This is a genomic window from Kurthia senegalensis (assembly GCF_000285595.1).
Classification (GTDB): domain Bacteria; phylum Bacillota; class Bacilli; order Bacillales_A; family Planococcaceae; genus Kurthia; species Kurthia senegalensis.
On the sequence record NZ_HE611064.1, the window covers coordinates 791,652 to 847,209 of the forward strand.

Below are 55,558 nucleotides of genomic sequence, written 5' to 3' on the forward strand. Positions count from 1 at the left end.
TTTTTATGTGTTTTTTCATTATAATTCATGAAAAAATAGTAAATAACAAACGTTTCATCCTAAACCAAATATATACATTTCAGTGCTTTTTATACTATAATGAAAAGAAGATGGTTTTTTTATGAATCGTTTAGATGAAACCATTTGAAACTATGCAAAGGAGCTATCGTATGAAACATTGTACAAATTGTGGAAAAGAAATAAAGGATGACCTTTCTTTCTGTCCAAATTGTGGGCAAAAGACGAAGCGTACGGTGGATAAAGTGTCTTCTGAGGAAGCATCGTTACTCGCTAAGACAGCCCCTACGACCGAACACCCTCAATCAACACTACAAGCCAGCAAACCTTCTTCCAAGAAGAAAAAAGGACTTTGGATTACCCTTATTGCCGTTGTCGCACTACTTGCAATCGCACACTTTACGATTAAAGCGATGATCGATCCGTCTAAAAAAATTGTTGCGATGCACGAAGCGTATCAAAAAGAAGACGCAAAAGCTTTCTTAAATGAATTCACGTTAGAAAAAGATACGCATGCGGATGCCGACAGCTTCTTGTCATACATGCAAGGTCAAGATTGGTCTTCTGTTCGCCAAGCGATGCAAGAAAATCTTGTCGTACTCGATAAGACAGATATGGCCGATCCTATTACGACCGAAGATGATGAACTCATTCGCCTCGTGAAAAAAGACATTCTCGGTGGTCTTTACCATACGGTGGATTTTGAATTAATTCCGATTAAGCAATCTGTATACAACGATGATTTTGATAATATCGAATTCACGACAGACGGTGTTACGGAGAAATTAGAAAAAGAAAAAGCGACGGAACTCGGTAAATTCTTACCAGGCGATTATAAATGGTCAGCCGTTCTTACTACGGAATTCGGTAAGTTGCCATTCGATGGCACGATGCTCGTAGGCGGAGAAGCTGACAAAGCATTCGAGTTAGAGCTCAATCCGAACTACGCAACGATTTCTTCTAACAATCCGGATGCGATTCTTTACGTGAACGGTCAATCGACTGAAAAAACGATTTACGATGAAAATACGATTGGGCCACTTCCATTAGACGGTTCTGTGAAAGTACAAGCAATCGTCAAAGATGGTGGAAAAACGTACAAAACGAAAGAAGTGAAAGTTCAAAAATCAGACATTCGTCTAGATTTTGAATACATCGCAGAGCAAGAACAAGCGGCAGCACGTGCGAGTGAATTAAGTGACATCGCTTATGAAAATGAAAGTGAAGTCATCGATTTTTATCAAAGCTACCGTAAAGCGTACGAATCTGATTTAAACAATCACGTCTATGATGCGACAAGCTACTATTTACAAAGCGGCTCCAAAGCGGAAAAAGAACTACAAGCCTTTTTCCCTCAATATGTAGATGGCGATGAAATTAGCAACCATACGAACAACGTCGCTTCGTTCAAAGCAATTGATACGAACACATTCCAATTAATATCAAATGAGGACTACACGTTCTATAGCCATGAAGGGCCACGTCACGACTACGAATATCGTCGTACGTATACAATCGTTAAAAATGGCTCCAACTATGTCATTACAAATATTGCAAAACAAAAAATTAGCGAAGAAATCACAGATGATGAATCATCTGACGACTATTAAGGAGATGACGAAATGATGACATGCCCAAACTGCGGCACCCCTAACCAAGAAGGAAATTTTTGTGGAAAATGTGGTAGTCCGATGAAGCAAGATACTCTTTTAGAGAAGAAACCGGCTACACCTGAACAACCTGAACAACCGACAAACAATCCCGTACCACCCGTACAAGAAACAACACACAACGTACCACCTGTACAACCTAACGCTTCAACAGAACAAAAAGCGACGCGTAGTGCAGCCGTCGAAAACTTAAAAAAACAAGGTGGCAACTACTGGCACTATTTCTTACAAACATTGAAAAAGCCATCTCAAATGGGATCCGAAAATTACTTTAAATTCGCTATAATTTCGACTGTTATTTCTTTAATTTTATACGCACTAATTCCCGTCGTCTTTACGAACAAAATGCTCACGAGCATCTACGGTTTTGCAAATACGATGTCGAATGGATTGTTCGACGGCTCCGCTTCTCTTGGCGTCGGGGCGTTCATCCGTATTTTCTTATACTTAGGTATTTTCTACGTACTACTCGTTGCCCTCGTTTTATTATTAAGTCGTCAACTCGGTACGATGACATCATGGAAACAAGGAATTGCGCAAATCGGTGCTTTCAATAGCATCATCAACGTCGTATTCCTTATCATTCTCGTCTTACTTTTATTAAACAGCCTTGCTTTCTCTATTTTGCTATACGGTCTCATCTCAACGATTTTCGTTGCGCTCGTGCCCTTGTTCACAGCAAGCTTCTTCTTCTTCAAGAGCAACAAGCTGGACCCATTCGTTAACTACTTGCTAACGATTGTCGCATCACTCATTTTCGTTGTCATTTACTACTCCATTTTCTTTGATAAAATTGCCAACGACATTAACTTGAACTATTTCTTCGATTCATTTAATTTCTAACCTCCTACAAAGAGGCTAGGACAAAACTATAGCTAATAAGCAAAGACATTCACGATTTGAATAAGATGGAACGGACCTAAAAATCTGAGACAACATAAAAAGAAAAAGACACTTTCAAAGGGATCAAATCTTTGGAAGTGTTTTTTTGATGGAAAAAAATATTCATACGAAACAAAAAGGAAAGTGATGAATATGTGGAATTAAAAATGACAGTCAACTTTATCAGTGGGTGAAGTCGTATGAAAACTGGGAGTTGCATCGTTTACAACAACTAATCGGTAAACAAGATCGGATCGGAAAAGGAACGTTTGAAGAAAAGTTAATTGAAACGTTCCATGCCATGCCTAACGTGTGAAACGTTTGATCTTGAATAGCTTTTGAGAATAACAAATGACATTGTCGTTCAAGCATAGATCAACTACTGTACGAATACTCGGGTTTTAGCAAAGTAAAATCATCTAAAATTTGACGGCGACTCCTAGGGGAAAAGTATGAGCAGAAGACCCCAGCAGTGAGCTTGCGAGCGAGGAGGCTTCTGCCATGCCCCAGGAAAGCGTCCGTCACATTTGGCTTAAAAGAAGCGTCTTTTTCACTGTCTCACTTTCGTAGGTCAGTTCCCCGTTCTCTTTTATTTTTTCACGGTGAAAGACATGTACGCATCTTGCCCGATTTTTTTGCCATTTTTATTTTTTAATGTTGCGTCAATAAATAATGTATACGGTACGTCTGTCACATATGCTGCTTTTGGCTTAAGCGTTAATTTTTACTATTAATCGTAACGGTCGCTTCGACTTCATTACCAAATTGATCGTATAAATGAACGGCTTTCTTATTCGCCGTCGTATTCGCCACCGCAGAAGAAAGTGTCAACGTCCATGCTTTTTTCGTACTCGTCGTCGTTTGTGGCTTTTTCGTTAACGATGTAGTTGTCGCTAACTTATTTTGGAATCGCTCTTTTTGCGCTACGAGCTCTTTTACACGTCCTACTGTCGATTCGAGTTGCTCGGATAATGGTTGTTCATACGATGCCACACTTTGTAAAAAGGTTTGCGCATACCAATCAAATTGCATGATATTTTCTTTACTTAATTTCTCCATCTGTTTTTCGAGTGATGTGCGCGTGACGACTGCCTGTGGGTCAATCGGTATACGGTACACTTCACCCGCTTCGGACGTGGCGACTAAATCTCCTGCATCTTTCTTCAAATAAACGAGCTGCTTCGTATGCTGAACGACACTTCCTGTATTCAAATCATAGCTATACAAGTAACCGAACTGATTTAAAAAATAAATGCGGTTGTTCGCATACGTCATCCCGTGTGCCGCAATACCATCCGTCACGATGTCGGACGTCGTATTCGTCAATTTCCGCATCGCATATGTTTCTGGATCCGTGACGTACCACGCCCCGTTTTGGTAAATCTGCTCGCCTACTACGTAATGCTCCTTCCCTTGCATCGGTACGATCATATTGCTTCCTTCGTAGCGACGCAAGTCTTTAAAATAATCTTGCTTCGCACGTGCAGGATAGCCCGCATCTATCGTATGATCTTGCATCATCGAGTCGTCCGACAATAAAAAATACGCATAGGAAACGGTTGAATACAGTTCTGGAAACTTCTCTAAATACGCTGTCGCATAAACCGGATCGTCCCACGTCGTATCAAGATGATACCAACGACCGTCGAGCTGAACTAAATTCCACGCATGCGACTCATCCGTATACCCCGTCACATACATATTTTCAATGCCCGCTTCTTGCAGTAAGCGATACGTCAACAATGCATACGCCTGACAAACCCCTTTACCTTCCGCTAAAATCGTATACGGCGTATATTGGCTCGTCTGCAACCCTTCACTAGCATAAATCGTATGGGTGACGACATAATCGTGAAGTGCTTTCACTTTTTCAACGTCGGTCATATCTGGTCGAGTGACCGAAGCGACAATTTGTTGCACCCGCTCCGTCACGACTTTTTCTTGTTCTACTGTATGTAAATAACTCATTTTAACACGGACGTAGCGACCGTCTGCGATATACGTTCCACCTGCGCGAATCCCCGCAATATATGTATTTCGTGCATACACTTCATGAAGTGCCGCTTTCACATCGGCATTCGTCCAATTCGCATCGTACGGAATTTGAATGACTCGGTTAAAGTCCCCAAGCTCTCTCTCCAATACGTCAACGAGCTGTTCGAATGTCGACACTTCTTCCGTGTAATTTTGCACTTCTGCTCTCTTTTGACTACTTCCGACGTCCATCTCTTTATCTTGTGGTCGCTGCACGTCGATCGTCGCTTTTGCTACTTTATAGGCATCTTCAACAAGTTGTGGTGATTTCGCCTCACTCCCTGCGCCATATGACGTTAGCAACAAGCCACTTACGAAACACGCACTCGCAAGTTTTTGAATTCTCCGCATCTTCCCACTCCTTCTTCACAATCTTCATAACTACTATTATACCAAAAAAGGCATTGCTTTATAGTCATTCTACCTATACGTTTTTCTTCATTAAAACGACATAAACATCAAAATTTTCTTATTTTTATACGCTTTAATTGTTATATAATGGATATACTAGAAAAAGTAGGAGGTGTATTAAATGCAACATATTCAAGTAGGCGATCTTTATTACTCACGTTTAGGCGAAGCGGATAATTTACACTGGGTCTTTTGTTGGCAAGTCATGCGTGCTACATCTCACAACGTTTGGCTATGCCAAGTCAACGTTCAAAAATTAGAAAAAGGACCTTTTCAAATACGAGATAGTTTTTATATTGAACCGATTGCCAATCAATTTCTCGATGAAAAAAACATTATCCGTCGGCACGTCCGCGTCGGAAGTACTCGCGAGAAAATTATGAGCTGTGAAAAAATATACGATGTAGACGGCAAGCATATTAGCTATGACCCCATTGAACTTCACTTATTCGTACGAAGTGATACGGAACTCATCGCCCAAAATGTTTTTTACTAACCTATCCCATCTCCTGCCTTGCACCACACGAAAAATAAAAAGCAAGAACGAAAGAAATCGTTCTCGCTTCTAAAACTTTATACGCCAAACGTCGTTGCGACATAGTACGTGTTCTTTTATTTTTCTGTGCAGCGACGTTTTTTTGCGTGTCGGCATGGCGATGACTCCCCCATCACCCCAAATATTAAGAATGACTTGAAAGTAATAAAATAATATAGTTTTTTGTTAGTTGTATTTGTCGTTTAAAATAGAAAATTTATCGCTCTCATCCTATCCAATCAAACAGTAAAAAAATCCAATAAAATGACAAAATTATGTAAAAACAAGTGTACATACACTCATTTTATTTCTATACTTAAAGAAACAGAAAAGGAAGTGTCTTATGAAGAAAATGGTATTCGCAACAATCGCAACGGCTGTAACATTGTCGGCAGTCGCTCCGAGCGTGTCAGCATCTGCTGCAACGACATACAAAGTAAAATCCGGCAAGCTACTCAATGCAAAAACAGGGAAAGTTGTCACGAAGACGATTGTTTACAAAAAGCAGCTGTATAAAAACGGCAAGCTCGCAAAAGGCAAGATCCTCCATAAAAACGTGCTATACGTTAACGGCAAAATCAAATCAGGTGTCGTTCCATACAAAAATAAATTTTATAAAAAAGGGAAGCTCATCGGTAAAAACGTGTACTTCCTATACAATGACAAGCTGTATGTGAATGGGAAAATAGCGAAAGGTGAAAAAATCTATAACCGCTACTACTATTACAACAACGGCGTGTTATCTAATGGCACATACAAAAATAACTACTACCAATACGGAGAGCTGTTCTTCTCAGGGAAAGTAGCAAAACCATACGATATGGCTGACAACAATGTCACGTATTCAACAGACGGCTCGACGGTCACATATACACACCGTCCTTATTATTCGTTAAATATGAAAGTAAATAAATCCAAAGTAGTCGTTTCACCAAAAGCGACGGTGAAGAGCGCCAAAGTAGTAGATAACGCGGTAGAAGTCACGCTATCAAACGTGAAAAAAAATACCGTATATGATGTGAAAATCAAAGATATGAAAGTAGAAGGCTATCCGTTAACGTTCTCGACAAAATTCTCTGGGCTGCCGGACGGAGTGAAAAAATACAACTTCACAGAACTCAATGCTGCGTACAATACATACAAAAACGCGAAACCCGCAGAACTGAAAAAGTTCCTCCAATCAACGGAAGGCAAAGCGCTTGAAAAACAATTCGCAAAAGGCGAAACGTACTTCAACTCGTTTAACTTCAATCAATTAACACCTGCTCAACTGGCATACTACTCTGTGCATGAGAAGCTATCGGATTTCTTTGATATGGATTTAGACGATTAATATGAAAAAGGTATCCTTTAAGAGATGGGTATAACTTAACACATACAAATGTAAATGAATTTTTAGGCAGCTTATACAAACCGGACGGCTCCCAAATCATTTATAGTATGAACTTAGAAGATGTAAAATTAACATCGGACGTCAAAGACATCCAAGCGATCGTAACGAATGATCCGACTGTCACAACGACCGTACAGAAAAAGGATGGACGTATTCTCATTACACTCAACAATACGAAAAAGACAGACGCTGTGTATCAGCTTGCAATCTCAGGCATCCAAATAAAAAATGTCGGTAGTTGGTCATACAAGGCAACGATTAAAAGCCCGACATCTAAATTAACGAAGATGGAAGGCTATACGAAGTTAAACAACGCTTTTTGGACGTATAAAGATTATACGCAAGCACAATTAAAGAAACTCCCTAAAAGTGTCGTAAGACCATTAGCGATGTATTCAATAGAGTACGGTATGAATGGTGCTTATATAGGCTCTTCTATCGATATAGCCAACTACAACTCTCTTATGCTTGAAATCAATCGCCTATTCGGTGACCTGTTCAGTCCTTATATGGATATGGAATTTTAATTCCGCTCGTGAAAGCCCCTTTTTAGGGGTTTTTTATGCGATAAATGAGACAAAGTACACCGGTTGTGTTGTTTCTCATGCAAACAACATCGAACCCTTTCTTTCCAACACAACATCGACCAATGCCACACACTTTTTCTGTTCAGTCATACGATCTCCTCCAATGTAAAAAGACATATCCCTCACAAGAGGAATATGCCTTGGATTCAATGAAATAATATATGCTTGAAACTTTGTTTAAAACAAAGAAAAACCCCTAACTCCGAGGAGCTAGGGGGAAAAGAAATTCTTTTATATTAAACGTCCATTTATCCTACTTAAGGGAGGATAGGGAAAATTATTTTACAGTGATTGTTGTAGCTGGTGCTAATGTATTACCTGCACCTGAACCAAGGTTTACAGTTGAACCATCTACAGTAGCTGGAGCTGCTGGTAATTCAATTGTAACTGAGTCTAAAAGATTTAAGTTAGCAATTGTAGACCATGATGCAGGAGCTGTAGTAGCTTCAACTTTGTTAAGAATAATATCTTTGTTGAAGTCTAAAGCATCGTTACCATCAACATCGATATATTGGTAAGTAAATCCAGTTGAATTAAAGTCTGCTGCAACTTTAGGAACTACTGCAATTGTAACTGCTGGAGTACCATCTAATAATGAAGCTGTAGTGTTTACAGTTACAACAGTTGCATCTGGAGTAGTAGTTTCAATTTCTTTACCATTTAAAGTTAAAGTTTTGAAATCTGCTGCTGCAGCTGTTACTGCTTCACTAAATGTTAATTGGATTAATCCATTTGATAATAAAGTAGAAGTTGCTACAGGACGAGTGTTGTCTAAAGCATTAATTGTACCAACATAAGCTTTGAATGTTGCTGAAGAATCTTGTGCTTTAACTCCATCAACTGCTAATACTGCTGAACCATCAGATTTAGCTACTGTATCAGAAGGAAGTGTAAATTCAACTGTAGTATCATTAACTACTTTAATAACTGTAGTAGCTGGTAAAGTTTTACCATTGATTGAGTAATTTGCAGGATCTTTTGCTGATGCTGCTGTTACTGCTTTAGAGAAAGTAATAGTTAATTTATTATCTACTGCACTTAAAGTATTGATAGATGCTGATGAAACAGAAACTTGATTAGCAACTTGACCGAAATCTACAGTTTTAGAACCACGAGTGTTATCATTTTGTGCAAATGATGTGTCTTTTGCTAGAGCCGCTGCTGCAGTAAATGAATAGCTACCTGATAAGAATTTTTGTGTTGCACCTGTATCAGGAGTTACAACTAAAGTTTTACCATCTGTCGCAAGAGAGATTTGTGGAGCTGTACCAAATACTGTTGATAAATCTACAGTATTGTTTGTAGTAACATCAGTGTAAGAAATTTCGCTAGCCGCTAAAGCACGAGCAGAACCGAATGTTAAATCTTCATTATATGTGAAGTATAAAGCTGTTACTGCACCTTTAGAATCTTTTTTGAATGTAACTTCTTGTAAAGCTGGACCAGTAACATCTTGGTTAGCTACTACTTTTTCTTCAAAAGGAGTTACTGCATTACCAGTTGTATCTACAACACCTGATTTTACTTTAACAATAAGTTCTTCTTTAGAATCGTTTAGACCGAAGAAGTTAGTTTCTTCAGCAGCAGCAATATTGAAAGTAGCAATTTTACCAGTTGTATCTTGAGCATATGGAGTAGTAGTATCTAGAGCTACTTTTTTGTATTCACCAGTTGTTGAATCATATCGTAAAATATCAACATTTGCTAATGAAGCCGCTGTGATAGCTTTGTCGAAAGTTACTTGAACTTTATTATCTTGTAGAACAGCTGCTTTACCTGTAGCTACAGTTGTATCTTTAGTAATAGAGAAATCTTTTTTAGTATATACAACGCTATTGTTAGCAAAATCTTTATAATTTAGTACTTCTAAAGAATGTGTTTTATCAGCAGCTAAGTTTAAACCTGAGATAGTTAAAATAGTACCTGTTGCATCTAAACTTACACCTGTAGAAATAAGGTTTCCGTTAATTTTCACAGCTGGTGCTGATTGAATTGGTTCGCTTAGTTTTACAGTAACTACTTGTGCAGCATTTGTGCTAGTTTTTGAAGATACTGATTCAACTTCAGGGTCTTTTGTATCGTTAACATTAATTACTGTAGAGTATTTAGGAAGAGTTTCTTTAATTGAACCTGCTTCATAAATTCCTGAAATACTTACTACTAAATCAGTTGAAACAGTATAGCCTGATGTTAAGTTTAAAATAACAGTTTTATCGTCTACTACAGTTACGCTTGTAACGGTGTTAGCAGTAGCACCTGCAACAGTTTTAACTTCGTAGTTAGCTGGAGTAGTTACACCGTTACCTACCGCTTTAGAAAATTTCACTTTAATTTGTTTAGCGTTAATCGCAGTTACTGATTCAACTTCTGCTTTAGTTGTTGCTTGTACAGTTACTTTAACTGAAGCTTTACCTTCGTTACCGTTTTTATCTACTGCAACGTAGTTGATTGTGTATTCGCCAGCAACTTTCGTGTCGATAGCTGATACTTCTTTACCGTCGAAAGTGATCGTAGCTGTAGCTTCGATTTTTTCGCCAGAGTTATCTTTTACTGATTTTACTAATGATGCAGCTGTTGGAGCTGTAGCACCGTAAGCAACAGTTTGAGCTTCTTCAACTTCGATAGCTGGAGCTTCTGCGTCTAATTTACCGTCTACGTAAACTTTATCTTCTTTAACGCCAGAGAAAGCTTTACCGTCTTCGTAAAGTACGCCTTCAACTTCGCCTGTTACTTTTTTACCGTCTTTGTAAAGAACGCCTTCAACAGTACCTTGTGCAGCTTTACCATCTACATAAAGAACTTTTTTGTATACTTCGTTCGCAATATCGCCGTCTACGTATTGTACGCCGTCAACTACTGCTGTAGCTTTCACACCGTTGTTGTAGTATACGTTGTTAACTACGCCTGTTACAGCTTTACCAGCTTTGTATTGGATTCCTTTGTAAGAACCAGTACCTTTAGCACCGTTTTTGTAGTATACGCCGCCAACTAATGCTGTACCTTTTTTACCGTTTTTGTAGTATACAGATTTGTAAAGGCCTGTACCTTTAACGCCAGCTTTGTAATAAACGCCTGATTTAAGACCAGTGAATTTTTTACCTGTTTTGTAGTATACGCCTTTGAAAGTACCTGTAGCTAATTTACCAGCTTTGTAGTATTTAGCTGAACGTAAACCAGTGAATTTTTTACCGTCTTTGTAAAGAACTTTGTTAAAAGTTACGTAGCCTTTTGCTTTTTTACCATCTTTGTAAAGTGTTGATTTGTATACTTTGTAACCTTTTACGACTTTACCAGTTTTAGCGTTCACTAATTTACCTGATTTAAGTTTGTACGTTGTTGCTGCTGAAGCTGCACCTGGAGCTACTGCTGTTGCTACTACTGAAGCACCAAGAGCTACTGCTGCTGCTGTTTTGATCATTTTATTATTTCCCATGAATAAAAATCCTCCCTTTTTATATGGCAACTTTTGCAAATCCATTAAGGTTTCGCTCGCCATGCTTAGCCTAATTATCGTTCAAACATAGGAGAATTTCCACCTTTTTTTCTACCAAATAATTCAACTTAAAAAGGAATATATCACTACTTTATTAAAATAATCAAATATATATCATCGGTTTTTCATTAAATAGCAAAAGATTATTAAAGTTATCAAATAAACTACAATAAATACGCTTTCTTAGTTTTAAGGTAGTGTTTTTCGCACGGTTTAGGGCGAATTGTTGTCCTTTTTTGCTACTTTTAATACGTTTGTAATATTTCACGATTCGTTTCATTCGTTTCATTTATTCATTTTCATGTGTTTCTTCCTATTATATATAGTTCTAATCATTTCCAACGAACGCATCGAATCTTCCTTTTTATGTCGCTACATTACAAATATTACATTTTACAATACGATGTTTACGCGAGGAAGAACGTTGTCGAAGTATGTCAATTAACCCGCTTCACAGCTCATTTTCCCTTTACTGTACACATGCATGTACATCTCGTAATGGAATAGCCCTACTTCTTTTGAAACCGCTCCCCCTTCCAACTCACAAATAGACCTATCGACCTAATAAACTAAAAAAAGCGACATTCCTGTCGGAAATGCCGCTTCTTCTGTTCATTTATTCAAATGTACGTAACTTCGCTGTCTCGATCCAGCCTGTTTGTCCTGTATGGGCCACGGTCACGTTCGTGAACGAAATCCCTTTCGTATCTTTCTTCGTCATCACCGCTCCGTTCGCATCAACGAGTCGTCGTAAATGCGTCGTCTTCGTCACACTCACGACTTTCACTCCCGCAACACTGTCTGCCGTCTTCAACACATTCATCGTCGACGTCGCTGTCGCTAAGTACGGAATCGTCATCGTCGATGATAATACCCACGCCTGTGTGCCGTTATACGTCGTACGGAACCAACGACTACTTCCCGAATCCCTCACGTCATCGTGATACGCTTCGACGTTGATCGTATCGCCGGCTTTGGCTGTGCCGAGTTTATTGGCAGTCGTCGCGTACGGCATTTTGTAGTAAACCGTTGCTGACTTCGCCGTTGCAGCGAAAGCTTTTTTGAACGTACGGAACGTTTCAGGTTGTGGTTGGTTGCTCGGAATAATATGCGTCACTTTTGTCGTCACAGCCGGTGGGTTCACAGAAGCAACCGGTTGTTTCGCGTAGTAAGCCGCATCGTATTCTTTCATATTGCGCATATTTCGTGCAATGCCGACCGACCAGTTTTTATCTGTCGCATAGCGCACGTTAATGTCTGATACAGACGTGCCATTATAGTACGGTCCGCTCGCTTTTAAATATTGCGTATAAATTTTGTTCGCATAAAATGGTAAGCCATCTACGACCGATGGAAAGTGGGCTGCGCACGTCATCGCACATGAGTCATACGCTTGGTAGCCGAAGCCATTATGTTTGTATTGTGAGATTTTAGACGTACCCCAGCCCGTTTCGGCGATCATATGCGCTAGAATGAACTGCGCATTAATGCCGTACGTTTTTTGAACGTCTAAAATGGCCGGAATCGCTTTGTATAAATCATTCGACTTAATCGCGTCACCTTTCACACGTACGAGGTATTTTTCCATCTCTTCTTGCGTAATATTCGATACTTTGCGTAAATCTACGACTAAGTAGGGGTTGGATAATGCACCTTGCCCGACCCAGACGATTTTCGTACCGACGACGCCTTTATAATACACGACGCCTCCGACCGTTTTTTCGTCGAGTGGAATAAAGCCATCTTTTCGATTCGCTGCGAGTGTACTATAGACGAGTTGTCCTCGTTCGCCCGCTTCGCTATACCCTTTGCCAACCCCATTTAGAAAAAGACTTGCTGTATTGGACACTTGTGTTGTCGTCGGTTGGTTTTTTACATCGGCTGCAGCGACCCAGCCGATCACCACACCGTTATACGTCAGCTCGTAATAAACGACGCTCGTCGGAGTGGTCGCTTTACGGCTCACTTTGTACACTTGCATCAATTCGACCGTCGTCATTTTTTGAGACGTCGCAAGGTCGTTCACGTCCGGATACAACGTAACAGACGGTGCATTCATAATGACATGTAAGTTGGCCGCTTCAATAGACGGTGTTACTTTCACGATCGTATTCGACTTCGCTGTCCAGTAACGATCCCCGTCTTGGTCCGTACCGTAATACCATGTCGTCGTTCCAACGACTGCTGACTTCGTCACGAAGAAGTCTTGCCCCGCTACGACGTTCAATGATTTCTTCACTTGTTTCGACGTACCACCTTGTAGTGAATACCCTTTCCCTTTTCCTACGAGTGACAACGTCTTTTTGTACGCTTTTGCCGCTGTATACTTTTGAAGCGTCATATTCGCTTCTTCTACCCAGCCAACTTTCGGCATATAATAGTACGTTTTTTTATTCATCGTCGCACGTTTCGTCACGATGGCTGCTTGATTGACGTACGTAGCGGCGATTTTTTTCGTCACGGTTGGCTTCGTTAAGTCCGCGATCACAACTGTTTCTGCATCGAGTACTTTCCCGATTTTTGAAACCGAACTTTCAACGATGACAATCGGTTCCGATGTCGTCGGTTTGTCTTCAGCTGGTTTTTCTTCTGGCTTCGGTGTCGTTGCTGCTTTTGCTTTCAGTTGATTCGCCGCAAGCCACACATTCGCCGTGCCGACTTTGCCGTAGTACCATGTCGCTTTGCCGACTGTTGCGACGTAGCTCGGTGTAAATGTCTTCCCTTTGTACGTCGTTAACGTCGTCAATAAGACGTTACGCGCGCCGCCATCTGCCCGTGTGTACCCTTTACCTGTACCGAGTAACGTGAATGATTTCGTCGTATTTTTGACGACTTTGTACGACTGTACCGTCACGTCCGCTGCTTTCGCCCAAGCGATGGTCGCACCCGTTTGACTTCGTTTCAGTTCATAAAATGTGACGCCGTTGACGACTTGTTTCTTCTGAATGTAGAACACTTCATCCGTATACGATTTGCCTGCTGTCATCGATGCCTTACTATCGGTTGGTAATTTAAATAAGCTACTTGTTGCTGCTTTTACTTTACCGACATAGCTTACTGCGACCGCTTTTGAGACGGTCGGTTTCGCTGGTTCCTTCGTAGTCGTCGTCACTTTCGTGAAGCTCGATGCTTTAAACCAAGCCCCTTGACCACCGACTAATCCGTAATACCACGTTTCTTTGCCGACTTTTGCAATCGATAACGTCTTCATCGTTTTATTTTTATACGTTGCTAAACTTTTAAACAAGATGTTTTTACTCATCCCGTTCGGGCGTGTGTACCCTTTTTCCGTACCATTGAACGTCCGTACTTTTTGGTCCGATTTTGGATAGCTGAGCGTCTGCACTTGGACACTTGCCGCTTTCACCCAACCGATGGGTGCCGCTGTTTTTGATACAGCGTTGCTTAGTTGATAATACGTCGTGCCTGATACGACCGCTTTTTTATATACGTACAAAGCCGTATTCGTATACGCTGTACCCGCTTTCATTTTTGGCTTCGTATCGCCCACTTTTGTATAAATCGGTTGCGTCGTATTTTTCACTTTTGCTATGTAACTCACGTCCGTCGTCTTCACAGTCGCTGCTTGTGCAGTATGCTCTGTCAACACGAAGGACGCTCCAACAATCGATGCGGCTACACCGGTTGCGGCTACTGCTTTCCACTTTCCTTTCATACGCTGTCGCCTCCTCTTGTACTCTTTCTTCTACTATACCATGCGACCCGCCCCTTCTCTACACCTCCCGTGTAAATAGACCTTTTTCTTTTGATATTTTTGGCAATTTTCAAAAAATTAAATACAAAAAAATCCCGAAGCCACGAAAGGACTTCAGGACGTTCATTAATACGTAACGATGTCAGAAGAAGCGATCCATACAGCCGTATTCGGTGCTGCAGGTAAGTACACTTTGTACCACGTTTCGTTATGTACGACTTTCGTTACTTTTTTATTTTTAGATAGCGCAAATTTCAGCGGTGTGTTCGCATTCGCATCTACCACTTTCGTGTACGTCGTGCCCGCTCCTTTATGCGCTGTCGTTTGTGTCTTAATAAAGCCTAGTGTCGGCGTCGTCAACGTATCGCTACGAATCCAACCTTGTCCGCCTTTATACGCAATGCGATACCAACGAGCTGTCTTCTTGCCGACCGTCGCATCTTTCACATCGCTATGATACGCAACGAGCTTCACCGTTTTGTCTGTCGTATACGTGCCGAGTACGGGCGATGTCGCATACGGTAACTTGTACACTTTCGTCGTCTTCGCAAAAGAAGCGACGACATTTGCAGGAATCGCTTTAAACTGATCCGGTGTCGCAGCAGTTGCTGGAATAATATGCTCATACTCCACGGGCTGCGTGAGCGTTTTCGTCACCGCTTTCTTCCTACTATAATCTGACGCTTTGTACGGCTTCATTTGTGCCATCAAGTTGGCAATTTTCGTCGACCATGCACGGTCAGAAGCGTAGCGTACGTTCATGCCGAGCGCAGAAGGTCCATTCGCATATGCGCCACCTGTCGTTAAATAGTTCGTATTAATTTTGTACGCATAATAAGACAAGCCCTTCGCCCCTGTTGGGAAGTACTTCGCGCACGTAATTGGACACGTATCGTACGCTTGGTAGCCGAAGAAATTATTTTTGTATTGTGCGATAGTTGAACTTCCCCAGCCCGTTTCTAAAATCGCATGTGCCATCATAAACTGTGCATTGATGCCCGTGCTTTTTTGAACGGCTACGAAAGAAGGTGCTAGTTTATATAGTACATTGTCTGGTAGCTTCCCTTTCGATAGAAGAAACGCTTGCATTTCTTTGGCGCTAATCGACGATACCTTATGTAAATCAAGTGCCGCATACGCATTGAGCGTTACGTCCGTCGCCTTCACCCAAATTAATTCATTTTTGTACGTTCCTTTATACCACGTCGTCTTGCCGATTTTCTCTTCCGCTGTTGCGGTGAAAGACTTCGCTACGTCGTTCGTTAAGTTGTAACGCTTCTCCGCTGCGATCGCTTTCGGCATACGATAAGCCGCACCTGTACCGATGATATACAGTTTTTGTGATTTTTTTGAGATGATTTGGCGCACGTACACGCTCGCCTCTTTTTTCTTCACCCACCCGTATACGGTCGCACCTCTTGAAAGGCGATAAAAGTCACCGTCCATTTGCGTAATCGTATACGAACGTTTCGAAAGTGTACCGGCTTTCTTTTTCTTCGCTTTCGTTGACGGTTTGTCGTACACGTAGATCGTGCTTTTGACTGTCCCGATTTGATACGTTTTCGTTACAGTCGCTCGGGCTGTCGTTTCCATTGTCACGATACCGAGTATTAGCATCATCACAACAAAAAGGAATCGTCTCCCGTTTTTCATTCGATCTCCTCCTCCTGTTTGCTTATTACTCCTATCGGATGCTACGAAAAATTGTAAAGTTTCGCGCTATATCACAACACCTCTTCCGCATACCCCTCTATGTATTTTAGTGCGTCGAATATTATTTCCCAAAATGCACTGAATTTTTAACAATTATTTGATAACGAGCAATTTACCGTTTAAAGGATGATTTTGATTACTTTAACGCATAAATTTTACTTTTAAGGAAAATATATGTAATAAGATAACGACTTACCCGGTGATGATTTTATTTTTAAATAAAATACCGTATGACGTATCCCATTTAGGAAAAGCGAATCAACAAGAAAAGATGCCCACGAGGAATGGTCATTCTTCATTTGCGCATAAAAATAAAGAAGAGGATGTCCCATTCGACATCCCCTTCTTTAGTAGACCTACTCGTTATAAAAGTGGCTTGCGTGGCATATAGTCCGTCACGTGGTCCAATAAGTCATGCCAGCTCGCTTCGTATCGTTGTTTCGTTAATTGTTCGGCCACAACTGCACGTGCCGCTTCACCGAATGTGCGTGCTTCTTCTGGTTGTCGGACGATTCGTAGCATCGCTTCTGTCAATGCGGCCACGTCGCCTTCTTCTACTAAGAAGCCGGTTTTTTCGTGTTGAATGTATTCGTTCGGTCCGAATAAGCAATCGTACGCAATGACCGGTGTTCCGTTAGCCATCGCACCCACTGTTGCGACGCTTTGCCCTTCCCGATTACATACTCCGACTTGCGCTGCTGCGCCTGCGAATACATCGTCAATCGCTAACGTATAATCGACGAACGTCACCGCTTTTTCGAGCTTGCGTTCTGAAATGATCGCATTCACTTTTTTGCTGACTGCTTTCGGCATCGTCCCGTAAATGACGAGGCTGCTTCGCTTCTCGGCATCGTAGACGTCTGCGAATGCACGGACGAGCGTTTCCGTATCGTGTAATTTCGGATCGCGGTTATGTGCAACGGCGACGAAACGATACGGATCGCGCGTCACGTTTGACGGCAATGCTTCGTAATAGTCCGGCACGATGAAGATGTTGCCACGGTCTCCAATTTCGTGGCGCAAATGCTCCCCTTGAGAGGTAGAAGAGGCGACCATCGGATACCCTTTACTAATCGCATCGATTAAGAACGACGAATCTTTCGTATATTTCAGCGGCTCGACTTCTGATACGTGACCTGTATGGCGTGTAAAGATGAAGTCTGCTTCCACTCGTTCCATTTGAAGCACGCGATCGACGGTCGACGGTTGCTCGGCAATGATGATCGGACGAACTGATTCTAAATTGACGAATTTCTCAAACCAATCGATGTGCCACGCTTTTGTATGCGGGAAATGCTCGACCGTATTGAATTTACAATCAAAGCGATACGTTCCTTGCTGCGTCCCTGTATCGTTGTTGTACCAAACCGTTGCGTAACAAAAGCCATCTTTCGTGTAATAATGCTCTTGCGTTCGTTTATTATTCGCCGGGTGGTACACTGTTTCACGTGCTAAAAAGCCGTCGTGATGAAATTCTTTTCGTTGAATCCGAACCCGATTATCGTCAAATTCATCGATGACATCAATCTTGCCGTCATCCGCCCAACGTTTAAATTTTACGTACACGCCGTTATCGAAGTAACGGGCAATATGCCCCGCATCTTCCACCCAATAGCCTTTTTCAAACTTCGTATTATGTGCCGCATATTCTTCTTTTTGTTTCGTAGATACTGGGCCATCATCATACGTACTGCGCACTTCGTCGTATACGTTGACGATTCGTACGCTTTCATGCAGAAGCCCCATCACTTTTAGACGTCGCTCGATTTGTGGATAATTCAACGAAAAGTCAAACGTCACGATAACTGGCTTGTATGCATCCGAAACGATGGCATTCGCTCGTTTCAAAATCGAACGTTGCATACCAGATGGCTCATCTGACATCGCCCAAGCTGCTAAGAATACCGTCTTTTGCATCGTAATTCCCCTCTTTCTGTAGAAAGAAAGCAGCGCAAAGGCTGCTTTTTGTTAGTCGTGTTTGCGAGATGCTGCAAGGCGATCTCGGAATGCTTTTTGTTCCGATTCGGACAATTGATTGTACTTTTTAATAAACGCACGGTAATTTTTCATCACCGTATTCGTCGGACCGAATTCGCGTAAATGACCGCCTTCAATCCATGCAATCTTCGTACAAAAGTCTTCTACTTGTTTCGTATTATGACTGACGAAGAAAATCGTCTTGCCGCGTTTTTTGTACTCCATCATTTTCGCAAGCGACTTGTCGGTGAACGTTTGGTCGCCGACAGACAGTGCTTCGTCAATGACGATGACGTCCGGATCCGCTGTGACGCTAATCGCAAAGCCGAGCTTCGATTTCATCCCGCTTGAATATTGCTTCACTGGTTGGTTAATAAAGTCCCCAAGCTCAGAGAATTCAATAATTTGCGGCATGACTTCGGCAATCTTTTCTTTGCTATAGCCCATTAATAAACATTTGAATTCGATATTTTCTTTACCGGTTAAATTGTTCGATAAACCCGATTTAATGGCGATGACGTTCACGTCGCCTTTGACGATAATTTCGCCAGAACTCTCAGGCGTCAGTCCTCCGATAATATTCGACAGCGTTGACTTACCCGAACCGTTAATGCCAACGAGTCCGACGATATCGCCTTCATCGACTGAGAAACTAATGCCTTCGATCGCATCAAATTTACGCCCCTTCTTCTTTTTAAAAGGGAGCATTAAATCCGTCAACTGCTCGAATTTCGACTCGTACATCGCATATGTTTTTGTAACATTTTTTAAAATGACTGAATGTGCCATGTGCTTTCCTCCTAAATGAAGTCAGAGAATCTCGTTCTGAATTTGAAGTGTGCTTTTGAGCCAATCCATAAGAAAATGAAGATGACTGCTACGTTGTACAATGTGAGTTCCCAATGCGTAATGAAGTACCAATGCCCATCGAGTAATGCTGCACGGTATCCATTCGCTAAATAGTAGAACGGATTCAGTTGTAAAATTTGGCGTAGCCACTCTGGGAAGTGTTCAGAACGATCCCATAAAATTGGTGAAATGAAGAACATTGCTTGTAATACCGATTGAATAATCATTTGTAGATCACGGATAACGACCGTTAATGTCGACGTTAAAAGCGTAATCGAAAATGCGAGTAAATAACTCATCGGTACGAAAATGAGTAATTGAATATAATAAATGGTCGGCAAGTACCCTGCAAACCAAAAGACGACAATGATGACACCCAACAGTACGAGGTGGCTGTAAAATTTACTCGTCACGACATAACTTGGAATGGCGGACAGTGGGAAGTTCATCTTCGCCACTGTACTATATTTTTGATAGATGGATTTTGAACCGGTCAAAATCGCTTTGTTAATGAAGAACCAGAATGAAATCCCCGCTAACATCCAAAGAACATACGGAATTTTATCTGGTCCCATCGGCTCGTTTCGATTCATTGCGTAGCCGAATACGAACCAATACATGACCATCTGAATCGCTGGGTTTAATACTTCCCACGCGATGCCTAAGTAGTTATTGTTATTATCGATTCGCATTTGGAATTTTGCCAAACGCTGAATCAAATAAAACGAGCTAACTTGCTCTTTGATCATCTTACGTAAATCTTTCATGCAGACTCCTCAATTCCATGAAATAAGTTATTAAAACCACGTTATAGTATACCATATTCGCCCTTTTGACAAAGAGAAATATCCGTTTTTTCGCCCTCTCGTATCAGACCTTTTTTCCTATAGTATAGATTGCGTCTAAACGACCCTTTCAAAGCTGATGTACAACAGATTGTCCTTTTACGTTATAATAGACGTTAGGGTTTTCAATTCAATCTAGAAAATAAGGTGACTGAATGAGAAAAGAATGGATGATCAACCTCTTTTTAATCGTCAATAAAATCTTGTTCGACACATTTAAACTGTTTAAGAAATCGAACAATATCGTCTTTATTTCAGACTTTGGTGACAATGCTCGTCACGTCATCCAAGCACTTTCTGAACAAGGGTTCCAAGATATTGTCGTCCTGAAAACAGCTAAATGCAAACGTTCTTTTAAGGACGTCGGAGCGCGTGAAGTAGTTGCGTTCGATATTCGCAAATTGCCTTGTTACGTAAAAGGGCTATATCGTTTAGCGACTGCTCGCACGGTTGTCATCGACAATTACGTTCCTTTGTTGAGCGTCTGTCATTTTAATGGCGATACAGAAGTCATTCAGCTTTGGCATGCAGCCGGCGCTGTGAAAAAATTTGGGTTGGCCGATCCGAGCCTTACGTACCGTACACCACAAGCAATCAAACGCATAAAAAAAGTGTACGAGCGTATGGATAAAATCGTCGTTGGTTCTCCTCATATGGCTTCCGTGTTTGCGAAAGCATTCGGAAAAGAGCAAGGTGATTTTTTACACACTGGTATTCCGCGTACCGATTTCTTCTTTGACGAGAAAGCAATGCATCAGGCGAAACGACATATTCGTGACGCTTATCCACAGCTACAAGGAAGGAAAGTTGTGCTTTATGCGCCGACTTTCCGAGACCAAGAGCTTCAAAAACAAAAAATTCCGCTCGATTTCGTCAAAATTGCGGAACAGCTTGGCGACGACTATCGTCTATTAATAAAGCTACATCCTGCAGTTGTTCACGATATGAGAGCATTGGAGCATCCGTTTATCATTAGTGTCGATAAGGCATTCCCATTAAACGAACTGCTCCTCGTAACTGACTTCCTAGTCAGTGACTATTCGTCGATTCCGTATGAATTTTCACTGCTAAATAAGCCACAAATTTTTTATCCTTACGACTTAGCGCAATATTCTATGAGCCGCGGCTTTTGGGATGCATATAAAGAAGTCGTTCCTGGTCCAGTCGTTGATAGTGACGAAGAACTCGTCCATACGATTGTGAACATGGATTTTGATACTGCAGAATTAGAAGCGTTTGCTTCGCTATGGAACGTCTACTCAGACGGCCATGCGTCGCAAAAACTTGTTGAATATTTATTAAAATAGGAGTGATTTTTTATGAAAACTGTCATCACATACGGTACATTTGATTTGCTTCACGTAGGTCACATCAATTTATTACGTCGCGCGAAAGCCCTTGGCGACAAATTAATCGTGGCGATTTCTACGGATGAGTTCAATGCTCTGAAGCACAAGCAAGCATACTATTCTTTCGAACAGCGTAAAACGATTTTGGAAGCGATTCGTTACGTGGACCTCGTAATTCCCGAAGAGTCTTGGGATCAAAAGGTGAAAGATGTTGAGAAATATAATGTGGATACGTTCGTTATCGGACACGATTGGGAAGGTCAATTCGATTTCTTGAAAGACCAATGCGAAGTAATTTACCTTCCTCGCACAGAGGGTATTTCTACAACGAAAGTGAAAACGGATTTGAGTGAGCGCTAATTGCTCCTTTTTAAAAAGAGGTTGCACGTTTTGTGCATAAAAAAGACTGCCTACGGGCGGTCTTTTTTTATGTTTATTTTTTTAGAATGGAAGGTGAAAGAGAGCTGAAAGATTAAGGGCGTGGAAAGATTAAGAGATTAAGAGATTAAAAGATTAAGGGCGTGAAGAGCGTTGAAAGATTAAGAGATTAAGGGCAAAATCTTCGATTTTTGAAGTTCGCGGAAAGGAGGAGCAGTGTTTGTAAATTTGGGAAGTGGCGGAAGCTTTCCAGAGGCGTGGTTGGAACTATAGCTTTGTGCTGGCGCACCTAGCGAGGATTTCCAACTCCCGAACAAACGGGCGAAGAAAGTTCCTTCGCCTCATTTGTATTCCTCTTGGAGTCACCGCCCTTCCTGTTTCATCATTTTTCACTTTCCGCGAACTTCTACATATGATGTCCGTTTTCTTTATTTTTTTCGCATTCAGTCTTCTCCATCTACTCACCTTCCATTCCGAACGAAAAGGAAAAAGAAATGCCGTACGCAGTTCATTTTGGTAGTACCGGCTTCTTTTTCGGGAATATGCACGTTGGCAATTCGCAGTTATTTTTCACGTACCGCATTATGATTCGGTCAACATTCATCATATTTTACTTTCTGCGAACGTCTACATATGATGTCCGTTTTCTTTATTTTTTCGCATTCAGTCTTCCTCATCTACTCACCTTCCATTCAGAACGAAAAGGAAAAAGAAATGCCGTACGCAGTTTATTTTCGCAGTACGTGCTTCTTTTTCGGGGATATGCACGTTGGCGATTTGCAGTTATTTTTCACGTACCGCATTATGATTCGGTCAACATTCATCATATTTTTACTTTCCATGAACGTCTACATACATGTCCGTTTTCTTTATTCTTTTCGCATTCAGTCTTCTCCATCTACTCACCTTCCATTCCGAACGAAAAGGAAAAGAAATGCCGTACGCAGTTTATTTTGGTAGTACCGGCTTCTTTTTCAGAGATTGGTACGTTGGTGATTCGTAGTTATTTTTCACGTAATATATAAGGATTTCGTTAAAATAGTGAAGGATTTATCCTAAAATACAAGCATTTTTTAGATGGGTGATTTGTTTCATTTTGTTATTCACATCCTATACTTTTCGATTAAATACTATTTATTTTGAATAAAAATTACTCATAAAATTAAATAAATAGATAGAAAAGTATCATAATAGGAATTCATAAATAGATATTTAATTATATTTATTTTGTATTTAAAAGTAATTAAATAGTATTATATACATAACATTATTTAAGAGGTGATCTTTTGAAAAAAATTATTTTTACACTTGTTTTCGCATTTATGCTCTCTGTTTTTTGCTTCAAATTAAATGCTTCAGCGATTACATCCTATTCTACAGCTTCTACTATTTCCTTCGGTGAGCAGTATTCTTCCTCACTGCCTAATTACTCAACAAAACATTTCTACAAAATTTCTTTAGTAGCAGATGGTCAAATTAAAGTTGCTATGAAAAACAAAACAGGTAGCCAATGGACTGTATCTGTACATGATTCAAACGGTAATTTCATTGATAATTTCGAAACAGATGACAGTGAGTTTGCTTCAGGTTCTGACTACGTAAAAGTAGGATTAGCAAAAGGCACATACTACATTATCGTAGAAAATGAAGATGATGCTAGCGGCGTGACGTATCAGTTCGATGTCAACTTTACGGAAAGCCCTTATTTTGAAAAAGAATTTAATGATTCTGTTTCTACAGCAAATGCAATTGCGCTAAATAAAACATACAAAGGCACTATTTCTTCATCACAAGATGAAGATTTCTATAAAGTGGTCTTACCGAAGTCTGGAAATATCAAAATACAAATTAAAAATTTAGCAAATAGTGAATGGCGCGGTGACTTTTTAAATGCTTCTGGAAAGGTCCTTACCTCCATTTATTCTGATGATAGTGAACTCGTTAAAGGGTATTCCACAGTAGAAGTCGGTCTCCCTAAAGGCACTTATTACTTCAAGTTGCATAGTGGTAAATACAATGCTGAATACGCATTTAAACTAAATTATCAGCAAAGTGAGTACTTTGAAAAAGAACAAAATGATACGATTACTAGCGCTAATAAAATTGCTCTTAATCAATATTATCAAGGGACCCTTCAGCATAATAGTGATGAAGACTTTTACAAATTCACTTTAACTACTCCTGGTACTGTCAATTTATCTTTATCAACATTGCCGAACTCTAAATGGTATGTTCATCTTCAAAATGCTAAAGGAGAAGTTTATGACTATTTCTACACAAGCGATAGTGAACTCGTTAAAGGGCGTGCTAGCGTCAATATTAGTTTGCCTAAAGGGACTTACTACATCCTAGTAGATGGATATTCGAATACGACCGATCTTCCGTATACTTTAAAAGCTTCTTTCAAAGCTTCTAAAACTGCCTATGAAAAAGAATTTAATAATACATTAACGACAGCTACTCCTATTAAATTGAACACCAACATTACAGGTGTTATTAATAACCAAAATGATTCAGATGTGGATTTTTACCGCTTTACTGTTCCTGCAACGAGTAACGTGAGAATTCGCATGTCTCAAAAATCAAATGTACGTTGGTATACTTCTTTGTACAATTCGCAAGGCTCCCTTATACATGATCAATACACAGATTCTAGTGAACTCGTTAAAGGAAATAGCTTCACTACCCTTCGTTTAAAGAAAGGGACGTATTATTACCGCGTATCTAATTACGATTCTGCCAAATGGGAACTTTATAATTTTAATATTTATTTAAGTACTTCTCCATTGAGTGCTAAAAGTATTACCGTGAAAAATTATCCTAATAAACATGATCGTGTCACTGTAAAAGGTGTCCGAAAAGGTTCAGTCGTTACAATTTATAATGCCAAATCTAAAAAAATTGCTTCTGCTACGTCAAAAGGAACTTCTGTTACGCTAAGTATTAAGCAACTTGGGAAAAAAGCAGGTAAAATTAAGGTGACTGTGAAAGATCCTGGAAAAGCAGTTAGCGGCACTACTGTCGTAAAATTCGCAAAAGAATAAACGATTTTCTAACTTATAAAGGGCTGCCTACGGGCGGTCTTTTTTTATGTTTATTTTTTAAAGTGGAAGGTGAAAGAGAGCTGAAAGATTAAGGGCGTGGGAAGATTAAGAGATTAAGAGATTAAAAGATTAAGGGCGTGAAGAGCGTGGAAAGATTAAGAGATTAAGGGCAAAATCTTCGATTTTTGAAGTTCGCGGAAAGGAGGAGCAGTGTTTGTAAATTTGGGAAGTGGCGGAAGCTTTCCAGAGGCGTGGTTGGAACTATCGCTTTGTGCTGGCGCACCTAGCGAGGATTTCCAACTCCCGAACAAACGGGCGAAGAAAGTTCCTTCGCCTCGTTTGTATTCCTCTTGGAGTCACCGCCCTTCCTGTTTCATCATTTTTTTACTTTCCGCGAACTTCTACATAAATGTCCGTTTTGTTTAGTCTTTTCGCATTCAGTCTTCCTCATCTACTCACCTTCCATTTCGAACAAAAAGGAAAAAGAAATGCCGTACGCAGTTTATTTTCGCAGTACGTGCTTCTTTTTCGGGGATATGAACGTTGACGATTCGCAGTTATTTTTCACGTACCGCATTATGATTCGGTCAACATAATGCAGAACATGTATCAAAATGAAATTGATTCTTTATTAAGAAATGTATTGCAGCTATTACGTAGTGTTCTATAAAAACATATGGCTTCGAGAATTGTTAATGGCTAAAAATACCGAAGTGACATCTTCTATTTTTTTGGAAAGCTTCCGCTACTTCAAAAAAATGTATCAAAAAAAGGACTGCAGCGTGCAGTCCTTTGTGTCGTTTAATTGATATGACCGACAAAGCGTCCAATCGTTAGTAATAAAATGCACCAAGCGAATGAACCGATGGCGGTGAAGATTACATATGATTTGAAACGGATATGAGTCGTGCCGCAGAAATAGCCGAATACTTGGCGAATGCCGGGTATGAAGCAACCGATTAAGATGGCGGTATGCCCGTATCGGTCGAGTAATCGCTTAATGCGGTCGTTTGACTTTTGTTTAATGCGGAACCACTTGTTGAGTTTCAACATGAGCGGTTGTCCTGCTTTCTTACCAATCGTGAAACTGAGGAGCATTCCGAGAAAAGAACCTAAAAAACAAATGATTAATGCATATGCGTAGTGAATCGAACCTATTTTCGTAAAGTAGCCCATCGCTAATAATAAGGCTTCATCCGGGATGGGGATTGCCGCTAGTCCACAAGCTAAGTTGAAAAATACAAAGTAATAGCCGTATTGAGAAATAAGGTTATTAATTGTCTCCATCGCTAAGCTCCGAAGACTGTTTTAGTTTTTTGAAATTCGGAAACCTCACTTGGCTCACCATTAAGGCCGCTAGTAAGAATGTTGCTAATATTAAAAAGATCGGTGTTGCGGTGAATGTGAAAATCATTAAAATAATCGCTGCTGCCGGGATGGGCATACCGACGAATATCGTTAACGTACTTTGTTTTACGTTGAACCGTGCTAAGCGCACAAGACCACATACGGCATACACTAATACGGCAACTAGACCGAACCCATTCAAATATTGCAAAGATACTTCGTACGCAATCATCGCTGGTGCGACGCCGAACGTTACGACGTCCGCTAATGAATCGAGTTCTTTACCGAAAGAAGACATGACATTTAATTTCCGAGCCACACGCCCATCGAATAAATCAAACAGTCCTCCTAAAAAGATAAATCCTACTGCCATGCCCATTTTATCGTCGATGGCGACGATGACCGCTAACATGCCACACATGAAATTACAAATCGTCAAGAAAGACGGTACGATCGCTTTCATAAAACTGTATTCCCCTCTTTTTTTCATATTTACTGCTTAAAAATATTGGCTTTTATGAACATTTGCGTCCTACAAATGTTCATCCCCGTTCATTTATACGGTCCTAAAAAAACCGTTCCTTTTCTATTCTAAACGATGTATACGTTCGATAGCAAAGGGAGTTGAAAAATATCTAGTACGTTTAAGACGTTTTCAAGTCGCTATTAGTTCGAAAAATCGTATCATTCATTGTTTTTATCGTATAAGCAAAACTTATAACAAAACATAGAATTACAATATTTTACTTATAAAGAAATATATTATAAAATTTGCGTAGTAAGTAATTGGAATGGAGTGATTTACATGATTTTAAACATTCATCACGCACAAATTACGATTCCGAAAGGTGCTGAAGCAGCAGGGAAAGCATTCTACTGCGGCGTATTAGGACTACTTGAAAAAGAAAAACCTGAATCCCTTCAAGGACGTGGCGGCTTTTGGCTGCAAGTCGGGGACCGGGAAGTTCACGTTGGGACGGAAGATGACTTCGATCGATTGACGACGAAAGCGCATATTGCGTACGAAGTGACCGATATTGATCATTGGCGTCAGACGTTAGAGGCGCACGAAATTGAACCGATTGAAGGAATCCCGATTCCCGGATATGAACGGTTCGAATTCCGCGACCCATTTGGCAATCGTGTTGAAATGATTCAAGCGATCCGAACGACCTAAACAATTTTTGCATATAAAAAAGGCAGTCATCTTCGTGACTGCCTTTTTTATTTATACGTTTATTTCGCTTCTCCGCTATGACGACGTTTGAAGAGGAGTACATAGTAGAAGAATGTTACGAGTAAGCATCCTGCGCCAATGGCTAATAGGACGAAGAAGTTATGCCACATGAATGGTAAATCGTCTGTTGAAATGGCTGCTTTAAATCCTTGAACAGTGTACGTTAATGGCATGAAAGTATTTAACGTTTGGAAGAATCCAGGAGTCATTTCTTTCGGGAATGTACCTGCACTTGATGTTAATTGTAATACCATGAAGACGAGTACCATGAAGCGTCCACGGTCATCGAAGATCGATACGAGCATTTGCACGATGGAGATGAACGCGAAGCTAGATACGAGTGCAATCGCATATACTGCCCAAAGATGATCTGGGTGGAAATCTAAGAAGAAGTTCACGAGTGTGACGACTAAAATAGATTGTAATGTACCGAGTGCCGCAAGTACGGACGTTTTACTGAAATACCAAGCCGCTGCGCTCGTCGGGCGAATAGCTGGATGTATTACGTTGTAAACGATTGTTAATACGAGTGAACCTACGAGCAATCCTAAACCGATAAAGTATGGCGAGAAACCTGTACCGTAGTTTGGCACGTGGTTCGCTGCTTTTTCAGATAATGTTACGGGCTCTGCTTGCATGTTATACGTTTTGTCTGTTGGTTTTACTTCAGATGCTTCTTCGTTTGCATCTGCTAGTTTTTCTTGTAATGTTTTCGTTCCGTCTGTTAAGTCGCCTGTTCCGTCTGCTAACGTTTTAGAACCTGTTGCCAGTTTGTCTGTACCTGTTGCAAGTTCACCTGTTCCATCTGCTAATGCTTGAGAACCGTTTGCTAACTTGTCAGCACCACTTACGAGGCTTGTCGTCCCTGTTACGAGTTGATTTGAACCGTCGGCAAGTTTCGTCGTACCGTTCGTTAAATTAGACGTTCCATCTTTCAATGAACCCGTTCCGTCTTGTAAATCGCTCGCACCTGTTACGAGTGCGCCTAGACCATTTTGTAATTGATTAGAACCATTTGCGAGTTGACCCATACCGCTCGTTAAGCTGTTTGAACCGCTCGTTAATTGACCCATACCATTTACTAATGAGTTAGAACCTGTCGTTAATGCACCGAGACCTTGTGTTAATGAATCAGAGCCTGATTTTAATGAACCAAGACCTGTGCTTAAGTCGTTAATTCCTGTTTGTAATTTTGTAGCACCTGCGTTTAATTGTTGTGCAGAAGCAATCGTCGTTGGCCAAGCTTTTTGAAGGCTAGACGTTCCCGCTGCTACTTGATTCGCACCACCAGAGAGTTGATTTGTTGAAGAAGAAAGTGCTGATAAACCGCCTGCTAATTGTTTCGCCATGCCTTGCGCACTTGCTGAAGCAGTTGGAGCTGCAATCGCATCGATTGAAGTCGATACATTTTGTTGTTTCGCTGCCGCTGCTTGTGCTTGAGCTAAGGCACTATTCGCTTTTTGTAATGACGCATTTGCTGCTACTTTCGCCGCTTCATCTTCTACGTTTGCTAAAGCGTTCACGACTGCTTGTGCAGAAGCAACTGCTTCTTTCGCTGATGCGACAGTTGCGTTCGCAGAAGTTGCCGCTTCACTAGCAGACGCTTTTGCTGATGACGTATTTACCGTACCGCCTGCTGCAAGTGATTGTGATAAAGCTCCTGCTAGTTTTGATAAGTCACTAACCGAACCGTTCACTTTTGAAAGATTCGATGCGACGCCATTCGCACCATCGTTTAAATTTTTAATATCATTTGTTTTTTCTTGTAATTTAGATGAGAAAGCCGCTGTACCGTCTTTTAATTGGCTTGCCCCTGTCATAAGTTGAGACGTCCCACCTTGTGCAGATGCGATGCCGGCACTTAATTTTTTAGAGCCGTCTGCTGCACTTGCTGCGCCGTTCGCTACTTTACTTGCGCCGTCGCTCGCTGATTGGATGCCTGAGTTTAATTTAGCAGCGCCATCTTTTGCTGATACGATTCCGTTATGAAGCGTACCTGCTCCGTCTTTCGCTGATGAAGCACCGTCTTTTAATTTGCCTGCACCTGCATAAAGTTGAGACGCACCGTTATTTAATTGAATCGAACCGTCTTTCACTTGAATAATACCTGCGTTTAATGATTTTGCCCCGGTATTTAATTTTGTCGCGCCGTCTTTCGCTGATGCGACACCGTCGTTCAATTGGTTCGCTCCGTTATCAAGACGAATGACCCCGTCTTTCGCTGATAAAATACCGTTGTGTAATGTGTGGGCCCCTTTGTCGAGTTTCGCTGAGCCATCTTCTAATTTTTGTGCGCCGTCTGCAGCTGTGCCAAAGCCGTCGCCCATTTTTTTAATGTTATCGAATACTTGCTCTGAGTAAGTTTCTGCTACTTGCGTATTCACTTTTTGGCGAATAGTCGCAACAGCTGACTTCCCTACTTGAGATGTAATGAAGTTCAACCCTTCATTTGGTGTGTATTTGATGTCCATTTTTTCAGGGTCTTTTTCTAATAAAGTCCCTGCATTTTTACTGAAGTCTTCTGGAATTGTGACCGTCATGTAGTACTTACGATCTTTCATTCCTTGTTCGGCTTCTTCTTTTGATACGATTTTGAATTTCAATGTCCCGTCTTTTTCAAGTTCTTCTGCTACTTGCTGACCGACATCTAATGTTTTTCCTTTAACTGTTGCCTCTTTATCTTCATTTACGATTGCAACTGGTACTTTATTTAAGTGGCTGTATGGATCCCAAAATGACCACAAGAACATTCCTGCATAAATAATTGGTACGAATAATATTGCAATAAGAGAGATGAGTAGCATTTTTGTCGTAAAAATATGCTTCCATTCCGCTTTAAACATACTCGAAATTTCCTCCTTTATATTGTGTACTGCTTCACTTTTTAATCCCGTATAAAACCAAGTGACCGAAATTGAATTTTAGTCAAAAAAGAGTAAAAGAGAATGCTTATTTCATAAGCCCTCTAAAAATTGTACTTTGGAACAAGTTGATGATTTGTTTTTCAGTTAAGTCTTCATCATGATGATCTGACCAATCTACAACGACTGCTAAGTACGCTTTAAATAGCAAATACGCTACGAGGCGTTCATCGCAAGGTAATACTTCATCACGTTGTACCGCAATTTTTATTTTTTCTTCCAAGTAGTTCAACAATTCATTTTCGATTTGTTTAATCATCTCATGAACTTCCGGCGTACTCATCGAACGTTCTTCTTCGATCAATTTAGAATACAACTTATGAACTTCGCGGAATTCTAAAATTTTCATAAGGACGTGATGCGTATTGTCGATTACCGACTGATGAGGGTCAATCGTATTCTCTACTTCTGCCTTCATTTCTTTAATGAATTGAATGACGATTTCTTGAAAAAGTTCATCTTTGTTTTTGAAGAATGTGTAAATTGTACCTTTGCCGACTTTTGCCAATTTGGCTACTTGCTCCATCGTTGTCGCTTTATAACCAAATAGCGTAAATGATTTACGTGCCGCTTCTACAATTTCTGTACGACGATCCATCTTCGTCCCTCTTCCTCTTTTTTAATTTCTGACCGAAATTCGTTTCTGGTCATCTAGTCATTTATTGTACCACGTTCGATTTAAAATACAACCGTTTTTCATTAAAAAGTTTCTTATTACACGAAAGGAGTAAAGAAACACAAAAAGTACAAATGAAAAAGCAAGCAGTTCAATCTGCTTGCTCGTTAAACTTCCGCATCTAATTGGTCAAACAACGCTTGCCATTTCTCGTATTGTCGTTGGAACGTATATTTCTCACGTATTAAGTTGTACCCTACTTCGCCCATCGCTGCCGCTTTTTCTGGATGCTTGAATAAATCGAGCATCGCATCAGAAAGTGCCTCGACGTCTCCATTTGGCACGAGCGTGCAAAGTGTCTCATCTTCATACATTTCTTCTACTAAATAGTCGATGTCAAACGAAATGACCGTCGTTTTATTCGCAAACGCTTCGAGTGCGACGAGTGATTGGCCTTCGAAAAGTGACGTAATGATTGTAAATTGTGACTCTGCAAACACACGGTCTGCTTCTGTCGTATACCCTTTGAAGAAAATATGTTGCGTTAGTTTTAATTTCTTCACGAGTTTCTTCAATTTACTTTCTTCATCGCCGCTACCGTAAATGTATAGTGTCGCTTCCGGTTCATCTCGAACGACGAACTTAAACGCTTCAATCGCAAGTTCGATGCGTTTCAAATCTTCTAGGCGACTAACGATGGAGGCAACAAACGGTTTCTTCTCAGCGATTTTCTCAGGCAATTCGACCGCATTTGAAATGACTTCATATCGCTTAGTCGGATAATCGACGACTAAATCGGCACGTTGACGCTCCGTTAATAAAACAATCGGCGCTTGATCGTCTGGATTATCGAAAATTTGTTGATGATTCTTTTTCATTTTGCTTCCTCGCGTATACGGCTCTTCGTACGTCGTCGTATGAATTGGGTAAATGCGATGCGCAAGCCCCGCTTCCATTTGTTGCACTTTAAAGTTCGAGCTAGGACCGTCACAAATAAGGAATGGACGCTCCTCTTCTTGTCGTGCCAACTCTTCTAAAAAATACGTATGGAAGCCGTTATTATTACGGAAAGGAATCGCTTTTTTATTCGTCGGTTCGAATAACACGACGTGCAACTGACGTCCCGTTTCCGGTTCAAACCAACGTACTAAATAACAATGTCCTTCTCTCGTATAATGAAAAATCTGACTCACATTCCCCGTTGCGGGATGAAATGTATGTTTACACATTAAATAACCGTCTGGATGGAAATATTCCGTACTACTAATGACGCGCGTCGCCGAATAGTATGAGATATGTTCTAGATGGCCATTCGCGTCCCAAAATTTTTCTTTTTGGAGACGACCATCTTGGAAGTAAAGCGTCTGATCATCTTTTTGAATCATCATAAAGCCTTCTTCTTGCAACTCATTCAGGCGGGCGTAATGTGCACGATTTTCTTCGCTAATTTGTGCGTGTACGGTCATTTTTTGTCGGTAATAATCGTACACATTAATAATGCGTGCATCTGGATGAAGACGACCATCTTCATGCAACGTCTTTTCAATTGTCGCATAGCCGAATCGCTTATCATCCAATGTCAAAAGATCGCTCGCATAACGCTCGTTGTTGAACAACTTCGTGCGGCGATACATGACGCTATTAATTCCGCCCTTTTCCGCATTAATGTCCCAAACGACCATCCATACTTTACGTTTTGACATTTGAAGCACCTCCTACTTTTTTCTTTCAATACAGTCAATAACGAGCTGTGCGACACGTTCAGTCGACTTGCCGTCTAAATCGCCGAAGAAACGATCTGTAAATGCCGTCAAATCTACTTTATCTCCAACGTGGTGACGTTTCATCGCTTCAATTAATTCTGATGTCGTACGCACGATTTCACCTGGTGTGAATTGTTCATACGGCACGTAAAAATCACGTGATGCGATGTATTCTTCTAAATCAAAGCAGAAGAATAGCATCGGTTTATTTAATAGCGCAAACTCGAAACAAACAGATGAATAGTCTGTAATGAGTAAGTCCGTCACGAACAATAGGTCATTCACGGACGGATACTTCGTAAAGTCGAGAATCTTATCTTTATATTGTGCAGGAATCGGACATTTCTTTTTCACGAACGGATGCATTTTCACGAGGAACACTTCGTGATCCCCAAGACTCTCGTACAGCGCATCAAAGTCGAGCTGCTTGTACGGGAACTTCGCACTCGATTGCCCATTCCCTCGGAAGGTCGGTGCGTATAACGTCACTTTTTTTCCGACTAATTCGGGATGCTTCGCATACACTTCTGCTCGCTTCGCTTCTTTATAGGCATCATCGAAAAAGACGTCCGTACGCGGAATGCCTGTCGGTATGACATTTGCGACGTCGATTCCGAACCCTTCTGCATAAAAAGGAGCAACGTACGGCGAACTAACGATGGCTTTCGTATAGTTACGATGCGCGAGTGAATCCGGTTTTGGACCACCCGGTTTCCCTACACGGCTGAAGCCAAACGTTTTGAATGCACCTACCGCATGCCACACTTGAATCAAATCCGCTTTTTTACGAATTTTCAGCGGGTAAATCATCGGATAAAAATCATCGATTAAAATGACTTTCGACGTTGCCAAATTGTATGCCAACTGAATAATTTCGAGATAGCGTTTTCGCGTTTTCACACTTTCTTTTAATAAGAAGTAATAGTTGAATTGTTCACGTTTTTGTAATTCGTCATATACCATTTGAAAATTGTCGCTCAACGTTTTGCGACTATCTGATAAGATCGAGATTTTCTTTTTTGAACAGGTAAGCAAGAAAAGGCACGGTACATCGCTTCAAAAATTTCTTTTTTGAATTTGCGGTCTAGCTTTTTCTTGAACGGTTCTTTTTTCTTTTTAACCAATGCGATTCCTCTTTTCACTCGTACTACGCCTTTTCAAGCAAATGATGGACGATGCGTTCTGATACATTGTCCGTAAAACTAAAATTGTACGCAACCATGCGCTCTGTATCGTAATACTCTGCCTTTTGACGCGTATTTAACCAATCGATTAACTCGTCTAATTCCGTCAAAATCACTCCGTCTGAAATCGCATCAATCGGACGATACAACCCACGGCTATTCGTATATTCCACTAAATCGGGCACGTAATGGGCGAGCGGTTTTTCAAACAACGCGTATTCAAAAATAGCCGATGAATAATCCGTCACAAATGCATCGACAACAGGCATCCACTCATTCAACGTATACGTCGTATCTACGTGAATTTGCGGATATTCTGTTAGCGGTTGCCACTCCCTTTTATCGGTATATGGATGCGGGACAAAAATGAGTCGGGTCTTCTCCGCTAACTTCGGCGCAATCTTCCGTAATACGTCCATCCAGTCCAAGCTCGACTCGCGATACTTCGCTTTCGCACGGTACGTCGGCGCAATCAAAATAATACGCATCTCCTCGTCATGCCACGGGATAGATGCTTCTGGCACCCGCTCTTTTCCGAGCAAATCAACACGTGGAATGCCGAACGGATAAATTTGTGTCGCTGGCATGTGGAACGCTTCCGCATAATATGGCACGACTTGTTCGGATGACACGTAGACGTGCGAATAATTCGTATGTACAGGGACGATGTTTAAATAAGCCGATGACGGCCCAAACTTCGTATCTTTCGTGCTATAGCCAAATTTTTTAAAAGCACCTGCTGCATGCCAAAGTTGTACAAACTTCGTCTCTTTACGGGGCGTAATTAAATACACAGGTAAAAAATAATCGCTCAGTAACACTATTTTGGCATCTCGAATATGCCATAGTTGTTTAAACAAACTAGCATTCATTCGATTGTCGCAATGGTCCATCACGATCTTCATATTTGGATACAGCTCGCGCATTTTTTCGACGACCGCTTTCAAATTACCTTCTAAACGTTCCGCACGCTTGCTGTAGACAATCACTTTTCGTTCGTCGATTTTCTTTTTTGAGGCGACCGCATAACAAAATCGGTACACCGTTTTATACAAACGTTGAACGGTGAAACGTCCAATTCTTTTTAGATTTTCCATAGCATAACACTTTTCCCCCAAGAGCTAGCAAGGTCTTTTTCAAAAGCTTGAATCACTTCTTGGACTGTCGTTACTTCTTGTGTAGAACCGACAAGCGTCGCTAAATATTGTAAAATTTTCGGTTGTTGTGTATACAAATCAACCGTACGTTGGAAATCTTCCGCATTGCTACGACTAGAGCCGATTAAAAGTAGCCCTTTTTCGAGCACGAGACGCGTATTAATTTCTGTCGGATATTCACTTACACCGAGTAAACTAAGCGTTGCTTCTGGGCGAACGTGCGTAATCATTTGATTAATCGCATCTTGGCTTCCCTTCCCTCCGACACATTCAAACGCATGGTCGATTCGATAATCTGCTGGAATGTCATTAATAAATAAACAGTCATCAACGAATGAAAACTGGCTTAATTTATAGCCTGTTTTGCCGAACACCGTCACGCGGCAATCTGGGTATAAAAATTTAAGCAATAAGCTCGTAATGAAGCCTAAGTTGCCATCTCCCCACACACCAAATGAACCACGACGAGACGATGCCTTCGCTTCGAAACGCGCAATCGCATGCATCGCAACTGTCACGAGTTCTGTGAACGAAGCGATGTTCATATCAATATCGTCCGGCAATACGCAAATGCGGTCTCTCTTTAAAAAGACGTAATCTTGCATAAAGCCGTCGTAACCAGATGAACTGAACTTACTAGATGGCAAATAATTTTCACCGATATGCGGATCTTCTTCTACTGGATGATTCGGGATCATCACGACTTTCGTACCGACCGGAAGAATCCCTTCCGGATCATATGCAACTTCTCCGACCGCTTCATGAATAAGCGCCATCGGTAATTTTTGTTGCATCACTTCTTCTCCACGACTGCCCGTATAATAACGTTGGTCCGCAGCACAAATAGACAAATGCGTCGGGCGAATGACGACATGCTTTGCTGAAAGGGCACGGTCCGTATACGAAACTTCAATTTGGCGGGCTGAAACGAGACGATATACTTGGTTAATCATTAGCGATCCAAGCTCCCTTTCAAAATTGCATTCGCCACATTCAAATCGTAAGGTGTCGTTACTTTAATGTTGAAGCTTTCCCCGCGAACGAGCTTCACTTTTTCACCTTTTAACGCAAAAATCTTACAAGCATCCGTCAAAATATCTTTTTCCTCTTCCGTCAGCTTGCTATATAACTCTTTGAGTTTCATCATATTAAAAGTTTGGGGTGTTTGTCCTTGGAACATGCGACTACGCACTGGAATTTCAGAAATAAACTCGCCATCTTCTGAATCAACAATCGTATCAATCGCCGAAATCACCGTATCGACCGCACCGTAAGCAAGACCTGCATCGATATTTTCATTTATAATACGATGTGTTAAAAACGGACGTACCGCATCATGCGTCAGTAAAATATCCTCTTCTTGAAGACCGTACTGTTGTTCAATCGTCTGGACGACTTGCATAATCGTTTCGTTACGTTCTGCACCGCCCTCAATCACTTGTACTTTATCAATATGTAACTGATGTTTTTGAATTAAGTCTTTCGTATATTGAACCCATTCTTTCGGTACAGCGATGTAAATCGCATCGATTCGATTGCTTAGAATGAACTTTTCTAACGTGTGAATAATAATTGCCTTATCATTTAACGTTAAAAATTGCTTTGGCATTGGCACATTTCCCATACGTGTCCCTTTGCCCCCTGCTAAAATTCCTGCGTAAATCATCAATAGCACCCCATTATTTATAAATTATTATTATGTAAAATGATAATCCAATTATAGGGATTTTGTCCATACAATTGGATTATTTGAGGCATTTCATTATGTCTAAATCGTTACGCTTGTTCTGCGCGTACTTTTGTGACGAATTGCTCTAAACGATCCATCGCCTCTACTAACGTTTCGAATGCATAAGCATACGTAATACGTAAATAGCCTTCTGATGCAAAAACAGAACCCGGTACGACGCAAACACCCGCTTCTTTTAATAAACGTGTCGCAAATTCATGAGACGTCATGCCGAATTGTTTAATAGAAGGGAAGATGTAAAATGCACCGTTCGGTTTATGCACGTCGATGCCCATGTCTACTAGACGACCGTAAATATAATCACGTCGTTCTTTGTAAGAGTCACGCATTGGAAGCGGCGCATCTTTTGAACCTGTCAACGCTTCAATCGCCGCGTATTGACTCGGTACAGCTGCACAAAGAATGTTGAACGCATTAATTTTCACTGTCGTATCAATTAACGCTTCTGACGCTAAAATAAATCCGATACGCCAGCCCGTCATTGAATGTGATTTTGATAAACCAGAAATTAAAAACATTTTTTCTTTTAGTTCTGGGTAGCTACCGAATGAACGATGTTCCCCTTCAAACGTAATTTCGCTATAAATTTCATCCGAAATTAAATACACATCTTCCTCTTTCAAGAACGCTACTAATTCGTCCATCCGTTCATGGCTTAACGTCGCGCCTGTCGGATTTGACGGGAAGTTCAGCATAATAGCTTTCGTCTTCGGTGTCATTAACGCTTTCAATGCCGCTACGTCCGGCTCAAAATTCGTTTCCGTAATGTCTAAAAATACTGGTGTCGCACCTGCATATTCAATCATTGGAATGTAACCAGAGTACATTGGCGCTGAAAGAATGATTTCATCCCCAGGTTCGATAATTGTACGTAGTACCGCATCAATCGCTTGTGTCGCACCGTTCGTAATTAATACTTCACTCGCCGCATATTGACAGTTGTAGCGCTCTTTAAAATACGTAGCCACCACTTGACGCAATTCAAGCAAACCGGCATTCGGTGAATAAGCGGTTTTATTACTTTCAATCGCTTGAATACCAGCTTGCTTCACAGCTTCAGGTGTTGGAAAATCAGGTTGTCCAATCGTTAAGTTTAACGCATTTGGATAGTCTACAAGTTGATTTGAAAACTCACGAATACCAGAGATACGCAGTTTCGTTGCTTTATTATTTAATGTTAATGACATCTGTCAATCATCCTTCTTCTTTTAAGTGCGTGCAAGTATTTTTACACGTTTCATTAGTTCAATTCATTATACAATTAACTGTATGAAAGAGGAATAAAAATAGGCATTTGACGCAAGTTTTTACTATACAGAACGCATTTAAGTGAAAGCGAGTTCCACCTACCTAATAAACACCCCTCAGCCAAATTCAAAACATATGTTCAAACTTAGCTTATTTCCATTATTACCCTTTAAAAGAAAAATAACTCATACGGAACTGAACCGAATGAAATGGTGATTTTCACATTCCCGAACACCCATTGAAACAACGATTTTTATCCTGTTTCCCCCTGATTTCAAAACGAACACTTTTACATTCTCCGGTCATGCCTTGAAGCAACCATTGTCGTTCTGTTTCCCCTAGATTCCAAAACGAACATTTCACATTCTCAGGTCATGCCTTGAAGCAACGATTTTTATCCTGTTTACCCTGATTCCAAAACGGACACTTTCACATTCTCAGGTCATGCCTTGAAGCAACGATTGCCATTCGCCTTTCCTTGATTCTAAAACGGACATTTTCACATTCTTCGGTCATGCCTAAAGGAAGAGAAAGCGTGGACACACGATTTCTCAGGTAGTGAAAATCCTTTTTGACCGCCTTGCGGGCAAAAATAGTTGAACGACCGTTCCCCGGCATGTGCCGGAAAGAATGTGAAACGACTTTCCACGTATGCATCGAAAAGAAGATGAAACGCCTTGTGTCCCGGCATGTGCCGGAAAGAATGCGAAACGACTTTCCACATATGCATCGAAAAGAAGATGAAACGCCTTGTGTCCCGGCATATGCCGGAAAGAATGTGAAATAATTAAAAATAAAAAAGCATTTATAAACAATCGCCATGTGGTGCGATCGTTCATAAATGCTTTGCCCGAGCCAATATTCGAGAAAGGAGGGCGATTAGTGATTAAGAACCGCCGCCAAAAAGTCTTTGGCACGATCCGTTGTTGGATTCGTGAAAAATACGTCCGGTGGTGCAACTTCGACAATTTTGCCATCTGCCATGAAAACAATGTCATCACAAATCTCTTTGGCGAAGCCCATTTCATGCGTCACGACAACCATCGTCATCCCTTGTTTCGCAAGCGCGCGAATCGCATCAAGCACTTCTTTGACCATTTCTGGGTCAAGCGCTGATGTCGGTTCATCGAAAAGCATCACTTCTGGGTCCATTGCAAGCGCACGTGCAATCGCTACACGTTGCTGTTGACCACCAGAAAGACGGTTCGGGAAAGCGTCGAATTTTTCGCCTAATCCTAAAGAAGTAAGCAATTCTTTCGCACGTTTTTCCGCTTCCGCTTTCGATTGCCCTTTAATTTTAATCGGTGCAATCGTCACGTTATCAAGAACCGAAAGAAACGGATATAAGTTAAAGTTTTGGAATACGAAGCCGATGTTCGTACGTGCTTTATTAATGTTCGTTTTCTTATCGTGAATCGCAATATCATTCACTGTAATAGAACCGGTATCAATCGTTTCAAGTGCATTAATTGTACGAATAAGCGTTGATTTACCAGCACCACTTGGGCCGATTAAAGCGACGACATTCGATTTAGGTACTTCGAGAGAAATGTCCGTTAAGACATGATGATCTCCGAAGCTTTTATTAACATTTTTAATAGAAATCATATAAGTTCCCTCCTACTGCTCGTTTTTCAGCATACGTTTTTCAAAATAACGAATTAATAAAGAAAGTGCAAACGTTAAAATGAAGTAAAGAATCGCGACAGCCGTCCAAATTTCAAGTGCACGATATGACGTCGCGACAACACTTCTCGCACGTAATGTTAAATCGACTCCACCGATTACTGAAACTAAAGATGAATCTTTAATTAACATAATAAACTGAGAAGCAGTTGGTGGTAAAATGCGACGAATCGCTTGCGGTAAAATAATTAAGCGCATCGCTTGGAAATTAGACATACCTGAAGCACGTGCCGCTTCCATTTGACCTTTCGGAACGGCTTGTACACCTGAACGGAAAATTTCCGCTAAAAAGGCACCAGAGAATGTCGCTAAACCGACGATTGAAGCCCAATATGTACCAAAATCAATCAATTTACCTAAACCGAAGTAAATCCACATTAATAAAACGAGTAGTGGAATACCACGCATAATTTCTACGTAAGCTCCAGAAATAAAGCGAATGACAGGATTTTTCGCGATACGACCGAATCCGACGATAATACCGATGGGTAAGCTCAGAATCAGGGATAATACTGAGATTTTAATTGTAAGCCATAAACCTTCTAACAAGATGTCCATGTTATCCGGTACGACACTCCAATCAAATTCAAAATTTGACATGTTACGTAACCTCCTATAAATAAAAGGAAAAAGAAAGGATGTAAGACACCCCTTCTTTCCCTCATAAAACCTCTATGATTGTAAAATTATTGTTGATCGTCTTTTACGTTGTCTAACCAAGAGTTATCATCGAACCATTTAGCTTTTAATTGTTTTTCTTCATCAGAACCTTTGAATTCTTTTAAATAAGTGTTGATGAATTCAATTGTATCTTTATCGCCTTTTTTCACTGCGATACTTAATTCTTCTTCAGAAAGTAAATCGTCTAACACTGTTACTTTTCCTTCATTTTGTAATGCGTACACTTTGATTGGTGTTTCATCATAAATGATGCCGTCTACTTTACCTTCTTGTGTTGCAAGAGCAGCAGTTGGGAAGTCTTCAAATTGTTGAATCGTTGCATTTTTTACTTCTTTATCTGCGATGATTGCGCCTGTTGTACCGACTTGAACGGCAATCGTGTTGCCTTTTTTATCTAAGTCTTCTAAAGATTTCACCGTGCTATCTTTACCGACCATAATCGCTTGACCTGTTGTGTAATAAGAATCTGTGAAGTCTACTACTTTTTTACGTTCTTTAGTTGCTGTAATACCTGCAACCGCGATGTCGATTTTACCAGCTTGTACAGCTGGGATTAACGCATCAAAACCTAATTGTTGAACTTCTAATGTTGCGCCCATTTTTTTAGCAATGGCACGAGCAACGTCTACGTCGTATCCAATCATGTCACCTTTTTTATTAAACATTTCAAACGGATAATAACCTGCGTTCGTACCCATTACTAATACTTTTTCTTCTTTTGCCTTATCTACTGTTGATTGATCTTTGCTTGACGAGTCATTGCCACATGCTGCTAAAACGGCCATCGTCGCGACCATTAAAAATGCCATAAACCATTTTTTCATTATGATGTCCTCCTAAAAAAATTCTCGAATATTTATTTATATATGAATTATATTTTATTTTTATTCATATGTCTACATAAAAATTAATTTATAGTCATTAAAATGCATTATTTATTCATTTATTTTAGGAAATATACGTTATTATTGAATATTTATCGCATATAAAAAGAATATATATTCATATTTCAATTTACTTTTATTATTTAAAAATACTCATTTTTTATTATAATTGGTGAATATAACTATTGAAATACATTTTTTATACGAAAATGATGTATTTTTATACATTTCACATTCGTTTCATCATACAAAGAAATGTATACGTATACAAAAATGAAAAAATTTTCTGTTATTTTCGTGGATTCAGTAGCTGAAGTATCCCTTGTGCCGTCTGCATGTGCATAGAAAGTGCATATTGTGCCGCTTGTTGTAAAATCGATGCTTTCGTAAAGTTCATCATTTCTTTCGCTATATCTGTATCACGAATACATGATTCCGCTGCCGTCAAATTTTCAGCGGTATTTACATTAACGTTGTACGCATGTTCCATACGATTTTGATACGCTCCATAGCGCACGCGTTCCATCGACACATGTTTAATCGCATCATCTAGTTCCGATAAGGCACTCTCCGCTTCGTCTCTCGTAGCAATCGACGTATTCGTTATACCGATTGCATCTGCACTCATATCGTTAAACGTCAAATCAATCGTCTGTCCGGCGTTGGCACCTACTTGAATTTTCAGTGGATCCTTCGCATAATCCCCACTCAATAACTTCTTCGTATTGAATTCCGTTTGTTTGGACGTTCGTGTCACTTCTTCTTTTAATTGTTGGAACTCTGTATCAATCAGTTGTCGATCATCATCTGTCAGCGTGTCGTTTGCTGCTTGTACGCTCAACTCACGCATACGCTGAAGCATCGCATGCGTTTCATTTAAAGCCCCTTCTGCCGTTTGTACGAGCGAAATACCATCTTGAATATTTCTAGATGCTTGGTTCAATCCTGAAATTTGCCCTCGCATCTTCTCAGAAATCGCAAGTCCTGCAGCGTCATCTGCGGCTCGATTAATTCGATAACCGGTTGAAAGTCTCTCGAGCGCTTTCGTCGCAGCATTCCATTGATTGCTCATGTTATGCCAAATCATCATCCCTTGTGCAAACCATCCACCCATTCGCATCGCAGAAAAAACCTCCTTCTTTTTTATACGTCCTTTTTATTCCTATCGGAGGAAATCGTCAAAAAAGAAGCACCCATGCTCAAAGAGTATAAATGCTTCTTTTCAGTCGTTCAAAAATTAATTCATTAAATCGTTAAACAGTTGTTCATTGCGCGTTTCTAGTGCGACATCGATTAAGTGCTGGCGGTTGAGTTCTTCTAATTCATCTAGTAAGTCCGCATGTTCTGAGCGTATTTCTACACCCGGTTTATTTTGTAGCACTTCGATTTGCATATTCGCTAAAATCTTTTGCAAATGGTCGTGAATATTAGAAACGAGCAATAATTGGTATAAAGGAAGTCGAATGAAACGGCTTCCACGTTGGAAGACGAATACATCGGATAAATTTTCAATTTGAAGATTTTTTAAGTTGATGATGATTTCTTTGCCCTCAACCGGAATGAAATTAAAGAGTTCATCATCTTTCAATACAGAAAAATATTGATAAGCAAAAACAAGTTTCAGCTGATCTCCGACTCGCTTCGTATAAAATGGCTCAATTCTGCGAATTTGTAACATCATCATTCCCTCCTTCGTCTCTTTTTATGACAAACAGCTTGCTAAAATATGGACGATTACGTAAGGCTATAACAATTTCAATTTTCTGATTACTTATATAATACCACCATTTCCTACGTTTAGTCATTTTATAAAAACTTTCGCTTCATTTCGTCCATGTTTGGACCGATTTAATCGAAAACATTTACGCCCTACAAAATTCGTTTTATAATGGAGGGAAAGTTTTTTTTGAGGACGGGATAAAATGACGAACACGAATGTGGCAGAAATCGCCCATCAATTTGAAGATTTTTTGCAAACGAAGATGCAACAATTCAGTTTACAACTCGATACGGCAAACGAAACGGACGATGAGCTCGTACGACGTGCTGCATTTTTAGCGCGCCACAATTATGTGAAATTGCAACGATTCCATAGCGAATCTAATCAACTTCAACTAATCGTACAAGATGCTGGTTCCCCCGTTGTCAAAATCGACATACAACAAGATACAATGAGTTGCACATGCCAACTAGATCAACCATGTCGTCATGAATTAGCAGCGATGTTTACGCTCTATCAATACGTCGGTTCTTTATCGCAATGGTTGGAAGATTTACGTAACAAAAAGACGATGCAACTGCGCTTATTAAACGAAGAACGTACACCAGAAGCTTGGTTGAAAATCGTACAGCATATTTGCCGCCAAAATTTATACAATCAAACGAAATTAAATCCTTATTTACTAGAAAGCATTTATTTAGATATGCAACAACAAATACTCCGCTACACACCACTCGAACGTGAATGGAGTAGCATGTATCAGTTGTTCACACAAATTTCGCTCTTATCGAATACGTGGCGTTATATGCATACGACGACGGAAACGTCTAAATCGTACTACATTAACTTCATTCAAAATGAAGCAGATAAATTAAACCAATTAATTAAACATGCCTCTACGAAATCACGCCTTTTTGCACTCGATCCTTTTTACGAATCATTGCAACAAGTCGTGAATTACTTTTTATTGCACCAAGAAGGTTATTTTGACGAACGTTTAAACATTTACACCCTCTTTTGGGAATCGATGTTCCAAGAAAAACGCGCACGTGAAGTGGAGTTAACTCATTTAAAAGAAGCTCGTCATTACGCAGATGACGTCGACTTGCATGCAGTATTCGCCATGTTTCACATCATGCTTGAACAGCGTGAGCAAGTCGAAGCAATGCTCGATACGATGACACCTGACAAACTACTCGTTTGGACGGACCTTGCACAATTTGCGAATCGTAACAACTACAAAGAAATGCTCGAAACAATCGTGCAACATATGTTGCCACATACGAATGTATTCATCAATGAAAAACTGCCCGCACGTTACCGTTCATCTTACGTAATGGAGCTAAACGAGTTACTCGAAAAAATTCATCTATCAGAAGATGACTATGAACTCTTTTTCCGTGCAGCTGGCATGTACGGCATCCAACCGTATTCGCATCATTTAATTAAAGGTGAGCGCTATATGGAATGGGCTGCTTTACACCAACGCTTCCCTTCTTCTTTAAGCTACCTTGAACTATGTGGTCTAAAAGACGTACTTGAATTAAAACCTGAAGCACTTTTACCGCTTTACCATACACTCGCTTTAAACGAAGTGAACCAAAAATCACGTCAGCATTATAAACAAGCTGTCCGTATTTGGAAAAAGATGAAGTCTGCTTCTAAAAAAGCGATGAAAAATGAATTTTGGAATGATTATGTGACGACGCTTCGCCGTAGCTACAAACGACTACGCGCGTTACAAGAAGAGATCGAGAAAGGAAACTTAATGCTATGACGACGATGAAACAAGTGCCCGATACGTTCGTAAAACGCTTTATGCTCGAAATACATGAACAAAATAATATTTATGCACTTGAAGCTTTTGACGGCACGGCAGGTACGGCACTAAAAGCTGAAGAATGGATGTCTTTTCTTTACTTCCGCTACGAGCGAGGATTTTTCGGCTTAACGGCCAATATGACCGAAGATGCCATCTTACTTTCTCCTTTAGAAATGATTGAGCTATTTTCACCACAACAGCGCCATCCATACGCTAGTTATGTCGGCAAAACTGCTTCAGATCACGCGATTTTGGAGGCAGCTATGCAAGCGAGTAACTATTGGTATAGCGACGTATTATGGGATTATGTCACACTCGATGACGGCAAAATCAACGTGACACTAGAAGAACCTGCTATTCGGCATTTATTAGAACTAGCACTCACGCAAAAATTAACGGAAGCGGGTCTTCGTTTCGATGACTTAGAAACACTCATTCCTATTTTCGCTAATGGTGGCTGGCCGATTAGCAACCGTCAAATTAAGCAAAGTCTCGTCGTGGCACTTCGCCTGCGAGAACCTGCTGAAAAAGAAACGACGTGGACGCTTGAGACCGTACTACGCGGCGCAAGCTCGTCTACGTACTGGACAGTCCCTGTACGCAAGCGCGCGCTCACAATTGAACGTGCCCTTCCCGATAAGTGGGCAAGCTTTAAAGACGACGTACGCGACGTTCAAGGCCAAATGCTCCACTTATTAAAAGAATACGTCCCGAACGATGATGAACATTTCATTTATACGACGTTAAATGACCAACAAGTACGTGAATTTCTCCGCAATGAATTTATTTACTTGCAAGCACTCGGATTCGAAATCGTCCTACCGGGTTGGTTAAAAGAACTGAAAGAATCTCGCATGACCGTTCAAGCGAGCGCCTCTACTGCGTCTAACTACAAATCTGCCGCAGGACTTGATGAAATTTTAACGTTCGACTGGAAACTTTCACTCGACGGACATACCATTAGCGTATCGGACTTCGAAAAAATGGTCGCTGACAATCGTGAATTCATTCGTGCTGGCACAGATTGGATTCGTGTCGATGCGGCATGGATGCAAGAAATCCGCGCATTAATGGAAAAAGCCGAAAATGAAAATTGGACGGTTCGTGATTTATTGTTCAAAGATTTATCAGAGCAACTAACGATTCCTGCTGAAATGGAAGATGATGATGACCGTGATGACCCACTTCTACAGTTTGGCTTACAACAATCATTAAAAGAATACGTCCAAAAAATTGTCGACAAAAAAGGCATTCCTGAAGTTGCACCGTCTGCAGCACTCCAAGCGGACCTTCGTCCATACCAACAAGTCGGCTTTAACTGGCTCGTCTTCATGCGCGACCAAAAATTCGGCGCTTGTTTAGCCGATGACATGGGGCTCGGTAAAACGGTACAGTTAATTTCTTATTTACTCCACGTGTACGAAACAGCGACGAAGCCAACGATGATTATTTGCCCGACGTCCGTTCTCGGCAACTGGCAAAAAGAATTAGAGCGCTTCGCTCCTTCATTAAAAACGTATTTACACTACGGGCCGAAACGTTTGAAAAAAGAAAACTTACAAACGGCTTTAGAACGTGAAAAAGTTCAAGTTATTTTGACGACATATGGGACGGTGACACAAGATATCGACTTACTTGAAACGATGTCATTTGCGAACGTCACACTCGATGAAGCGCAAAATATTAAAAATATGAATACGAAACAATCAAAAGCCATTCGTAAGCTAAACGGCGAACACCATATCGCCTTAACAGGGACACCTGTTGAAAACCGCTTATCTGAATTGTGGGCGATTTTTGACTTTATATACAAAGGCTATCTCGGTAGCTTCTCTCGTTTCCAAGAGCAATTTATTGCCCCAATTGAGCGAGACCAAAGTGAAGAAGTGAAAGAAATGCTTCGCCACAAAATCCAGCCGTTCCTTCTTCGTCGTACGAAGAGTGATCCGGATTTACGCTTGAACTTGCCAGACAAAGTAGAGCAACGTGAATATTGTCCATTAACAGAAGAGCAAGCCGTTCTTTACGAAAGCTATATTCAAGAAACGTTGCATAAACTCGAAACGCTGACAGGCTTCGAACGTAAAGGGCTTATTTTAAAAATGCTTGGCAAGCTGAAACAACTTTGTAATCACCCAGCACTTTATTTGAAAGAGCCGTTTGAAGAAGCGACCGATATGATGAAACGCTCCGAAAAATTAAAACGTATCGTCGACCTCGGTGCTGAAATTGTTCAAAACGGCGAACAATGTTTAATTTTCACACAATACATCGAAATGGGCCACTTAATGCAGCACTGCTTCAGTGAACTGTATGACATCGACGTGCCATTTTTAACAGGTAGCATGCCGAAACAACAACGTGACCATTTCGTCGAATCGTTCCAACGCGGGGAATTCCCTATTTTCATCTTGTCATTAAAAGCAGGTGGTACAGGCTTAAACTTAACAGCCGCTAGTCACGTCCTTCATGCCGATCGTTGGTGGAATCCAGCAGTCGAAAATCAAGCGACAGACCGTGCGTACCGCATTGGACAAACGCAATTCGTCCACGTTCATAAGTTTTTAACGACAGGGACAATCGAAGAAAAAATCGATGCCCTCTTAACTGAAAAACAAGCGTTATCCGAACAACTCATCCAATCAAGTAATTGGATTTCTGATTTAGGCGACGACGAACTACGCGACTTACTACAATTTTCATTTTAATTCGGTATAACCGAACAAACACTTCCGAAGATTAAGTATCTTCAGAAGTGTTTTTTTATAGGCTTTATTTGCATACATAATAAAACCATCCTTTCTCGGTGGCAAACCGACAAAAGATGGTTTCATCCAAATAAATTAGCGACAGAAGCTTCGCATTTTACACCTTTACAAAATTTCCATTCCTTCTGGCAATTCAAAGTCCGCAAGCATCGACGACGTCATTTGAGCATTCGGTTCTTTCAAAGCTAAAAAGCGAACCTCTTCTGCAATAAAGTCGGTACGATACACTTTTTCATTTTGTTGGTTAACGAATGAACGTGTTTGCACACGACCACTGACGCCAATGAGCGAGCCTTTTCCGCAATACGTAACGACATTTTGGGCGGTCTTTCCCCAAGCTAATGACGATAGGTAACTTTTTGATTGCTCGCCAAGTTTTCCCCCGTCCCACACCGAGCAAGCGGCTTTCACCGCACTCGGCGTTCCATCGACGTTATTTCCTTTCATAGACGAAGACCGTCACATCTATGTAAAATGAATGCCGACTGATTCCCTTCGCTCCCTCTCCATTACAGAAAGTTCTACACTACTACGGAATCGCTGCCACTCGGACGAATTCTTCGATGCGTACACCATCTCCTTCGCCAAAGCTTCCCACGTTCCGAATGATGAGTCCCTTCTTTTGCAAACCATTAGACATAAGCTTTACGCCGACCGTACTCCATAAAGGGGTATTCCTTTATTTTTCGTGAATGCTTAAACATTGCACCTTCAAGCATTTTCCGGCAATTCCTTCCCTACGGAAGGGGGATTTTGTTCACGACGCGTCATAGCCTATTCCTATCCGTTGTCATCGGCTGCTTTTAAAGACTACCGCCGCTATTTTTTGAATAGGCGGATTCATAAAAAGCGACGTCCTCACCTGACTTTATACGCAAGTCATCGCACGTTCGTTGCGCATACAGGGTCTCATAGTATGCGATGCATACTCATCATTCAGTTCTCCAAATAAAATTGTGCAACATTTCGTCTACGAAAGACTTATAGTTGAACGTGGCGTACTACAATGTACAAAATCCGCTTCAATTTCCCCATTTGCATTTTTGTATGTGCGGTTAATAGCAAGCGTGAAAGACGTCATTTGTTTTCCTTCACCAACTGTTTTCATTTCCAAATCTTTCGTCGTTCGCCCGACGAATAAAATATGGTTCAGTTCAATCACCTCCTTGCAACCAAGCATAAAAGAATACGCCTTTTTTGCCAAAGCGGCATTTACTTATAAATGACCTACTTTTCATATGCATTTTAAAAAAATGAGGCGAAAACGATCTCTTTTATCATGCATAATGAAACAATCGCATATGCTATACTTAAAGGAATAATCTTCAAGACGAAAGGCGATGACGTATGAAAACATTTAAGCTAATGTCCTTTGACGTGTTTGACGGTGAAGGGTTTAAAAAATATCCGCTCGATGATGGCATTATTATTAATCAAGAAAGTAGCCACCAATCATGGGTTCTCGAAATTTTTGGAGACGCTGCTTACGCGAAAGATTTTGAACAATACATTGGTACGGATACGATTCTCGAAATACGAGCTGTCATTTCTCATCCGAATAATGAACCTGCGTCATTGCGCGTCCTCGTGCAGCAAATCAAACATGTTGATGAAAATCGCGTATCGATTTTGTTTAAAGGACAACTAAAAACACGCTACCGCCAGCAATATGCCGAATTACTATTAGAACATCTCGTAAAACAAGGAATTGAAGGAGAAGAACTCATTCGCCAATTCGATATAGGGATGAAAACAAGACCTCGTTTAGTACCGTAAAGCCTTTTCTAAACGACAAAAAGACCGAATTGTCATGATGACAATTCGGTCTTTCATTTATTTATTATTCTTCGTCCGCTTTCGGTCCGATTGCGAATAAAATATCACATTCACAAACTGTTTGACCTTCAACAGTGACAAGGGCATGCCCTTTCCCCATTTGGCGACGAAGTTTCACAAATTCTACTTCAATATGCAATTGGTCACCAGGAATTACTTGGCGTTTGAAACGCGCATTATCGATGCCTGTCAAAAAAGCTAAATGCCCTTTGAACTCTTCTTTACTTAGAAGTGCGACACCACCAACTTGAGCCATCGCCTCTACGATTAATACGCCCGGCATAACCGGATAGCCTGGAAAATGACCTTGAAAGAACGGTTCGTTCACCGATACATTTTTAATACCGACAGCACGTTTGCCTTCTTCCATTTCCGTAATACGATCAACGAGTAAGAATGGATAGCGGTGTGGTAAAATTTTTTGAATCTCTGCTGCTTCTAACATATTTAGTACCTCCTGATAATAAATTATCACCTGATACTAATAGTATACCACAATTACTCTTCCTTACCATTCATGATATCAAAAACATGTGTCCACGTTGTGGGATTTAACACTTGGAATGGATTCCCACTACCGATGACACCATAACCAATCATTGCTCCAACGATGGCGGCGACAACAATCAATAAGATGACAATTACGATACGCAATCCCCAACTTACCGCATCTACTGCCACCATTTTAGGATTCGCAGCTGCTTCTTCTTGACGCTTTTGCGTACGTGTCTTTCTAACTTCTTCCGTCATTCAAAGGTCTCCTTTACGTATTATCGGATGCTATTTACGAGACCTTCCATTTGGTCAGCCATCGTAATTGTACGCGCATTAAATTGATAAGAACGCTGCGTTTGAATTAAATCGGTCATTTCTTTTGAAAGGTCAACATTCGATCCTTCTAACACACCATTTTGCATTCCAATGTTTGCGCGCGCATTGCCTGTGAGATTACTATACACGTCTTTGGCATCAACTTTCAATTCATCAAAATTACTAGGCATTGTGAAATATGTACCAGAAATATGGTTTAACATCTCTGAACGGTATACTTCTGTCACCCCAACGTCAATCGTATCCTTGTTGCCATCCGCATATTGGACGCTCATCGTACCGTTGTCGCTTAAACCGACGCTGCTCACTTCACGTGTAAATGTAATACGGTTTCCTTGTGCATTTAACACATAGTTACCATTTTCGTCAACTAAATCCGTCGTGCCATCTGCATTCGCTGACAGTTGGAAATCCCCTTGACGCGTCAATACGACTTGTCTCGGTTCACCTTCTAGTTTTTCATTATTCATTTCTACATTGAAATATTGATTTTCTTTCGTGAAAGCGAAATCCAAATCACGATTTGTCGTTTTTAATGAACCTTGCTTCGTCATTAATTGTGTTTGTGCCAATTGTGCACCGACACCCATTCGAATGCCGACCGGTGTATCACGCACTACTTCATCTTTTTTATCATTATTAAATTGTTGATACATCAATTCGCCAAAAGTTGCTGTTTTTGATTTGTATCCCGTCGTATCTGTATTCGATACGTTATTACTAATGACATCTATTTTTTGTTGTAATTGCGACATCGTGTTTGCCGCCGAAAACATCGTACGATTCACCATTTATGCCGCCCCCTATACTTTACCGATTTCATTTACTGCTTTATCCATACTCCGATCGTACGCTTGAAGCATTTTTTGATTCGCTTCAAATGAGCGATACGCTGTCATCATTTCCGTCATCGTTGACGCTGCATCGACATTCGATTGCTCAACATACCCTTGTTGCATTGCAAATACGACATCTTCATTGCCGTAAGCTGAAGCAAGAGCTTGTCCGTTATCTGTATAAAATAAACCATTGTCTTGTTTTTTCAACGTGTTCGGTGTATCTGTGTACGCCACATCAATTTGTGCAATTTGGACGTTGTTCTCTTTCACACGACCGTCTTCGGTCACTTGGAAATTATCCGATTGTAAGAAAATTGGGTTGCCGTCTGTACTCAAGACGTAATCCCCTGTTGATGAAACGAGTGCCCCTTGAGAATCTAATGTGAAATTCCCGTTACGTGTATACGCTTCGCCACTTTCTGTTTTCAGGCGGAAGAAAATAGCACCTTCTTCATTCGTATCAGGACGTACTGGTAAATTTTCTGCGACTAAAGCGACGTCCGTATTCAGCCCTGATTCTGTAATTTGACCTTGGCTAAAGTCTGGGATCGTCTCTTGCATGTAAACACCTGTTCCGACCGTACCGATGACGTTCGTATTCAATGTATTGAAATTATTTTTCACAGTTGCATTACCGCTTTTTTGAATGCTTGATAAAAGCATATTCGGGAAAGAGCGCACCGTTGATTGATCTGCTTTATATCCCGGTGTATTCGCATTGGCAATGTTATTAGATAGCATTTCTGTACGACGTTGTTGCGCGATCATACCAGACGATGCTGTGTAAAAACCTCTAAACATGCACTGTCCCTCCTTTTATTTATTTTGTTATCTTCTTTATATTTCGACTAATTTTTTGCCTTTTCCAACTTTATCGATATTTTCTAATAAAACAGCTGTCCCTTTTGCGACACAATTCAATGCATCTTCTGCAATAAATACCGGAACGTGTAACTGCTCGGTTAGTAATTGATCCAAGCCGTGGATTAGCGAACCGCCACCTGCCAGCATAATGCCTCGATCGATAATGTCCGCTGAAAGTTCTGGTGGTGTTTTTTCTAAAACCCCTTTAGCACATTGCACAATATGCTCAATCGATTCTTTCAATGCGAGTTGAACTTCTTCAGATGTTAATGTAATCGTCTTCGGTAAACCATTAACCGAATCGCGCCCACGCACGTCGATTTCTTCATGGCGACCATCTTGTAATACTGTTCCTATTTCTATTTTAATACGCTCGGCAGTATGCTCCCCAATTAGTAAACGATGGTGTTTTTTTACATGTTCAAAAATATCTTGGTCAAACGTATTCCCTGCATATTTAATAGAAGCAGATGTCACAACATCGCCCATCGAAAGCACTGCGACGTCTGTCGTCCCACCACCAATATCGATAACCATATTACCGTAAGGTTGGAAAATATCCATTCCCGCACCGACTGCGGCTACTTTCGGTTCCTCTTCTAAAAAGACGTGACCGCCACCAGCTTTCATCGCCGCTTCGCGAATCGCATTTTGCTCCACTGTCGTAATGCTCGTCGGACAACAAATTAAAATACGTGGTTTTTTACCGAAAAAGCCGCCGCTAACATTCAATTTTTTAATAAAATGCGTCAACATGGCTTCCGTCGTATCAAAATCAGCAATAACACCGTCTTTTAATGGGCGAATCGCAACGATGTCTCCAGGCGTCCTACCGACCATCATACGTGCTTCTTCACCAACAGCTAACACTTTACCCGTATTTGTGTTTAGAGCGACTACAGATGGCTCATTTAAGACGATCCCTTTACCTTTCAAGTAAATTAAGACATTTGCAGTTCCTAAATCAATTCCAAGATCATTTGAAAGCATATTCTTTCTCCCTTCTTTTACCAATCTCATAATAAGCATACGTAACTTACAATATTCTAACATACAATAAAGTATAGGAATATAAAATTATCATTACTAATGACCCTCTATTTTCATTTAATTACCAATAATCAAGGTCATTCATGCAACAATCTCTCATTTTATCCTGACGAACACACCCCACAGGGATAAAATTTTGCCCACCTTAAAATTAGCACGTAAAAAAGCTATGAAATTCGAGTGAATTTCATAGCTTTTTTTAGCATAAAAGTATTTATAATATCTATAAATGAATTATACGTTTTGAGTTTCTTTTGTTACAGCTACGTCTGAATCGATGCGTTCGATATCAGCACCTAGCGCTTTTAATTTACCGTGGAAGTTTACGTAACCACGATCTAAATGTTTTAGTTCAGAAACGCGTGTTACACCGTCAGCTACTAAACCAGCTAAGATTAAAGCTGCTGCTGCACGTAAATCTGTTGCAGCTACTTCAGCACCTTGTAATTTTGTAGGACCTTCAATGATAACAGAACGACCGTCAATTTTCGTATTAGCGTTCATGCGGCGGAATTCTTCTACATGCATGAAACGGTTTTCGAAAACAGTTTCCGTTACAACGCTGTTACCTTTTGCAACAAGCATTAATGCCATCATTTGAGATTGCATATCCGTAGGGAAACCTGGATGTGGAATCGTTTTAACGTCTGTTGCTTTTAATGGTTGTGGTGTACGAACACGTACGCCTCCATTTTCAAGTTCTGTAATTTCAACGCCCATTTCACGCATTTTAGCAACAAGTGCTGTCATATGATCAATTTCAGCGTTTTCAACAATTACGTCACCACCAGTAATAGCACCAGCAATCATGAACGTACCAGCTTCAATACGGTCAGGAATAATGCTATGAACTGTACCATGTAAAGTTTCTACACCTTCGATACGGATTTTATCTGTCCCAGCGCCGACTACTTTACCGCCCATTTCATTAATGAAGTTTGCAAGGTCAACGATTTCTGGTTCGCGTGCTGCATTTTCGATTACTGTTGTACCTTCTGCAAGTGCTGCAGCAGTCATTAAGTTTTCTGTAGCCCCTACAGATGGGAAATCCATGTAGATTTTAGCACCTTTTAGACGACCATCCGTAGTAGCTTCTACGTAGCCATTCCCCATCGTAATAGAAGCACCCATTAATTCGAAGCCTTTTAAGTGAATATCAATTGGACGAGATCCAATTGCACAACCACCTGGCATTGCTACACGTGCAAAACCATTGCGGGCTAAAAGTGGACCCATCACTAAAATAGAAGCACGCATTTTACGAACAAATTCAAATTGTGCTTCTGAATTTAATGTACGAGAAGCGTCAACTTCTACGATGTTTGTTTCTGGATTGTATGATAAATCTGCGTTTAAGCTTCTGATTACTTCATCAATCGTGTACACATCTGATAAGTTTGGTACGTTATGAATTTCATTTTTACCTTCTGATGCAAGTAATGTTGCAGCAAGTACAGGGAGAACCGCGTTTTTAGCGCCTTCTACACGTACAGTACCTTTTAACACATTGCCGCCTTTTACAACAATTTTTTCCACTATATGTCCCTCCGAATGTATATATGTTTCAATTTAATTAGTTTCATTTATATTCAATAATTATTCATGTCATGTTTTTATTATTTATTCAATTGCAAAACACTAAATAATGATACATTGTTTTGCCGTGAATAACAAGTATCCATCAACCTATTTTAGCCGTTCTAATGGATTCTGACACACGTTATTTTTCGTGTATTTCCCCGGAAATGATGCGACCGCTATATGAGTTAGAAAAGCATAAGACATAGTTTTAAGAAAAAATATATCCTAATTGACGTGCCCATTGTGTAAATTCTAAAAAGATGTTGGAAGCTATACCGCCGATCGCAATACTAATTAGAACTAAAATGAGCTGGGCTTGGAAAACATGATTTTTTTTGAACAATTGACTGTATTGTAAACTTTGCAAGCCATAAAAAGTGATGGCGATAAAAAAGATATGTGATGCCAAACTAAAAATTGCGTTTTGGCCGAGCATCGTAGATACGTCGCTCATTATTGCTTACACCCCTCCTTATAAATCATCTATTACCCTCGATTAAAATGAGAAAAACGTTTTACATTTCATACGAATAAACAACATTCCTCTTTATATTACACAAAATTGGAATGAATTTCATTTTATTTATACGTTTTTTCTTTAATAATAATTAAAAAAGCACATGGATTGTGAACATTTCTACTTTTATTAATTCATTTCCAAGTATTTTAGATGTTTTTTCAATACAGTTGCATTCACAAGCCGTTCCTTTAAATATAACATGGATTTTATAAATGAGAAATGTGCCATTTCATTCTTTTGTTTCTATGTATATTGGATTGATTCCATCCCTTTTTTGATATAAAAGGTTCATGTTTTGTGAGCAATTACACTCATCTTCTATATGACGTTTACTATTCGCTAATAAAAGCACAAAAAAAA

General features: G+C 40.5%; 45 protein-coding genes. 13 read left to right on the forward strand and 32 right to left on the reverse strand.

Annotated features, from left to right (window positions below):
* Positions 1-170: 170 nt before the first annotated feature.
* The 3 genes from KSHG_RS04215 (at position 171) to KSHG_RS18925 (ending at position 2,886) form a co-directional block, all read left to right on the forward strand.
* Complete coding sequence (locus KSHG_RS04215; protein WP_010302286.1) at positions 171-1,628, forward strand: TcaA 3rd/4th domain-containing protein; 1,458 nt, start codon at positions 171-173, stop codon at positions 1,626-1,628.
* A gap of 12 nt (positions 1,629-1,640) precedes the next feature.
* On the forward strand, positions 1,641-2,531 hold the full coding sequence (locus tag KSHG_RS04220; protein WP_010302290.1) for a zinc ribbon domain-containing protein: 891 nt from the start codon (positions 1,641-1,643) through the stop codon (positions 2,529-2,531).
* 229 nt (positions 2,532-2,760) lie between these two features.
* On the forward strand, positions 2,761-2,886 hold the full coding sequence (locus KSHG_RS18925) for a hypothetical protein (protein WP_261797752.1): 126 nt from the start codon (positions 2,761-2,763) through the stop codon (positions 2,884-2,886).
* A 401-nt stretch (positions 2,887-3,287) separates the two neighbouring features.
* On the opposite strand, the gene KSHG_RS17385 is transcribed toward KSHG_RS18925, so the two are convergent.
* A complete protein-coding gene (locus tag KSHG_RS17385; RefSeq protein WP_010302293.1) occupies positions 3,288-4,955 on the reverse strand; it encodes a transglutaminase domain-containing protein in 1,668 nt (555 codons plus the stop codon).
* Positions 4,956-5,136: 181 nt separating this feature from the next.
* Between KSHG_RS17385 and KSHG_RS04240 the strand changes: the two genes are divergently transcribed.
* The 3 genes from KSHG_RS04240 (at position 5,137) to KSHG_RS04250 (ending at position 7,470) form a co-directional block, all read left to right on the forward strand.
* Positions 5,137-5,511, forward strand: a complete 375-nt coding sequence (locus KSHG_RS04240) for a hypothetical protein (protein ID WP_010302295.1) — start codon at positions 5,137-5,139, stop codon at positions 5,509-5,511.
* A gap of 382 nt (positions 5,512-5,893) precedes the next feature.
* Positions 5,894-6,883 (forward strand): hypothetical protein, encoded by a 990-nt coding sequence (locus KSHG_RS04245; RefSeq protein WP_010302298.1) that lies wholly within the window; start codon positions 5,894-5,896, stop codon positions 6,881-6,883.
* A 107-nt stretch (positions 6,884-6,990) separates the two neighbouring features.
* On the forward strand, positions 6,991-7,470 hold the full coding sequence (locus KSHG_RS04250) for a hypothetical protein (RefSeq protein ID WP_010302301.1): 480 nt from the start codon (positions 6,991-6,993) through the stop codon (positions 7,468-7,470).
* 337 nt (positions 7,471-7,807) lie between these two features.
* On the opposite strand, the gene KSHG_RS04255 is transcribed toward KSHG_RS04250, so the two are convergent.
* The 6 genes from KSHG_RS04255 to KSHG_RS04280 all read right to left on the reverse strand — a co-directional run bounded on the left by KSHG_RS04255 (position 7,808) and on the right by KSHG_RS04280 (position 20,044).
* Complete coding sequence (locus tag KSHG_RS04255) at positions 7,808-10,963, reverse strand: toxin-antitoxin system YwqK family antitoxin (RefSeq protein ID WP_010302306.1); 3,156 nt, start codon at positions 10,961-10,963, stop codon at positions 7,808-7,810.
* Between the two features lie 676 nt (positions 10,964-11,639).
* Complete coding sequence (locus KSHG_RS04260) at positions 11,640-14,699, reverse strand: GW dipeptide domain-containing protein (protein WP_010302310.1); 3,060 nt, start codon at positions 14,697-14,699, stop codon at positions 11,640-11,642.
* A gap of 165 nt (positions 14,700-14,864) precedes the next feature.
* Positions 14,865-16,391, reverse strand: a complete 1,527-nt coding sequence (locus KSHG_RS17390) for a glucosaminidase domain-containing protein (protein ID WP_010302315.1) — start codon at positions 16,389-16,391, stop codon at positions 14,865-14,867.
* A 423-nt stretch (positions 16,392-16,814) separates the two neighbouring features.
* Positions 16,815-18,368, reverse strand: coding sequence for a glycosyltransferase family 4 protein (locus tag KSHG_RS04270; protein ID WP_010302318.1), 1,554 nt, complete (start codon positions 18,366-18,368; stop codon positions 16,815-16,817).
* 51 nt (positions 18,369-18,419) lie between these two features.
* Positions 18,420-19,217 (reverse strand): teichoic acids export ABC transporter ATP-binding subunit TagH, encoded by a 798-nt coding sequence (gene tagH, locus KSHG_RS04275; RefSeq protein WP_010302320.1) that lies wholly within the window; start codon positions 19,215-19,217, stop codon positions 18,420-18,422.
* An 11-nt stretch (positions 19,218-19,228) separates the two neighbouring features.
* Entirely contained in the window at positions 19,229-20,044 is an 816-nt protein-coding gene (locus KSHG_RS04280; protein WP_010302323.1) for an ABC transporter permease, read from the reverse strand.
* A 233-nt stretch (positions 20,045-20,277) separates the two neighbouring features.
* Here KSHG_RS04280 and KSHG_RS04285 point away from each other — a divergent pair, with 233 nt between their 5' ends.
* From KSHG_RS04285 to KSHG_RS04295, 3 genes are all read left to right on the forward strand, one after another.
* On the forward strand, positions 20,278-21,429 hold the full coding sequence (locus KSHG_RS04285) for a CDP-glycerol--glycerophosphate glycerophosphotransferase (protein WP_026022503.1): 1,152 nt from the start codon (positions 20,278-20,280) through the stop codon (positions 21,427-21,429).
* Between the two features lie 12 nt (positions 21,430-21,441).
* Positions 21,442-21,831 carry a glycerol-3-phosphate cytidylyltransferase gene (gene tagD / locus KSHG_RS04290; protein ID WP_010302331.1) on the forward strand — a complete coding sequence of 130 codons (390 nt, stop codon included), beginning with the start codon at positions 21,442-21,444 and terminating at the stop codon, positions 21,829-21,831.
* Positions 21,832-23,135: 1,304 nt separating this feature from the next.
* Entirely contained in the window at positions 23,136-24,893 is a 1,758-nt protein-coding gene (locus tag KSHG_RS04295) for a pre-peptidase C-terminal domain-containing protein (protein WP_010302335.1), read from the forward strand.
* A gap of 801 nt (positions 24,894-25,694) precedes the next feature.
* Here KSHG_RS04295 and KSHG_RS04300 read toward each other — a convergent pair.
* Positions 25,695-26,180: a DedA family protein gene (locus KSHG_RS04300; protein WP_010302338.1), complete on the reverse strand. Its 486-nt coding sequence runs from the start codon at positions 26,178-26,180 to the stop codon at positions 25,695-25,697.
* A complete protein-coding gene (pssA, locus tag KSHG_RS04305; RefSeq protein WP_010302341.1) occupies positions 26,167-26,703 on the reverse strand; it encodes a CDP-diacylglycerol--serine O-phosphatidyltransferase in 537 nt (178 codons plus the stop codon). Before pssA ends, KSHG_RS04300 begins: the two co-directional genes overlap by 14 nt.
* A 342-nt stretch (positions 26,704-27,045) precedes the next feature.
* Between pssA and KSHG_RS04310 the strand changes: the two genes are divergently transcribed.
* Positions 27,046-27,417, forward strand: a complete 372-nt coding sequence (locus KSHG_RS04310) for a VOC family protein (protein ID WP_010302344.1) — start codon at positions 27,046-27,048, stop codon at positions 27,415-27,417.
* A 59-nt stretch (positions 27,418-27,476) separates the two neighbouring features.
* Here the strand turns inward: KSHG_RS04310 and KSHG_RS04315 are convergent, their stop codons facing one another.
* The 14 genes from KSHG_RS04315 to KSHG_RS04370 all read right to left on the reverse strand — a co-directional run bounded on the left by KSHG_RS04315 (position 27,477) and on the right by KSHG_RS04370 (position 43,045).
* Entirely contained in the window at positions 27,477-30,320 is a 2,844-nt protein-coding gene (locus KSHG_RS04315; RefSeq protein WP_010302345.1) for a YhgE/Pip domain-containing protein, read from the reverse strand.
* A 106-nt stretch (positions 30,321-30,426) separates the two neighbouring features.
* Positions 30,427-30,996: a TetR/AcrR family transcriptional regulator gene (locus tag KSHG_RS04320; protein WP_010302347.1), complete on the reverse strand. Its 570-nt coding sequence runs from the start codon at positions 30,994-30,996 to the stop codon at positions 30,427-30,429.
* Between the two features lie 185 nt (positions 30,997-31,181).
* Positions 31,182-32,717 (reverse strand): glycosyltransferase, encoded by a 1,536-nt coding sequence (locus tag KSHG_RS04325; protein WP_010302350.1) that lies wholly within the window; start codon positions 32,715-32,717, stop codon positions 31,182-31,184.
* Positions 32,718-32,729: 12 nt separating this feature from the next.
* On the reverse strand, positions 32,730-33,758 hold the full coding sequence (locus tag KSHG_RS16120) for a CDP-glycerol glycerophosphotransferase family protein (RefSeq protein ID WP_010302353.1): 1,029 nt from the start codon (positions 33,756-33,758) through the stop codon (positions 32,730-32,732).
* Positions 33,755-33,901 (reverse strand): hypothetical protein, encoded by a 147-nt coding sequence (locus KSHG_RS18705; protein WP_162531645.1) that lies wholly within the window; start codon positions 33,899-33,901, stop codon positions 33,755-33,757. Before KSHG_RS18705 ends, KSHG_RS16120 begins: the two co-directional genes overlap by 4 nt.
* 23 nt (positions 33,902-33,924) lie before the next feature.
* On the reverse strand, positions 33,925-35,058 hold the full coding sequence (locus tag KSHG_RS16125; RefSeq protein ID WP_010302356.1) for a CDP-glycerol glycerophosphotransferase family protein: 1,134 nt from the start codon (positions 35,056-35,058) through the stop codon (positions 33,925-33,927).
* On the reverse strand, positions 35,046-36,071 hold the full coding sequence (locus KSHG_RS04335; RefSeq protein ID WP_010302358.1) for a ribitol-5-phosphate dehydrogenase: 1,026 nt from the start codon (positions 36,069-36,071) through the stop codon (positions 35,046-35,048). Before KSHG_RS04335 ends, KSHG_RS16125 begins: the two co-directional genes overlap by 13 nt.
* On the reverse strand, positions 36,071-36,784 hold the full coding sequence (locus KSHG_RS04340; protein WP_010302360.1) for an IspD/TarI family cytidylyltransferase: 714 nt from the start codon (positions 36,782-36,784) through the stop codon (positions 36,071-36,073). The genes KSHG_RS04335 and KSHG_RS04340 overlap by 1 nt, the downstream gene beginning before the upstream one ends.
* 110 nt (positions 36,785-36,894) lie before the next feature.
* On the reverse strand, positions 36,895-38,055 hold the full coding sequence (locus KSHG_RS04345; RefSeq protein WP_010302362.1) for an aminotransferase class I/II-fold pyridoxal phosphate-dependent enzyme: 1,161 nt from the start codon (positions 38,053-38,055) through the stop codon (positions 36,895-36,897).
* Positions 38,056-38,995: 940 nt separating this feature from the next.
* Complete coding sequence (locus KSHG_RS04350) at positions 38,996-39,724, reverse strand: amino acid ABC transporter ATP-binding protein (RefSeq protein ID WP_010302365.1); 729 nt, start codon at positions 39,722-39,724, stop codon at positions 38,996-38,998.
* 12 nt (positions 39,725-39,736) lie between these two features.
* Positions 39,737-40,402: an amino acid ABC transporter permease gene (locus KSHG_RS04355; protein ID WP_010302367.1), complete on the reverse strand. Its 666-nt coding sequence runs from the start codon at positions 40,400-40,402 to the stop codon at positions 39,737-39,739.
* An 86-nt stretch (positions 40,403-40,488) separates the two neighbouring features.
* Positions 40,489-41,307, reverse strand: a complete 819-nt coding sequence (locus KSHG_RS04360) for a basic amino acid ABC transporter substrate-binding protein (RefSeq protein WP_010302368.1) — start codon at positions 41,305-41,307, stop codon at positions 40,489-40,491.
* A 349-nt stretch (positions 41,308-41,656) separates the two neighbouring features.
* Positions 41,657-42,487, reverse strand: coding sequence for a flagellin N-terminal helical domain-containing protein (locus KSHG_RS04365; protein WP_010302371.1), 831 nt, complete (start codon positions 42,485-42,487; stop codon positions 41,657-41,659).
* 117 nt (positions 42,488-42,604) lie between these two features.
* Positions 42,605-43,045 (reverse strand): hypothetical protein, encoded by a 441-nt coding sequence (locus KSHG_RS04370; RefSeq protein WP_010302375.1) that lies wholly within the window; start codon positions 43,043-43,045, stop codon positions 42,605-42,607.
* Positions 43,046-43,289: 244 nt separating this feature from the next.
* On the opposite strand from KSHG_RS04370, the gene KSHG_RS04375 reads away from it, so the two are divergent.
* Together KSHG_RS04375 and KSHG_RS04380 are read left to right on the forward strand one after the other, a co-directional pair.
* Positions 43,290-44,864, forward strand: a complete 1,575-nt coding sequence (locus KSHG_RS04375; RefSeq protein WP_010302377.1) for a hypothetical protein — start codon at positions 43,290-43,292, stop codon at positions 44,862-44,864.
* Positions 44,861-47,617, forward strand: a complete 2,757-nt coding sequence (locus KSHG_RS04380) for a DEAD/DEAH box helicase (protein WP_010302380.1) — start codon at positions 44,861-44,863, stop codon at positions 47,615-47,617. Before KSHG_RS04375 ends, KSHG_RS04380 begins: the two co-directional genes overlap by 4 nt.
* A gap of 165 nt (positions 47,618-47,782) precedes the next feature.
* On the opposite strand, the gene KSHG_RS16130 is transcribed toward KSHG_RS04380, so the two are convergent.
* Both KSHG_RS16130 and KSHG_RS16135 read right to left on the reverse strand, forming a co-directional pair.
* Complete coding sequence (locus KSHG_RS16130) at positions 47,783-48,124, reverse strand: single-stranded DNA-binding protein (protein WP_010302381.1); 342 nt, start codon at positions 48,122-48,124, stop codon at positions 47,783-47,785.
* A 523-nt stretch (positions 48,125-48,647) separates the two neighbouring features.
* Positions 48,648-48,857, reverse strand: a complete 210-nt coding sequence (locus KSHG_RS16135; RefSeq protein ID WP_010302385.1) for a single-stranded DNA-binding protein — start codon at positions 48,855-48,857, stop codon at positions 48,648-48,650.
* Between the two features lie 167 nt (positions 48,858-49,024).
* On the opposite strand from KSHG_RS16135, the gene KSHG_RS04405 reads away from it, so the two are divergent.
* Complete coding sequence (locus KSHG_RS04405; RefSeq protein ID WP_010302388.1) at positions 49,025-49,453, forward strand: YwpF family protein; 429 nt, start codon at positions 49,025-49,027, stop codon at positions 49,451-49,453.
* A 64-nt stretch (positions 49,454-49,517) separates the two neighbouring features.
* Here KSHG_RS04405 and fabZ read toward each other — a convergent pair whose 3' ends face one another.
* From fabZ to KSHG_RS04440, 7 genes are all read right to left on the reverse strand, one after another.
* A complete protein-coding gene (fabZ, locus tag KSHG_RS04410) occupies positions 49,518-49,958 on the reverse strand; it encodes a 3-hydroxyacyl-ACP dehydratase FabZ (RefSeq protein ID WP_010302391.1) in 441 nt (146 codons plus the stop codon).
* A 53-nt stretch (positions 49,959-50,011) separates the two neighbouring features.
* Positions 50,012-50,263 (reverse strand): DNA-directed RNA polymerase subunit beta, encoded by a 252-nt coding sequence (locus KSHG_RS04415; RefSeq protein ID WP_010302397.1) that lies wholly within the window; start codon positions 50,261-50,263, stop codon positions 50,012-50,014.
* Positions 50,264-50,283: 20 nt separating this feature from the next.
* Positions 50,284-51,135, reverse strand: a complete 852-nt coding sequence (locus KSHG_RS04420; RefSeq protein WP_010302401.1) for a flagellar hook-basal body protein — start codon at positions 51,133-51,135, stop codon at positions 50,284-50,286.
* A gap of 12 nt (positions 51,136-51,147) precedes the next feature.
* The gene (locus KSHG_RS04425; RefSeq protein WP_010302405.1) at positions 51,148-51,984 is read right to left on the reverse strand and encodes a flagellar hook-basal body protein; all 837 of its coding nucleotides are present in this window, start codon (positions 51,982-51,984) and stop codon (positions 51,148-51,150) included.
* A 36-nt stretch (positions 51,985-52,020) separates the two neighbouring features.
* A complete protein-coding gene (gene mreB / locus KSHG_RS04430) occupies positions 52,021-53,037 on the reverse strand; it encodes a rod shape-determining protein MreB (RefSeq protein ID WP_010302408.1) in 1,017 nt (338 codons plus the stop codon).
* 294 nt (positions 53,038-53,331) lie between these two features.
* Entirely contained in the window at positions 53,332-54,633 is a 1,302-nt protein-coding gene (gene murA / locus KSHG_RS04435) for a UDP-N-acetylglucosamine 1-carboxyvinyltransferase (RefSeq protein WP_010302410.1), read from the reverse strand.
* A 253-nt stretch (positions 54,634-54,886) separates the two neighbouring features.
* Positions 54,887-55,132 carry a DUF1146 family protein gene (locus KSHG_RS04440; RefSeq protein ID WP_010302413.1) on the reverse strand — a complete coding sequence of 82 codons (246 nt, stop codon included), beginning with the start codon at positions 55,130-55,132 and terminating at the stop codon, positions 54,887-54,889.
* Between the last annotated feature and the right edge of the window lie 426 nt (positions 55,133-55,558).

Bases quoted from the DNA above. Each gene is read 5' to 3' on its own strand.
- KSHG_RS04345 (WP_010302362.1), bottom strand. From the start codon at position 38,055: ATGTCATTAACATTAAATAATAAAGCAACGAAACTGCGTATCTCTGGT.
- KSHG_RS04340 (WP_010302360.1), bottom strand. From the start codon at position 36,784: ATGATTTACGCAGGAATTTTAGCAGGGGGCAAAGGGACACGTATGGGA.
- KSHG_RS04420 (WP_010302401.1), bottom strand. From the start codon at position 51,135: ATGGTGAATCGTACGATGTTTTCGGCGGCAAACACGATGTCGCAATTA.
- KSHG_RS04440 (WP_010302413.1), bottom strand. From the start codon at position 55,132: ATGAGCGACGTATCTACGATGCTCGGCCAAAACGCAATTTTTAGTTTG.
- KSHG_RS04240 (WP_010302295.1), top strand. From the start codon at position 5,137: ATGCAACATATTCAAGTAGGCGATCTTTATTACTCACGTTTAGGCGAA.
- KSHG_RS04380 (WP_010302380.1), top strand. From the start codon at position 44,861: ATGACGACGATGAAACAAGTGCCCGATACGTTCGTAAAACGCTTTATG.
- KSHG_RS04250 (WP_010302301.1), top strand. From the start codon at position 6,991: ATGAACTTAGAAGATGTAAAATTAACATCGGACGTCAAAGACATCCAA.
- KSHG_RS04415 (WP_010302397.1), bottom strand. From the start codon at position 50,263: ATGACGGAAGAAGTTAGAAAGACACGTACGCAAAAGCGTCAAGAAGAA.
- KSHG_RS04335 (WP_010302358.1), bottom strand. From the start codon at position 36,071: ATGATTAACCAAGTATATCGTCTCGTTTCAGCCCGCCAAATTGAAGTT.
- KSHG_RS04405 (WP_010302388.1), top strand. From the start codon at position 49,025: ATGAAAACATTTAAGCTAATGTCCTTTGACGTGTTTGACGGTGAAGGG.
- KSHG_RS04245 (WP_010302298.1), top strand. From the start codon at position 5,894: ATGAAGAAAATGGTATTCGCAACAATCGCAACGGCTGTAACATTGTCG.
- KSHG_RS04360 (WP_010302368.1), bottom strand. From the start codon at position 41,307: ATGAAAAAATGGTTTATGGCATTTTTAATGGTCGCGACGATGGCCGTT.
- KSHG_RS17390 (WP_010302315.1), bottom strand. From the start codon at position 16,391: ATGAAAAACGGGAGACGATTCCTTTTTGTTGTGATGATGCTAATACTC.
- KSHG_RS04325 (WP_010302350.1), bottom strand. From the start codon at position 32,717: ATGTCAAAACGTAAAGTATGGATGGTCGTTTGGGACATTAATGCGGAA.
- KSHG_RS04215 (WP_010302286.1), top strand. From the start codon at position 171: ATGAAACATTGTACAAATTGTGGAAAAGAAATAAAGGATGACCTTTCT.
- tagD (WP_010302331.1), top strand. From the start codon at position 21,442: ATGAAAACTGTCATCACATACGGTACATTTGATTTGCTTCACGTAGGT.
- KSHG_RS04255 (WP_010302306.1), bottom strand. From the start codon at position 10,963: ATGGGAAATAATAAAATGATCAAAACAGCAGCAGCAGTAGCTCTTGGT.
- KSHG_RS04260 (WP_010302310.1), bottom strand. From the start codon at position 14,699: ATGAAAGGAAAGTGGAAAGCAGTAGCCGCAACCGGTGTAGCCGCATCG.
- KSHG_RS04320 (WP_010302347.1), bottom strand. From the start codon at position 30,996: ATGGATCGTCGTACAGAAATTGTAGAAGCGGCACGTAAATCATTTACG.
- KSHG_RS17385 (WP_010302293.1), bottom strand. From the start codon at position 4,955: ATGCGGAGAATTCAAAAACTTGCGAGTGCGTGTTTCGTAAGTGGCTTG.
- KSHG_RS04270 (WP_010302318.1), bottom strand. From the start codon at position 18,368: ATGCAAAAGACGGTATTCTTAGCAGCTTGGGCGATGTCAGATGAGCCA.
- KSHG_RS04375 (WP_010302377.1), top strand. From the start codon at position 43,290: ATGACGAACACGAATGTGGCAGAAATCGCCCATCAATTTGAAGATTTT.
- KSHG_RS04300 (WP_010302338.1), bottom strand. From the start codon at position 26,180: ATGGAGACAATTAATAACCTTATTTCTCAATACGGCTATTACTTTGTA.
- KSHG_RS04365 (WP_010302371.1), bottom strand. From the start codon at position 42,487: ATGCGAATGGGTGGATGGTTTGCACAAGGGATGATGATTTGGCATAAC.
- KSHG_RS04350 (WP_010302365.1), bottom strand. From the start codon at position 39,724: ATGATTTCTATTAAAAATGTTAATAAAAGCTTCGGAGATCATCATGTC.
- tagH (WP_010302320.1), bottom strand. From the start codon at position 19,217: ATGGCACATTCAGTCATTTTAAAAAATGTTACAAAAACATATGCGATG.
- pssA (WP_010302341.1), bottom strand. From the start codon at position 26,703: ATGAAAGCGATCGTACCGTCTTTCTTGACGATTTGTAATTTCATGTGT.
- KSHG_RS04425 (WP_010302405.1), bottom strand. From the start codon at position 51,984: ATGTTTAGAGGTTTTTACACAGCATCGTCTGGTATGATCGCGCAACAA.
- KSHG_RS04280 (WP_010302323.1), bottom strand. From the start codon at position 20,044: ATGAAAGATTTACGTAAGATGATCAAAGAGCAAGTTAGCTCGTTTTAT.
- KSHG_RS04220 (WP_010302290.1), top strand. From the start codon at position 1,641: ATGATGACATGCCCAAACTGCGGCACCCCTAACCAAGAAGGAAATTTT.
- KSHG_RS04315 (WP_010302345.1), bottom strand. From the start codon at position 30,320: ATGTTTAAAGCGGAATGGAAGCATATTTTTACGACAAAAATGCTACTC.
- KSHG_RS16130 (WP_010302381.1), bottom strand. From the start codon at position 48,124: ATGAAAGGAAATAACGTCGATGGAACGCCGAGTGCGGTGAAAGCCGCT.
- fabZ (WP_010302391.1), bottom strand. From the start codon at position 49,958: ATGTTAGAAGCAGCAGAGATTCAAAAAATTTTACCACACCGCTATCCA.
- KSHG_RS04285 (WP_026022503.1), top strand. From the start codon at position 20,278: ATGAGAAAAGAATGGATGATCAACCTCTTTTTAATCGTCAATAAAATC.
- KSHG_RS16125 (WP_010302356.1), bottom strand. From the start codon at position 35,058: ATGGAAAATCTAAAAAGAATTGGACGTTTCACCGTTCAACGTTTGTAT.
- KSHG_RS04355 (WP_010302367.1), bottom strand. From the start codon at position 40,402: ATGTCAAATTTTGAATTTGATTGGAGTGTCGTACCGGATAACATGGAC.
- KSHG_RS04310 (WP_010302344.1), top strand. From the start codon at position 27,046: ATGATTTTAAACATTCATCACGCACAAATTACGATTCCGAAAGGTGCT.
- mreB (WP_010302408.1), bottom strand. From the start codon at position 53,037: ATGCTTTCAAATGATCTTGGAATTGATTTAGGAACTGCAAATGTCTTA.
- KSHG_RS04370 (WP_010302375.1), bottom strand. From the start codon at position 43,045: ATGTTACAAATTCGCAGAATTGAGCCATTTTATACGAAGCGAGTCGGA.
- KSHG_RS16135 (WP_010302385.1), bottom strand. From the start codon at position 48,857: ATGCTTGGTTGCAAGGAGGTGATTGAACTGAACCATATTTTATTCGTC.